Annotated in this window: 51 protein-coding genes, 1 tRNA gene and 11 pseudogenes (1 of these 63 cut by a window edge); 40 read left to right on the forward strand and 23 right to left on the reverse strand. The window is 61.3% G+C overall.

Features of this window, described 5'->3' with window-relative positions; genetic code table 11:
- The first annotated feature begins 36 nt into the window (after positions 1-36).
- A protein-coding gene (locus tag V5734_RS03175) for an IS3 family transposase (protein WP_347310070.1) occupies positions 37-1,184 on the forward strand; the annotation gives its coding sequence in 2 pieces (ribosomal slippage) (positions 37-280 and positions 280-1,184; 1,149 coding nt in all).
- 27 nt (positions 1,185-1,211) lie between these two features.
- Here the strand turns inward: V5734_RS03175 and V5734_RS03180 are convergent.
- Entirely contained in the window at positions 1,212-1,793 is a 582-nt protein-coding gene (locus V5734_RS03180) for a GntR family transcriptional regulator (protein WP_347312076.1), read from the reverse strand.
- 301 nt (positions 1,794-2,094) lie between these two features.
- Here V5734_RS03180 and V5734_RS03185 point away from each other — a divergent pair, with 301 nt between their 5' ends.
- From V5734_RS03185 to V5734_RS03205, 5 genes and pseudogenes are all read left to right on the forward strand, one after another.
- Positions 2,095-3,063 carry a tripartite tricarboxylate transporter substrate binding protein gene (locus V5734_RS03185; protein ID WP_347312077.1) on the forward strand — a complete coding sequence of 323 codons (969 nt, stop codon included), beginning with the start codon at positions 2,095-2,097 and terminating at the stop codon, positions 3,061-3,063.
- Between the two features lie 31 nt (positions 3,064-3,094).
- The gene (locus V5734_RS03190) at positions 3,095-3,529 is read left to right on the forward strand and encodes a tripartite tricarboxylate transporter TctB family protein (RefSeq protein WP_347312078.1); all 435 of its coding nucleotides are present in this window, start codon (positions 3,095-3,097) and stop codon (positions 3,527-3,529) included.
- Positions 3,530-3,550: 21 nt separating this feature from the next.
- Positions 3,551-5,053: a tripartite tricarboxylate transporter permease gene (locus V5734_RS03195; protein WP_347312079.1), complete on the forward strand. Its 1,503-nt coding sequence runs from the start codon at positions 3,551-3,553 to the stop codon at positions 5,051-5,053.
- A 48-nt stretch (positions 5,054-5,101) separates the two neighbouring features.
- Positions 5,102-6,373 carry a TolB family protein gene (locus tag V5734_RS03200; RefSeq protein ID WP_347312080.1) on the forward strand — a complete coding sequence of 424 codons (1,272 nt, stop codon included), beginning with the start codon at positions 5,102-5,104 and terminating at the stop codon, positions 6,371-6,373.
- 85 nt (positions 6,374-6,458) lie between these two features.
- Positions 6,459-6,764, forward strand: a pseudogene (locus V5734_RS03205) (IS6 family transposase); the annotation flags it as partial.
- A 216-nt stretch (positions 6,765-6,980) separates the two neighbouring features.
- Here the strand turns inward: V5734_RS03205 and V5734_RS03210 are convergent.
- Positions 6,981-7,721 (reverse strand): annotated as a pseudogene (locus V5734_RS03210) (IS110 family transposase); the annotation flags it as partial.
- Between the two features lie 280 nt (positions 7,722-8,001).
- Positions 8,002-8,106 (reverse strand): annotated as a pseudogene (locus V5734_RS03215) (IS5/IS1182 family transposase); the annotation flags it as partial.
- Positions 8,107-8,165: 59 nt separating this feature from the next.
- Between V5734_RS03215 and V5734_RS03220 the strand changes: the two are divergent.
- The 13 genes and pseudogenes from V5734_RS03220 to V5734_RS03280 all read left to right on the forward strand — a co-directional run.
- A pseudogene (locus tag V5734_RS03220) lies at positions 8,166-8,318 on the forward strand (IS5/IS1182 family transposase); the annotation flags it as partial.
- A 140-nt stretch (positions 8,319-8,458) separates the two neighbouring features.
- Positions 8,459-9,478: a TRAP transporter substrate-binding protein gene (locus V5734_RS03225; RefSeq protein WP_347312081.1), complete on the forward strand. Its 1,020-nt coding sequence runs from the start codon at positions 8,459-8,461 to the stop codon at positions 9,476-9,478.
- 157 nt (positions 9,479-9,635) lie between these two features.
- Positions 9,636-10,073 carry a TRAP transporter small permease gene (locus V5734_RS03230; RefSeq protein ID WP_347312082.1) on the forward strand — a complete coding sequence of 146 codons (438 nt, stop codon included), beginning with the start codon at positions 9,636-9,638 and terminating at the stop codon, positions 10,071-10,073.
- A 3-nt stretch (positions 10,074-10,076) separates the two neighbouring features.
- A complete protein-coding gene (locus V5734_RS03235) occupies positions 10,077-11,393 on the forward strand; it encodes a TRAP transporter large permease (protein ID WP_347312083.1) in 1,317 nt (438 codons plus the stop codon).
- Positions 11,394-11,463: 70 nt separating this feature from the next.
- On the forward strand, positions 11,464-12,336 hold the full coding sequence (locus V5734_RS03240; RefSeq protein WP_347312084.1) for an FAD binding domain-containing protein: 873 nt from the start codon (positions 11,464-11,466) through the stop codon (positions 12,334-12,336).
- The gene (locus V5734_RS03245; protein ID WP_347312085.1) at positions 12,333-12,812 is read left to right on the forward strand and encodes a (2Fe-2S)-binding protein; all 480 of its coding nucleotides are present in this window, start codon (positions 12,333-12,335) and stop codon (positions 12,810-12,812) included. The genes V5734_RS03240 and V5734_RS03245 overlap by 4 nt, the downstream gene beginning before the upstream one ends.
- Positions 12,809-15,154: a xanthine dehydrogenase family protein molybdopterin-binding subunit gene (locus V5734_RS03250; RefSeq protein WP_347312086.1), complete on the forward strand. Its 2,346-nt coding sequence runs from the start codon at positions 12,809-12,811 to the stop codon at positions 15,152-15,154. Before V5734_RS03245 ends, V5734_RS03250 begins: the two co-directional genes overlap by 4 nt.
- Before the next feature lie 37 nt (positions 15,155-15,191).
- On the forward strand, positions 15,192-15,977 hold the full coding sequence (locus V5734_RS03255; protein WP_347312087.1) for an SDR family oxidoreductase: 786 nt from the start codon (positions 15,192-15,194) through the stop codon (positions 15,975-15,977).
- 25 nt (positions 15,978-16,002) lie between these two features.
- Complete coding sequence (locus tag V5734_RS03260; RefSeq protein WP_347312088.1) at positions 16,003-17,634, forward strand: thiamine pyrophosphate-binding protein; 1,632 nt, start codon at positions 16,003-16,005, stop codon at positions 17,632-17,634.
- Between the two features lie 39 nt (positions 17,635-17,673).
- Positions 17,674-18,000, forward strand: a complete 327-nt coding sequence (locus tag V5734_RS03265) for a cupin domain-containing protein (protein WP_347312089.1) — start codon at positions 17,674-17,676, stop codon at positions 17,998-18,000.
- Positions 17,997-18,659 carry a CoxG family protein gene (locus V5734_RS03270; RefSeq protein WP_347312090.1) on the forward strand — a complete coding sequence of 221 codons (663 nt, stop codon included), beginning with the start codon at positions 17,997-17,999 and terminating at the stop codon, positions 18,657-18,659. Before V5734_RS03265 ends, V5734_RS03270 begins: the two co-directional genes overlap by 4 nt.
- 32 nt (positions 18,660-18,691) lie before the next feature.
- Entirely contained in the window at positions 18,692-19,447 is a 756-nt protein-coding gene (locus V5734_RS03275; protein WP_347312091.1) for an SDR family NAD(P)-dependent oxidoreductase, read from the forward strand.
- A gap of 33 nt (positions 19,448-19,480) precedes the next feature.
- Entirely contained in the window at positions 19,481-19,888 is a 408-nt protein-coding gene (locus V5734_RS03280; RefSeq protein ID WP_347312092.1) for a GlcG/HbpS family heme-binding protein, read from the forward strand.
- A 148-nt stretch (positions 19,889-20,036) separates the two neighbouring features.
- On the opposite strand, the pseudogene V5734_RS03285 reads toward V5734_RS03280, so the two are convergent.
- Positions 20,037-20,183, reverse strand: a pseudogene (locus V5734_RS03285) (transposase); the annotation flags it as partial.
- A gap of 58 nt (positions 20,184-20,241) precedes the next feature.
- Between V5734_RS03285 and V5734_RS03290 the strand changes: the two are divergent.
- From V5734_RS03290 to V5734_RS03300, 3 genes are read left to right on the forward strand one after another with little or no spacing between them, the layout of a single operon-like run.
- Positions 20,242-20,946: an IS6 family transposase gene (locus V5734_RS03290; RefSeq protein ID WP_347312093.1), complete on the forward strand. Its 705-nt coding sequence runs from the start codon at positions 20,242-20,244 to the stop codon at positions 20,944-20,946.
- An 18-nt stretch (positions 20,947-20,964) separates the two neighbouring features.
- Complete coding sequence (locus tag V5734_RS03295) at positions 20,965-21,453, forward strand: DUF5681 domain-containing protein (protein WP_347312094.1); 489 nt, start codon at positions 20,965-20,967, stop codon at positions 21,451-21,453.
- Complete coding sequence (locus tag V5734_RS03300; RefSeq protein ID WP_347312095.1) at positions 21,450-22,034, forward strand: DUF5681 domain-containing protein; 585 nt, start codon at positions 21,450-21,452, stop codon at positions 22,032-22,034. Before V5734_RS03295 ends, V5734_RS03300 begins: the two co-directional genes overlap by 4 nt.
- A gap of 393 nt (positions 22,035-22,427) precedes the next feature.
- On the opposite strand, the gene V5734_RS03305 is transcribed toward V5734_RS03300, so the two are convergent.
- Positions 22,428-23,837, reverse strand: a complete 1,410-nt coding sequence (locus tag V5734_RS03305) for a calcium-binding protein (RefSeq protein ID WP_347312096.1) — start codon at positions 23,835-23,837, stop codon at positions 22,428-22,430.
- 249 nt (positions 23,838-24,086) lie between these two features.
- Here V5734_RS03305 and V5734_RS21555 point away from each other — a divergent pair.
- Positions 24,087-24,161 (forward strand): annotated as a pseudogene (locus V5734_RS21555) (IS6 family transposase); the annotation flags it as partial.
- A gap of 176 nt (positions 24,162-24,337) precedes the next feature.
- Here the strand turns inward: V5734_RS21555 and V5734_RS03310 are convergent.
- A pseudogene (locus V5734_RS03310) lies at positions 24,338-24,583 on the reverse strand (IS110 family transposase); the annotation flags it as partial.
- 541 nt (positions 24,584-25,124) lie between these two features.
- Here V5734_RS03310 and V5734_RS03315 point away from each other — a divergent pair.
- Positions 25,125-27,185 carry an ATP-binding protein gene (locus V5734_RS03315; protein WP_347312098.1) on the forward strand — a complete coding sequence of 687 codons (2,061 nt, stop codon included), beginning with the start codon at positions 25,125-25,127 and terminating at the stop codon, positions 27,183-27,185.
- On the opposite strand, the gene V5734_RS03320 is transcribed toward V5734_RS03315, so the two are convergent.
- Positions 27,154-28,134 (reverse strand): response regulator, encoded by a 981-nt coding sequence (locus V5734_RS03320; RefSeq protein ID WP_347312099.1) that lies wholly within the window; start codon positions 28,132-28,134, stop codon positions 27,154-27,156. The two genes, V5734_RS03315 and V5734_RS03320, sit on opposite strands and share 32 nt — an antisense overlap.
- Positions 28,135-28,383: 249 nt before the next feature.
- Between V5734_RS03320 and V5734_RS03325 the strand changes: the two genes are divergently transcribed.
- Positions 28,384-28,551, forward strand: a complete 168-nt coding sequence (locus V5734_RS03325) for a hypothetical protein (RefSeq protein ID WP_347312100.1) — start codon at positions 28,384-28,386, stop codon at positions 28,549-28,551.
- Positions 28,552-28,987: 436 nt separating this feature from the next.
- On the opposite strand, the gene V5734_RS03330 is transcribed toward V5734_RS03325, so the two are convergent.
- A complete protein-coding gene (locus V5734_RS03330; RefSeq protein ID WP_347312101.1) occupies positions 28,988-29,164 on the reverse strand; it encodes a hypothetical protein in 177 nt (58 codons plus the stop codon).
- 897 nt (positions 29,165-30,061) lie between these two features.
- Here V5734_RS03330 and V5734_RS03335 point away from each other — a divergent pair.
- From V5734_RS03335 to V5734_RS03345, 3 genes and pseudogenes are all read left to right on the forward strand, one after another.
- Positions 30,062-30,505: pseudogene (locus V5734_RS03335) on the forward strand (IS481 family transposase); the annotation flags it as partial.
- A gap of 281 nt (positions 30,506-30,786) precedes the next feature.
- Positions 30,787-31,194 carry a hypothetical protein gene (locus tag V5734_RS03340; RefSeq protein WP_347312102.1) on the forward strand — a complete coding sequence of 136 codons (408 nt, stop codon included), beginning with the start codon at positions 30,787-30,789 and terminating at the stop codon, positions 31,192-31,194.
- Positions 31,195-31,372: 178 nt separating this feature from the next.
- Entirely contained in the window at positions 31,373-32,044 is a 672-nt protein-coding gene (locus V5734_RS03345) for an SGNH/GDSL hydrolase family protein (protein WP_347312103.1), read from the forward strand.
- A gap of 212 nt (positions 32,045-32,256) precedes the next feature.
- On the opposite strand, the pseudogene V5734_RS03350 reads toward V5734_RS03345, so the two are convergent.
- The 3 genes and pseudogenes from V5734_RS03350 to V5734_RS03360 all read right to left on the reverse strand — a co-directional run.
- A pseudogene (locus tag V5734_RS03350) lies at positions 32,257-32,562 on the reverse strand (transposase); the annotation flags it as partial.
- 509 nt (positions 32,563-33,071) lie between these two features.
- Positions 33,072-33,263, reverse strand: a pseudogene (locus V5734_RS03355) (transposase); the annotation flags it as partial.
- A gap of 125 nt (positions 33,264-33,388) precedes the next feature.
- Positions 33,389-34,414, reverse strand: a complete 1,026-nt coding sequence (locus tag V5734_RS03360; protein WP_347312104.1) for a tyrosine-type recombinase/integrase — start codon at positions 34,412-34,414, stop codon at positions 33,389-33,391.
- Positions 34,415-34,853: 439 nt separating this feature from the next.
- Here V5734_RS03360 and V5734_RS03365 point away from each other — a divergent pair.
- Positions 34,854-36,001 (forward strand): IS3 family transposase gene (locus tag V5734_RS03365; protein WP_347310070.1). Its coding sequence is split into 2 segments (ribosomal slippage): positions 34,854-35,097 and positions 35,097-36,001, totalling 1,149 coding nucleotides; the frame shifts between segments, so codons are not numbered across the junction.
- Between the two features lie 124 nt (positions 36,002-36,125).
- On the opposite strand, the gene V5734_RS03370 is transcribed toward V5734_RS03365, so the two are convergent.
- A complete protein-coding gene (locus V5734_RS03370; protein ID WP_347312105.1) occupies positions 36,126-37,112 on the reverse strand; it encodes a response regulator in 987 nt (328 codons plus the stop codon).
- Between the two features lie 183 nt (positions 37,113-37,295).
- Here V5734_RS03370 and V5734_RS21560 point away from each other — a divergent pair, with 183 nt between their 5' ends.
- Positions 37,296-37,418: a hypothetical protein gene (locus tag V5734_RS21560; RefSeq protein WP_432759657.1), complete on the forward strand. Its 123-nt coding sequence runs from the start codon at positions 37,296-37,298 to the stop codon at positions 37,416-37,418.
- Between the two features lie 245 nt (positions 37,419-37,663).
- On the opposite strand, the gene V5734_RS03375 is transcribed toward V5734_RS21560, so the two are convergent.
- The 4 genes from V5734_RS03375 to V5734_RS03390 form a co-directional block, all read right to left on the reverse strand.
- On the reverse strand, positions 37,664-38,944 hold the full coding sequence (locus V5734_RS03375; RefSeq protein WP_347312106.1) for a sensor histidine kinase: 1,281 nt from the start codon (positions 38,942-38,944) through the stop codon (positions 37,664-37,666).
- A 236-nt stretch (positions 38,945-39,180) separates the two neighbouring features.
- Positions 39,181-39,582 carry a response regulator gene (locus V5734_RS03380; RefSeq protein WP_347312107.1) on the reverse strand — a complete coding sequence of 134 codons (402 nt, stop codon included), beginning with the start codon at positions 39,580-39,582 and terminating at the stop codon, positions 39,181-39,183.
- 11 nt (positions 39,583-39,593) lie between these two features.
- Entirely contained in the window at positions 39,594-39,956 is a 363-nt protein-coding gene (locus V5734_RS03385; protein ID WP_347312108.1) for an Hpt domain-containing protein, read from the reverse strand.
- Positions 39,957-41,337: 1,381 nt separating this feature from the next.
- Positions 41,338-42,591, reverse strand: coding sequence for a response regulator (locus V5734_RS03390; RefSeq protein WP_347312109.1), 1,254 nt, complete (start codon positions 42,589-42,591; stop codon positions 41,338-41,340).
- Between the two features lie 167 nt (positions 42,592-42,758).
- Between V5734_RS03390 and V5734_RS03395 the strand changes: the two genes are divergently transcribed.
- From V5734_RS03395 to V5734_RS03420, 6 genes and pseudogenes are all read left to right on the forward strand, one after another.
- Positions 42,759-43,463, forward strand: a complete 705-nt coding sequence (locus tag V5734_RS03395; protein ID WP_347312110.1) for an IS6 family transposase — start codon at positions 42,759-42,761, stop codon at positions 43,461-43,463.
- Between the two features lie 166 nt (positions 43,464-43,629).
- A pseudogene (locus V5734_RS03400) lies at positions 43,630-44,088 on the forward strand (IS6 family transposase); the annotation flags it as partial.
- A 67-nt stretch (positions 44,089-44,155) separates the two neighbouring features.
- Positions 44,156-44,860 carry an IS6 family transposase gene (locus V5734_RS03405; protein WP_347312111.1) on the forward strand — a complete coding sequence of 235 codons (705 nt, stop codon included), beginning with the start codon at positions 44,156-44,158 and terminating at the stop codon, positions 44,858-44,860.
- 63 nt (positions 44,861-44,923) lie between these two features.
- Positions 44,924-45,403 carry a hypothetical protein gene (locus V5734_RS03410; RefSeq protein WP_347312112.1) on the forward strand — a complete coding sequence of 160 codons (480 nt, stop codon included), beginning with the start codon at positions 44,924-44,926 and terminating at the stop codon, positions 45,401-45,403.
- A gap of 647 nt (positions 45,404-46,050) precedes the next feature.
- Positions 46,051-46,248, forward strand: coding sequence for a hypothetical protein (locus V5734_RS03415; protein WP_347312113.1), 198 nt, complete (start codon positions 46,051-46,053; stop codon positions 46,246-46,248).
- A tRNA-Arg gene (locus V5734_RS03420) sits at positions 46,247-46,320 on the forward strand. The genes V5734_RS03415 and V5734_RS03420 overlap by 2 nt, the downstream gene beginning before the upstream one ends.
- A 158-nt stretch (positions 46,321-46,478) precedes the next feature.
- Here V5734_RS03420 and V5734_RS03425 read toward each other — a convergent pair.
- The 3 genes from V5734_RS03425 to V5734_RS03435 are packed head-to-tail and all read right to left on the reverse strand — an operon-like array spanning position 46,479 to position 48,575.
- The gene (locus V5734_RS03425; protein WP_347312114.1) at positions 46,479-47,411 is read right to left on the reverse strand and encodes a ribokinase; all 933 of its coding nucleotides are present in this window, start codon (positions 47,409-47,411) and stop codon (positions 46,479-46,481) included.
- 8 nt (positions 47,412-47,419) lie between these two features.
- Complete coding sequence (locus V5734_RS03430; protein ID WP_347312115.1) at positions 47,420-47,872, reverse strand: RbsD/FucU family protein; 453 nt, start codon at positions 47,870-47,872, stop codon at positions 47,420-47,422.
- A 58-nt stretch (positions 47,873-47,930) separates the two neighbouring features.
- The gene (locus tag V5734_RS03435) at positions 47,931-48,575 is read right to left on the reverse strand and encodes an SGNH/GDSL hydrolase family protein (protein WP_347312116.1); all 645 of its coding nucleotides are present in this window, start codon (positions 48,573-48,575) and stop codon (positions 47,931-47,933) included.
- A 125-nt stretch (positions 48,576-48,700) separates the two neighbouring features.
- Here V5734_RS03435 and V5734_RS03440 point away from each other — a divergent pair, with 125 nt between their 5' ends.
- Both V5734_RS03440 and V5734_RS03445 read left to right on the forward strand, forming a co-directional pair.
- A complete protein-coding gene (locus V5734_RS03440; protein ID WP_347312117.1) occupies positions 48,701-49,729 on the forward strand; it encodes an aldo/keto reductase in 1,029 nt (342 codons plus the stop codon).
- Between the two features lie 5 nt (positions 49,730-49,734).
- Positions 49,735-50,589, forward strand: a complete 855-nt coding sequence (locus V5734_RS03445) for an amidohydrolase family protein (RefSeq protein WP_347312118.1) — start codon at positions 49,735-49,737, stop codon at positions 50,587-50,589.
- A gap of 80 nt (positions 50,590-50,669) precedes the next feature.
- On the opposite strand, the gene V5734_RS03450 is transcribed toward V5734_RS03445, so the two are convergent.
- The gene (locus V5734_RS03450; RefSeq protein ID WP_347312119.1) at positions 50,670-51,275 is read right to left on the reverse strand and encodes a GntR family transcriptional regulator; all 606 of its coding nucleotides are present in this window, start codon (positions 51,273-51,275) and stop codon (positions 50,670-50,672) included.
- Positions 51,276-51,472: 197 nt separating this feature from the next.
- On the opposite strand from V5734_RS03450, the gene V5734_RS03455 reads away from it, so the two are divergent.
- Both V5734_RS03455 and V5734_RS03460 read left to right on the forward strand, forming a co-directional pair.
- Positions 51,473-52,999 (forward strand): UxaA family hydrolase, encoded by a 1,527-nt coding sequence (locus V5734_RS03455; RefSeq protein WP_347312120.1) that lies wholly within the window; start codon positions 51,473-51,475, stop codon positions 52,997-52,999.
- A gap of 37 nt (positions 53,000-53,036) precedes the next feature.
- On the forward strand, positions 53,037-53,168 hold the full coding sequence (locus tag V5734_RS03460; protein WP_347312121.1) for a hypothetical protein: 132 nt from the start codon (positions 53,037-53,039) through the stop codon (positions 53,166-53,168).
- 66 nt (positions 53,169-53,234) lie between these two features.
- Here the strand turns inward: V5734_RS03460 and V5734_RS03465 are convergent, their stop codons facing one another.
- From V5734_RS03465 to V5734_RS03475, 3 genes are all read right to left on the reverse strand, one after another.
- Complete coding sequence (locus V5734_RS03465; RefSeq protein ID WP_347312122.1) at positions 53,235-54,476, reverse strand: mandelate racemase/muconate lactonizing enzyme family protein; 1,242 nt, start codon at positions 54,474-54,476, stop codon at positions 53,235-53,237.
- Between the two features lie 84 nt (positions 54,477-54,560).
- Positions 54,561-55,640: a zinc-binding dehydrogenase gene (locus tag V5734_RS03470; RefSeq protein WP_347312123.1), complete on the reverse strand. Its 1,080-nt coding sequence runs from the start codon at positions 55,638-55,640 to the stop codon at positions 54,561-54,563.
- Positions 55,641-55,668: 28 nt separating this feature from the next.
- On the reverse strand, positions 55,669-56,349 hold the 3' portion of the coding sequence (locus V5734_RS03475; protein WP_347312124.1) for a TCR/Tet family MFS transporter. It continues 531 nt past the right edge of the window; only the last 681 of its 1,212 coding nucleotides appear in the window; its start codon lies off the right edge, out of view — the gene reads right to left on this strand; its stop codon occupies positions 55,669-55,671.

Here is a 56,349-nt window from a genome sequence, read left to right on the forward strand (position 1 = left end):
CGCATTGCCCCCTAACTTTGAGGCGAGGAGGCCGACATGGGGACAAGCAACTACAGCGACGAGTTCAAGCGGGATGCGGTGCACCAGATCACGGTGCGCGGGTATCCGGTGCGGGAGGTGTCGCAGCGTTTGGGCGTCAGCACGCATTCTCTTTACAAGTGGCTGAAGTTGTTCGCGGAGCCGGTTCCAAAGCCCGGCGTGGATCATGAAGCCGAGAACCGGCGGCTGAAGCGCGAGCTGGCCAGGGTGACCGAGGAGCGCGACATTCTAAAAAAGGCAACGGCGTACTTCGCGCGAGAGTCCCAATGAAGTACGCGTTCATCCGGGCGCATCGCGAGGAATTCGGCGTCCGGGCCATGTGCCGAGTGCTTCGGGTCCATTTCTCCGGCTTCTACGCATGGTTTAAGGAACCATTAAGCCACCGTGCGCAAGAGGATGCACGTCAGACCGAGCTGATCCGGCAGGCCTGGACTGAAAGCGGCAAGGTCTATGGCTACCGCAAGCTGACCGACGATCTGCGCGACCAGGGCGAACGCATCTCGGAGAACCGGGTTGCCCGGCTGGCGTCGCTGGCCGGGATCGCCGCACAGGTGGGCTACAAGCGCCGTCCCGGCCGATATGGCGGCAAGACCGCCGTGGTTGCCGAGAATAGATTGGAGCAGCGGTTCGAGGCATCCGCTCCCGATCAGGTCTGGGTGACCGACATCACCTACATCAAGACCCACGAAGGCTGGATGTTTCTGTGTGTCGTTATCGACTTGTTCTCGCGGCGTGTTGTTGGCTGGTCCGCCCAGTCCCGAATGACCACGGACTTGGCCCTGCAGGCCCTGCTGATGGCCGTCTGGCGACGCAAGCCGACGGACCGGGTCACGGTGCATTCAGACCAAGGCTCTCAGTTCACCAGCCGGGAGTGGCAGATGTTCCTACATCAGCACAATCTGGAACCGAGCATGAGCCGGCGCGGAAACTGTCATGACAATGCCGTCGCAGAAAGCTTCTTCCAGCTGTTGAAGCGCGAACGCATCCGCCGTCGGACCTATCCGACCCGCGATGCCGCCAGACAGGACGTGTTCGAATACATCGAGCTATTCTACAACCCGAAGCGCAAGCACACGAAAAACGGCATGCTGTCGCCCGTTGACTTCGAAATCAGACAGCTCAATCTGAACAAGGCAGGTGTCTAGGAAACTAGGGGCACCTCACCATAAGCGTCATGGGGCTCTGTGGAAGCCGATCTGCAGGTGGACACGAAGCGCGTTCTGGATGTGATCCTGCGCGGCCTTGTCGGCGGCGTCGGGGTCGCGCGCGCGGATGCCGTCGAGAATTAGCAGGTGTTCGGTCAGCAGTTCGGCGGGGCGTCCGAGCGGCACGTATTTCGCGCCCTTCAAGAGCGCCATAGAGTCAGAGATGGCTTCGATGGAGCGCAGCAGGAAGCGGTTGTGCGCCGCCGAGTAAAGCGCGTTGTGGAATTCCCAGTTGATCTGGTTCAGCAGCTTGGGGTCGTCCATCGCCGCAGTGCTCTTGTCGAGGATGAAGGCCAACTCCTCGATCTCGGCCAGCGAGGCATGCTGGGCCGCGAACCGCGCCGCGACGCCTTCTAGGTGCTGGCGCAGCTGGTAGAGTTCCACGACCTCGTGGCGGTCGAGTTCGGCCACGACCGCCCCGCGCTGCGGTTCGAGAATGACGCGCCGTTCTGACTGCAGCCGGCGCAGCGCCTCACGGACCGGCGTGCGGCTGACGCCCAGTTCCTTCGAGACCACCGCCTCGCGTATACGGTCGCCAGGATTGTACATGCCCTCCCGGATCCACCGGGACATCTCCTGGTAAACATGTTCCGCAAGCGATGGGGCCGTCTCCGCTCCATCCGATTCAGCATTCTTTTTCAGCACGTTATAGATCCTTCCTGCGCACCGTGAAGGCACCGTTGATCGGCCGATGTTACTGCATTCCTAAGGCGGATGGCGCCGTAAATCGAGAGGGGTTGACGGGAGTGTTTAGAAAAGTATTAGATTGCATGCAATCAAATACAATGCGAGTCGATCCGGCTCAAAACCATGGCGGATGGCGCCAGCAGATCCAGGGAAAGGAAGACGAATGATCGCCAATCTGAAGTCCACTCTTGCAGTCTTGTGCAGCGTCACCGCGATCGCCACGGCCGCGCCAGCGGCTGCGGAGTATCCGGAAAAGCCAATCACCATGATCGTTGCCTACTCGCCCGGCGGAGGGACGGATACCGCCGCGCGGACCATTGCGAAATACGTGGAAAAGCACCTCGGCCAGCGGCTTGTCGTCGAGAACAAGGCCGGGGCAGGCGGGCAGATCGGTTTCTCCGCGCTCGCGACCGCAAAGCCTGACGGATACGAGATCGGCTTCGTCAACGTGCCGTCGATCCACCTCGTGAAGAAGCTGCGCGAGGGCGTACCCTACGAGATTTCCGATTTCGACCCGATCGCCAACATCCAGCTCGACCCGGTGGTGGTCGCGGTTGCGGCGGAAAGCCCCTACCAGACGCTCGCCGATCTGCTGGCCGATGCGAAGGCGCATCCGGGCGAGTTGAACATCGGCGCGGATGGACCGCAGTCGAACAACCAGCTTCAGTTGGTGGTGGCCGAGAAGGCGCTGGACGTCGATTTCAACTTTGTCGCCTTTGACGGCACCGGGCCGGCGGTGAAGGCGACGCTGGGCGGCGAACTGGCGGCTTCGCTGCCGTCGGCGAGCGGCGCGACGTCTCAGGTCGAGAGCGGCCGACTGCGGCTGCTGGGCGTGTTCGCTGACCAGCGCAGCCCGTTGTTCCCCGACGTGCCGACAGTGAGCGAGCTGGCGGGCATGGCGGTGAATTCGGTCGGCGCCTCGATGCGCGGGATCGCAGCACCCAAGGGGCTTGCGCCGGAACAGAAGGTGTTCCTCGAGAAGGCCTTCGCTGCGGTGATGGAAGATCCCGAGTTCCTGGAACACGCCAAGTCGGCCGGGCTACCGCTCCAATACATGAACGCCGAAGAGTTCGGCGCCTACCTGGCCAAGGCCGACGCCGAACTTGATAGTTACGTCGATTTGCTGAAGTAAGCGCACAAGCGGAAGCATGGAGAAAGCCGACATGACCACAACAACCCGTGATGCGATTTTTGCGGCGCTGGCCCTAGGCATTGCCCTGGCAATCGGTTTGACGGCGTTCGGCTATCCCGTCGGCTCCTCCTACTTCCCGCGCAGCCTGGCGGTCTTCATGGGCGTTATGTCGGTGATCTACGGTTTTCGCGTCTGGCGCGGTGCGGCGGGCGCCGAGCCGGTAACTGGCGTGGGCGCGGGCGCCGCCTTTGTCGCATTCGCGGCGATCGCGGTCTGCGCCCTCGGCATGAAGGTGATAGGTTACGAGGTGACGACCTTCCTCTTCCTCTTCGGCCTGATCCTGACGCTGGGCGGCCGGCAGCGGCTGGTCGCCTCGCTGGCGGTTGCAGCCGGCGCCACGGCCGCGCTCCACGTCATCTTTTTCGTGCTGCTTGGCGTTGCCCGGCCGGAAAGCCTTTTCTTCTGACAATCGCGGGATAGCGCAGCAATGTTCGAAAATCTGTTGATGGGGGCCGCATCCCTGCTGGATCCGGCGATGTTGCTCGCGGTTGTCGCGGGCGTGGTAGGTGGTGTCATCATCGGTGCCTTGCCGGGGTTGACCAGCACCATGGGCGTGGCGCTGCTCATACCGGTGACCTTCTCGCTGCCGCCGCAGGTCGGGCTGGCGATGCTGGGCGGCATCTATTGCGCCTCGACCTACTCCGGCGCGATCAGCGCAATCCTGCTGAACATCCCCGGCACCTCCGCCTCGGTCGCCACGATGCTGGACGGCCACCCGATGGCAAGGGCCGGCGAGCCCGGGCGCGCGATTTCGCTGGCGACCTTCGCCTCGGCCATCGGCGGCGTCGTCAGCGTGCTGGCGCTGTTGCTGCTGGCCCCGGAACTGGCGGAGTTCTCGTTGCGCTTCGGGTCGCCCGAATACTTCCTGCTGGCCATTTTCGGCATCACCGTGATCGCTTCAATGTCGGCGGGTGCGATGGAGAAGGGCCTGATCGCCGGTGCCCTCGGCCTGATCTTGAGCACCGTCGGGGTGCACCCGCTGACCGGAACCATGCGCTTCACGATGGACCTGCCCACGCTCTACGACGGCATTCCGCTCGTGGTGTCGCTGATCGGTCTCTACTCGATCCCCGAGGTCATCGACCTGATCCGGCGCGCCCGCATTTCGGGCGAGGACAGCCGGGGCGTCGACCGTTCGAGCGCGCTGCGGGTGCTGCCCGAGCTGATGTCGCAGAAACTGAACCTGCTGAGGTCGAGCGTGATCGGGATCATTGTCGGGATCGTGCCGGGTGTCGGTTGCAGCGTCGGCGGCTTTCTGGCCTATGACGCGGCCAAGCGTGCCTCGAAGGCGCCGCAGTCCTTTGGCAAGGGCGCATCCGAGGGCATCGTCGCCAGTGAGACCGGCAACAACGCCGTCACCGGCGGCACGCTGATCCCGCTACTGACGCTGGGCATCCCGGGCAACCCGGTCACCGCGGTTCTGCTGGGCGGGATCATGATCCACGGCCTTCGGCCGGGGCCGGAGCTGTTCACGACAAACGCCGATGTGACCTATGCCTTCATCTTCAGCCTGTTCCTGTCCAACCTGCTGTTCATTCCGGTCGGCCTCCTCCTGGCGCGATACGGGCTGCGTGTGGTGCAGGTGCCCCCGGCGATCCTCGCGCCGATCATCCTGGCGCTGGCGATCATCGGCGCCTACGCGATGCGCGGGTCGGTCGACGACATCTGGGTGATGCTGGCGATCGGCGCACTTGGCTGGGGCATGGCAGCGCTTGCCGTGCCGCGCGCGCCGCTGGTGCTGGGCCTGGTGTTGGGCACCCTGGCCGAAGGCGAACTAGCCCGGTCGCTGGCGCTGGTGCGTGGCGATGTCGGCGCCTTTGCCCTTCAGCTGGTCACCCGGCCGATCTGTCTGGTTCTCATCGGGTTGTGTGCCTTTGCCATCCTGCATGGCATCGTCCAGCACCGCCGCAACTCGAAATTCCTCGAGTAGGGCCTACCCTCACTCACTTCCAGAAACACGACCGAGAGGAGCTTCCCGGTGAGCGTTGTCATGACGATTCCCTGCCCTGTACACAAGATCGGCCAGAGTGCCGGCCATCATTTCTTCGGCTACTACAACAAGAGCATCTGGGACCGTGAAGGGCAGCGGATGCTGGCGCTTCGGGTGCCGCGCATGGCCTGGGATCTGGCGGCAGACGACATCGCCGAGGTGGGGTATTTCGACCTTGCCTATGACAAGACATTTCGCACGGTGGACACGACGACGGCGTGGAACTGGCAGATGGGCACCCAGCTGCAATGGCTGGAGGGCCTGCCGGGCCGCAAGCTGATCTTCAACCGCCGCAGCGATGACGCCGCCGGCGCCTATCCGGGCCTGCAGGCGCGCATTCTCGATATCGACGATGGCAGCATCATCGATTTGCCCGACCCGGTCTATGTGGTCGCGCCCGACAGCAGCTATGCCATCTGCGTCGATTACATGCGGTTCACCGCGACCCATCCCACCATCGGCTATATGCCTGCCGGGCCCGCGCCGGAGCTTGAGCTTGCGCCAGCCGATGACGGCATTCGCCGAATGGAACTGCCCGGAGGGGAGTCGCGGCTGCTGCTCAGCCTCGCGGATCTGAAAGAATTCCAGCCGGTGGCCTCGATGGAGGGTGCGATCCATTGGGTCACGCATCTGGAGATCAACCCGGCCGGGGACCGGGTGCTGTTCCTGCACCGCTGGACGCGGCGGATCGAGGACGAGACCTGCTGGCTGCACCGGCTGCTGGTGGTCAATGCCGACGGTACCGGGCTGAAGCTGCTGGAATGCAGCGACCACCCAATTCCGCACCTGGACAACGCGCACGATCCATATGCGCTCGACACTTTCGACTACGAAAAGTCGGAGTATCAGATTTCGCACCCGACCTGGCGGGACGACCGGCACATCATGGTCTGGGGGCCGCACGCGGGCGAGATCCACTACCAGCTCTACGACATCGAGACCGGCGAGGCCGAGGTGGTGGGCGCGGAGGTGCTGACCGAGAACGGTCACATGACCTATTCGCCCGACAAGGCCTGGATGATCTCGGACACCTACCCGGACAAGCACACGAACATTCGCAAGCTGTTCCTCTACCACCTTGCGACGGGGCAGCGTGTCGATGTGGCCGACCTGCTAACCGATCCGACGCTTGGCAAGGAGAACCGCTGCGACCTGCATCCGCGCTGGCATCCCGACGGCGGATCGGTCTGCATCGATTCCGTCCACGAGGGCGAGCGGCAACTCTATGTCGTCGACCTGGACGCCGCCTTGGCACGCTGACGGTCTTGTCAAAGCAAACAGGCTTGAGGGCTCTGTCAAAAGAAACCGGCTTGAGGCTGGTAGTTCGTCTGCGTAGCCTTCGGCCATGCCCCAACGCTCGCCGTTACGCTATTTCAAGACGTCGCCCGAGGTCATTCGCCTGGCCGTGATGATGTACATCCGGTTCCCGCTGTCCCTGCGCAACGTCGAGGACCTACTGCACGAGCGCGGCATCGACATCTGCCACGAGACGGTCCGGTTCTGGTGGCACAGGTTCGGACCGATGTTCGCCGCCGAGATCCGCAAGCGCCGCATCGTGCGCATGCGATCGAGCCGCTGGCGCTGGCACTTGGACGAGGTCTTCGTGAAGATCAACGGCGTGCGGCACTACCTCTATGGACGGCCCTCCCATTGCAAGGGTTCAGGGGTCTTGGCTGCGTAGATCCGTTGCAAACATCTATCCGGCGTCAGCCGACCTCTCAGCCGGAGCGCCCAAATGGGGTATCCGCATGTGCGCGCCTCTACATCTGGTAGGCCTCGCAGGCCGAGATAGTGCTCAGGCTCATCGCGCATCGGTTCGATCCGTGCGGTCCATTTCTCCGTCATCCTGCAATCGGCAGTGCTACCCTCAGGTGGCGGCGTGGTACGGCTTGCCCGTTCGAAGCACGGCCCAGATGATCCGTGCGTTCTTGTTGGCGAGTGCCACCGTGGCGCGGTTAACACCGCGCCGCTCCCGAAGCTCGTTGATTCATATGCTCAGGGGATCGGTCTTGTTCGGCGCCGTCCGAACGACCGACCTCGCTCCATGGACCAGCAGGGTCCGCAACTGCTGGCTGCCGCGCTTGGAGATCCCCATCAGGACGCGCTTGTCGCCGCTCGAATGCTGGCGCGGCACGAGCCCGAGCCAGGCGGCGAGATGACGGCCGTTGCGGAATTCGGCGCCATCTCCGACCGCGGCGAAAATCGCGGTGGCGGTCTTCGGCCCGACGCCTTTGATCCGTGCGATGCGCTTGCAGTTCTCGCTCTCCCGGAACACGGTCTGGATCTTCTGCTCGAACGAGGCGATGCGGCGATCGAGGTCGCAGAAGAGATCCCAAAGCTCGGCGATCGCTTCCCGCGCCATATTCGTCAACGCGTTGCCGAGGTCATCCAGAATCTCCGGGATTCGCGGCCTGGCGCGCGTGATCGACTGGGCGATGGCGAAGCCGCGATCAAGCAGCAGGCCCCGGATCTGGCAGACGGTGGCGGTGCGGTGATTGACGAGCCTTTGCCGGGCGCGGTGCAGCGCCTGAATGTCCTGCTGCTCAACCGTCTTCCTGGGAACCAGCGGTATGTGGGGCTGCCGCACGGCGGTGCAGATCGCCTCGGCGGGTCTTGTCAGATTAAATCGCTGCTGTATGTTTCGAGACGGGAAATTCAGTGCCGATCTTCGTCGCATGCTTGACCACGGTCCAGCAAACAGAGGGATTGTTCCCCAGCGTCAGAGCAGGGCGGCGGGGAAGAACGGGCCCCAACTTTTGCTCTGACAGTACCCTCTGCAAGGTCTTTTCCCTTACGGATTGATTTCTTGCACCTCCGTTCGAAGGGAGTGAGCAGGAAGGGACGGCAAGGCCCGATTCCTCTGACAGTACCCCGATGTCCACACATGCCAGCACCGGATCGAACCAGACGGTCAGCGAGCCACGCTGCTTCAAAGCCTGATTGTAGCTATGCCAGGTGGTGGTCTTGTAGGTCGTCTTCGGAGGCCTGCTCATGCTTCCCGGCTAGCATGCTGGATTCACGAGATGAATCCCCTGCATTTGCGCAACAGCGCCGGGTGGCGACGAAAATGAACTGCGTGAAGCTGCTCGGGCAGCGGTTGATGTCCCGCGACTTCGACCGCTAGGTTGCCGAAGTTCAGAAACGTGCGGCGGTCATGAATCGCTTCACTGCCCTCGGCATCCCGGTCACCGTGGCCCTGGGATAAGTGTGTCTGGGGAAAGCGAAACTGCGGCCATCAGCTGATTTGCGCAACAGCGCCTTGACAGGTCGGCGACAAAAGTATGTATATAATTACATACTAAGAAACTGTGTGCCGTTTTGTTTCCCGCAACAAGGAGGACTATCATGAAGTACTTCATCCTACCGAAAGCACTCACCTGGACCGTTGCTGGCGCAATGCTGGGAGCCGTAAGCCTTGTGGCAGTTTCAAACCGGGCCATGGCCGAAGAGATTACACTGAACATGATCGGATCATGGGCGCCCGGCACATCGGCGGATGCGGATATCGCGATGCGCTTCATAGAGGAGGTGAGTCGGATTTCGGGTGGCGAAATTACCGTAAACTATCGCGGTGCCGCCGAAGTGGTGCCGATTTTCGATCAGCCCGACGCGATCGTGCGGGGACTGTTCGATGTCTGGTACGGCGCGCCCAACTACTGGGCCGGGACGGTGCCCGCCAGCTATGTCACCGAACTGTCGGAGTTCGATGTGCCTGATCAGGGACCGGGGAGCGAACTGTTCGCCTTGATGGACAAGATCTTCGGGCGCAGCGGGATCAAGTACCTAGGGCATTACTCGGGCGATGCCGAGGATGGCAATCACTATCTGATCTCGCAGGAAAAGATTACGAAGATCTCCGACCTCAAGGGCAAGCAGATCCGGGTGCCGCCGCTGACGCGTGACTTCGTCGTCGCCGCCGGGGGTGAGCCGGTGACCCTGCCGCCCGGTGATGTTTATGTCGCGCTCGAGCGCGGAACGGTTAGCGGGTTCACCTGGCCCTATTTCGACAGCTTCACCAGCTTTGGCTGGCATGAGGTCTCAAAGTACCTGATCAACCAGCCGATCTACCGCAACGGCATTAATATCGTCATGAACCAGGATCGTTGGGACAGCCTGCCCGAGAAAGCCCACGACGACATCATGAAGGCGGTCGAGACGACGCAGCTCTGGGCGCTTGGTTGGGTCGCGGCTCATCAGGCGACGCAGCTCCCGGCGATGCAGGCAGCCGGGATGGAGGTGATCGAACTGTCCGATGAGGATGCCAAGGAATGGCGCGAGAAGTCACGCGCCGCCCTGTGGAAGCGGTTCGAGGACACGATTGACGCCGAGGACTACAAGGAAGCCAAGCGCCTAATCGGTGACTGATCCCTTACTGATCCGGCGCCTGGACCGGCGCCCCGTGCGCTGGTCCAGGCATCACTCCACATATGAGCGAGGCAGGACGGCCATGACGGGTTCATCTAGGGCGGGGCGAATACTGGACGGCATACTGGCGTGCTTTGCGGGACTGGCCGGGGCACTGATGATTTTCATCATGCTGATCATCTGCACGAAGGTGGCCATGCGATATTTTTTCGGCACCGGCATCGTAGGGATCGATCAGATCAGTGGCACGGCCATGCTCTACATTGCCTTCCTGTCTGCGGCCTGGGTCCTGAAGAAGGAAAGCCATGTTACGATTGACATCGTCCTGGCAATCATCGACGCGACCGCGCGGCGCCGAATGAACGTGGTGGCCTCGTTGCTCTGCGCCGCGGTCTGCTTGATCATCACGATCTTCGGTGCGTTGGAGGTCTGGCAGTCCTGGGTGCGCGAAGTCCGCATCGCCTCGGAAATAGAGATTCTGCGCGCCTATAACCTGGCGGTAATACCGCTGGGCTGTTTTCTGCTGTTCCTTCAGTTTCTCCGGCGCGCACGTGGCGGTGTGATCGAAGGTTCCTTCGGGAAAGAGGCGGGTTGAGACATGTGGGACTGGCCGATCTATGCACTGATGTTTTTCGGCGGGCTGGTCGTCCTGCTGCTGGGCGGTCTGCCCGTCGCCTTCGCGTTTCTGCTGCTGAACGTTGTGGCGATCTATTTCTTCTGGGGCGGCACGGCAGGGATCCACCAACTCGTGCTGAGCATCGACAGCTCAATCGCCACTTTTATCCTGGTGCCGGTGCCAATGTTCATACTGATGGGTACGATGATGTTCCATTCCGGCGTCGCCGGGCGGCTAATTGACGTTCTGGACGCCTGGCTTGGCCGGTTGCGCGGTCGCCTGTCGATTCTGGCCGTGGGCGCGGGGGCGATGCTGGCCACCGTGACCGGCGTGGCGATGGGCAGCGTGGCGATGCTGGGCTCGACCCTGGTGCCCGAGATGGAAAAGCGCGGCTATTCGAAATCCATGTCGCTGGGGCCTGTGCTGGCCAGCGGCAGCCTCGCGATTATGATTCCGCCAAGCGCGCTGGCGGTGATCCTGGCCAGCCTGGGCAGGATCTCGGTCGGCGGCATGCTGGTGGGCATCCTGCTACCGGGGCTTCTGCTGGCGCTGTCCTACGGGATCTACATCTTCGTGCGGTGCCTGATGCAGCCCTCTCTGGCGCCCGCCTACGCGCCGGAGCCGGTGCCGATGGGCCGCCGGATCACGGATACGCTGCTGTACGTCGTGCCGATGATGTCGGTGATCGTGGTGGTGATCGGCTCGATCTTCGCGGGCATGGCGACACCGACTGAGGCAGCCGCCATAGGCGCACTGATGACCTTCGTCCTGGCGGCCGTCTATGGCAAGCTGACCTGGTCGGTCACGAAAAAGGCCGTCGGCTCGGCCACGCTGATTTCCGCGATGGTGCTGATCATCCTCAGCGGCTCCGCGGCGTTCAGCCAGTTGCTGGCCTTCTCGGGGGTTACGTCCGGGATCACGCGGCTGGCGCTTGGCCTCGACGTTCATCCGGTGATCCTGCTGATCCTCATGCAGGCCGTGGTCTTCGTGCTGGGCATGTTCCTGGAACAGACCTCGATCGTGATGGTGACGGTTCCAATCTTTATGCCCATCGTCGCCGCCATGGGCTGGGAGCCGGTGTGGTTCGGGGCGATCATGCTGCTGAATCTGGAACTGGCGACGCTGTCACCGCCCTTCGGCCTCAGCCTGTTCGTGATGAAGGGAATCGTATCGCGCGACACTACGATGATGGACATCTACCTGGCTGTGCTGCCCTTCGTGGCGATCAATCTGGTCGTGATGGGCATCATCATCGCCTTTCCGGCGATCGTGCTGTGGCTGCCCAGCATAATGCTGTGACGCGTCGGGCCGGCCGGCTGGCAGGGCATGCCAGCGCCCTTTCCACGCGCAACAAAAGGATGACACCGTAATGCGACCGGCGAGTTTCGAGTATCACCGTGCCGAGGATCTCTGCCATGCGCTGGATCTTCTGCACGAGTTCGGCGACGATGCCTCGCCGCTTGCCGGCGGACAGAGCCTGGTACCGATGATGAACCTGCGGCTGGCGCGGCCGGAGATTCTGGTGGATATCAACAATGTCGGCTGCGCGGGTATCGAGGTGGCCGAGCGCGCGATCACGCTAGGCGGGCTTTGCCGGCATCACCTGGTCATGTCCAGCGACGATATCCACCGCCGTGCACCCATTCTGCGCGAGGCCTACGGCTATCTGGCGCACCCGGTCATCCGGCGGCGCGGCACGGCCGGCGGCAGCATCGCCTACGCCGACCCAACGGCCGAGTTGCCGACTTTGCTGATGCTGCTGGACGGAGAGATCACACTGTCATCGAAGGACAGCGAGCGACAGCTTCACGCCGCCGAGTTCTTTCGTGGTGCCTTCTCCACGGCGGCAGAGCCCACCGAACTGGTCACCGCGCTACGCCTGAACCTGCCGGCCGGCGGCTGGGGCGGGGCGTTCGACGAAGTCTCCCAGCGGCATGGCGACTACGCGGTGGCCAGCGTCGCGGTCGCGGTCCGGCTGAAGGATGACCGGCTGACCGGGTGCCGCATCGCCGTTTCTGGCGCCGATACCTTCTCTGTGCGGGCCACCGCGCTGGAGGACATGCTGAACGGCGAGACCCCCTCGGACGCGCTCGCCCGGGCCGCGGGGCAGCAGGTGCAGGGCGCCTTTGCCTGCTATTCCGACATCCGCGCCAGCGCCGAGAACCGCCGGCGGATTCTAGCACGGCTGGTCGAGACCACGCTAGTCACGGCATTCGCTAGGGCCGGGGAGGGAAGATCGTGAAACTGAATCTGACCGTGAACGGTCGCAGCAAGGAAGTCGACGCCGAACCGCGTCGCCTGCTGGCCGATGTGCTGCGGACCGAATTCGGCGCCTATGGTGTTCATATCGGCTGTGCACAGGGCGCCTGTGGCTGCTGCACCGTCAGCGTGGACGGCGAAAGCCGGCTGTCCTGCCTGACCTTCGCCGCGCAATGCGACGGCGCCGAGATCCAGACTATCGAGGGTCTGGGCGACAAAACGCGCGCGCACTACCTGCAACGCGCCTTCATGGCCGAACACGCGCTGCAATGCGGGTTCTGCACACCGGGATTCATCATGGCGCTGGCGCCTTTCGTGGATAAGGCCGGCGACCCCAGCGATGCGGAAATCCGCGATGCCATGTCGGGCAACATGTGCCGCTGCACCGGATACCAGAGCATCGTGGCCGCCGTGCGCCTCGCCATCGAGTTGCGCGATGCCGAAAGGGGGGCAGCATGACGAAAAGCGAAAGCCCTAAATTCTTGGGCGTACGCGTCACGCGGCTGGAGGATCCGCGCTATGTCTCGGGGCGGGGGCGTTATCTGGAGGATCTGGAACTGCCCGGCATGCGGCATGTGCGCTTTGTCCGCTCGCAGATGGCGCATGCCCGGATCGAGAGCATATCGGCAGATTTCGCCCTGTCGGAATTTCCCGGCGTGCAGGTCTTCACGGCCGCGAATCTGCCCGATCTGGCCCTGCGCCCCCGGCAGGATGTCTGCGGCGCGCAACATGCCGATCAGCCGGTGCTGGCGCGCGACGTCGTGCGCTTCGTCGGCGAACCGGTGGCCGTGGTGGTGGCCGATGATCCCTATATCGCCGAGGATGCTGCCGAGTTGGTCGATATCGTCTACGATCCGCTGCCGGTCATCACCTCGCGCGAGGCGGCCCTGGCCCCCGACGCCCGGCCGATGTTCGGGGACTGGGCCAACAATTGCTATGTCGAACGCGAGATGGCCGGCGGCGACATAGACGCGGCCCGGAAGGCGGCGCGCCATGTCTTTACCCGGACCTACCGCACGCAGCGTCAGGTCGGCGTGCCGATGGAGTGCCGCGGGGTGCTGGCCGCGCTTGACGCCAGCGGCGCCGATCTGACGGTCTGGTCGTCGACGCAGATGCCGCATCTGCTGCGCAGCTACCTGGCGACCGAACTGGACTGGCCCGAGAACCGCCTGCGCGTCGTGGCCCCCGATGTGGGCGGCGGCTTCGGCGTCAAGGCACAGATCTTTGTCGAGGAGATCGTCGTGGCCTGGCTGGCGACCGAACTGGACTGCCCCGTGAAATGGGTCGAGGACCGCCGCGAGCATCTGCTGGCCAGCATCCATGCGCGCGATCACGAACATACCCTGACCGCCTATCTGGATGACTATTTCCGCTTTGTCGGGCTGGAGGCGGACATCACCGTCGATTCCGGCGCCTATCCGGTCTGGCCCTGGACCGGCGGCGGCGAGCCGGGCATGGCCGCCAAGGTGCTGCCCGGCCCTTACGACATCACCGCCTATCGTGCGAAGTACCGCTCGGTCGCGACCAACAAATGCCCGCTGGGCACCTATCGCGGTGTCGCGCGCCCCTCGGCGGTGTTCACGCTGGAGCGGCTAGTGGATGACATGGCGCATGAATTCGGCCTTGATCCGATCGAATTCCGTCTGCGCAACGTCGTGCGAGAGTTTCCCTATCGCAACGTGCTGGGCTTCACCTACGACTCGGGCTCCTACGCCGAGTCCCTGGAGCGCATGCGCGAGTTGCTGGAAGCCGATCGCGCCGAGGCCGCGCGGACGCGCGACGCAACGACACGGATCGGCGTGGGGATCTCCTGCTATGTCGAGCAGACGGCCCACGGCACCCCGGATTTCACCCGTCGCAGCGTGCCGATCGAGACAGGCTACGAAAGCGTCCGCGTCGAGATGGAGCCGGACGGCAAGGTGGTGATCCAGACCGGCATGCAGAATCACGGCCAGGGGCACGAGACGACGTTCGCGCAGGTCGCCGCCGATCAGCTCGGCATCTCGCCCGGCGATGTGGTCCTGCGCCACGGCGACACCGCAGGCAGTCCCTATTCGGTCGGCACTTGGGGCAGCCGCGGCGCGGTGCTAGGTGGCGGCGGCGTTCATCGCGCCGCGGGCCGGCTGCGCGGAAAGCTGTGCCGGATTGCGGCGCATGCGTTCCAGACCAGGGCGGAGGATATCGTGCTGATCAATGGCGTGGCGCGCGCGGGCAACGACCCCGAGCGCACGATCCCCATCGCCACGCTGGCCCGCTGGGCCACGCGGCAGGTCGACAAGCTGCCCGTCGGTATGGAGCCGGGGTTGAGCGAATCCGTCACGCTGGACGGGCCGGCCGATGGCACCTACTCCAACGCGGTGCATGCCGCGGTAGTCGAGATCGACACGCTGACAGGCATCCTGAAGCTCCGTCGGTTCTATTCGGTCGAGGATTGCGGCACCGTCATCAACCCGATGATCGTCGAGGGCCAGGCGCGCGGCGGCATCACCCAGGCCATCGGCTCGGCGCTGCTGGAGGAATTCGTCTATGACGAGGACGGCCAGCCGTTGACTACCAATTTCGCCGATTACCTGATGCCGATGGCGCCGGAAATCCCCGACATCCATATCGAGCACCTGGAATCGCCCTCGCCCCTGACCGAACTGGGCATGAAGGGCATGGGCGAGGGCGGTGCAATCGGCGCGGCCGCAGCCATCGCCAACGCGGCGACGGATGCCTTGGGCAAACCCGTGATGCAGACCCCGATCACGCCGAACCTCATTCTGCAGATGATGGCCTCGGGCGAGACGGACCCGGCGTGATGCGAGGGACGGAAGATGAAAAAGGACGGAACGCAAAATGGATCTTGGACTGAAGGGAAAGCGCGCGCTGGTGACGGCGGCGTCGCGCGGGCTAGGCCGGGCGGCGGCTGTCTCGCTGGCGCGCGAGGGGGCCGTGGTGGCCGTGGCCGGGCGCGCGTCAGAGGTACGCGATAGTGTGGTCGCACAGATCGCCCAAGCAGGCGGACAGGCCGTGGCCGTGGATCTGGATTTCTCCAACCCCGGGACCATCGCGGGCGGTGTCGAAGAGGCCGCGCGAATGCTGGGCGGGCTGGACATCGTGGTCGCCAACACCCCCGGGCCCGCATCGGGACCGTTCATGGGTATTACGGCGGCCGCGTGGCGCGACGCCTTCGAGATGACGGTGCACGCGCTTGCCGATCTGTCGCGCGTGGTCATTCCGCATCTTCAGGCGGCAGGGGGCGGTCGACTGATCTTCGTCACCACCGTGGGCGTGAAGATGGTTCAGCCAGACATGGTGCTGTCGGATGCGACGCGGCTGGCGGTGACCGGCCTGGCGAAATCGCTGTCAGTCGAACATGCCGGCGACAACATTCTGGTCAACAGCTTGTGCCCCGGCCCCATCGCGACGGACCGCTACCTGCAACTGATCGATGCAACGCAGAAGCGGCAGGGCTTGGACCGCGACGGAGCCGAGGCGATCTGGCTGGACGAGGTGCCGCTGCGGCGTGCTGGCAGCCCCGAGCAATTCGGCGACCTGGTGGCCGTGCTGGCCTCGGACGCCGCCTCTTACGTAACGGGCGCCGCGTTGGCGGTCGATGGCGGGAAATCACGCGCCTACTGACGGCGAAGTTCGAAGGATGAAAGACATGACACAGGACTACGAAGGCGGCGATCTGGTCGTCGAATCCCTGCGGGCGCTCGGCGTGAAACAGATATTCTCGGTGTCGGGCGGGCCGCTCAATTCGGTCTACCGGGCGGCGGCGCGCTATCAGTTGCCCCTGATCCACTCGCGCCACGAATCCGCCGCCGGCTTCATGGCCGATGCCACCGCGCGCATATCGCGAATCCCGGGGGTCGCGCTAGTGACGCTGGGGCCGGGTGTGACCAACATGACGACGCCGGCACTGGTGGCCAAGATGGCCGGAACGCCGTTGCTGATAATCGGGGCGCAGGCGCCGTTGTCGGTCGTGGATCGCGGCGTGGCCATGGCGGCCGATCATCTGTCGATCATGCAGCCGGTGGTGAAATGGGCGGCCCGCGTTCCGACCACCCAGCAGATCCCCGAATATCTGGAAATGGCCTGGCGCCACATGTGGTCGGGCACCCCGGGCCCGGTCTTTCTGGAGATCCCGACGGATTTGCTGTCGGCACCCGCACAGCCCGCCGAGCCGGCCCGGTTCACACGCAGCCGCGCCGGCATGACCGTCGAGGCCCGCGACGGCCTCTCCGAATTGGTCCGCAAGGCGAGACGTCCGCTGTTTATTCTGGGCGACGAGTTGCACTGGGACGCCCCCAACGCTTTGACCTCCACAGTCGAACGGATCGGCGCGCCCTTCGTCACCATGCGGCTGGCCAGAGGCATCGTCGACGAACGCCACGCCTTGTGCGCCGGACCGGGCTATCTGCCGCTGAACGAAAGCCTCCAGACCACTCTGGACGAGGCGGATCTGATCATGATGATTGGTCATCATTTTGAATTCGACATCGGCTTCGGCTGCACGGTCGGACCGCAGGCAAAGGTGGTGCAGTTTTCCAGCGACGCGGCGATGCTGCACCGAAACCGCAATGCCGATCTGGCGGCCGTGGCCGGCGCTTCCGCGGTTATCGAGGCGCTGGCTGGGGCCGAGTGTCCGGGACTGGACCGCGACTGGGTCGCTCTCCGGACCGATGCCTGGCGGGATGAACGCAAAGCCCAGGCTGACGACAATGATTCGTCAGGCTCGCTACATCCCGTCGCCGCGATCGACGCCGTGGTCGAGGGTGCGCCCCTGGATGCGGTCTTCGTCACCTCGCATGGCAACATAGATTTCTGGGCCGACGGGCGGATCCGGGTGATGGCCAGCGACCTATACCTGCGCGCCGGTCAGGGTGGCGCACTCGGGGCCGAGGTCTGCTTCGGCATCGGCGCGCGCTTTGCCAACCCCGGACGCCCGGCCATCGTTTTCGTCGGCGACGGCGGTGTCGGATATCATGTCACCGAGATCGATACGGCGGCACGCTATGATCGCCCGGTCATCATCGTCGTGCTCGACGATCAAAAATGGAGTGCGATCGCTCTGCCACAGAAGATGCGCTATGGCGACGAGTTCGAGATGGAGCTGCCCAGACGGGACTGGCCCGCCGTCGCCAAGGTTCTTGGCGGCACGGGATATTTTGCCGCAACCGTCGAGGAAATCCGTACAGCCATTTCCGATGCCATCGCCTCGGGCAAGCCTGCGATCGTGCATATCCCGGTGAAATCCGCTCTGAGCCCGTACATGGCTGCGGTTTCTAAATAGGAAACGCTCATGAAAATCTGGAAAAACGAATCCCCCCCCATGACGGAACCTGCCGGCCATTTCGGCGGGCTGAAGTCGACCGATATCGTGCCGTTTGCCGGTCGCAACTATGCCGTTCAAATGGCGATCGTACCGCCCGGCGGCGGAGGCCACTCCCATCATCATGAAACTCTGGACCAGATTTTCTATATCGTGGGCGGTCAGCTGACCTTCACAGTCGGCGACGAGACGTTCGAATTGAAGACCGGTCAGAGCGTGCTTCTGGAGCCGATGGATCCGCATGGCACGTTGAACGAGGGTGCGTCCGACACGACGGTTTTGGTCGTGACCATCGAACAGGACGAGCGGAAGGGCGGCGGAAAATGAAGATCGAGAAAAAATTTCAGGTTAGGGCGTCACCTGATCAGGTCTGGCCGCTATTGTCGGATGTCTCGGCTGTGGCCGAGTGCATCCCGGGATTCGAACTCAAGGAGGAGGTCTCGCCCGGGGTCTATGACGGCCAGTTCAAGCTGCGTGTCGGCCCGATGTCGGCGACGCTGGCCGGACAGGGCATGCTGAACCTGGACGAGCAGAAGCGCATTGGCCTGGTCGAGGGCAAGGGCGTGGACCGCCGCGGCGGCTCGCGGGCGACGGGCAAGCTGCAATATGCAATCGCGCCCGTCTCGGGGGGAACCCAGGTTTCGATCGATGCCGATGTGCAGTTGAGCGGCCCGCTGGCGCAGGTGGGCCGGACCGGCATCGTTCAGGATATCGCCGATCAGCTGACGGCGCAGTTCGCCGCGAACCTGGAAGAGCGTCTCAACAGCGGCGCGGGCTCCACGGGCGATGCATCCCCAGTCGGCGATGCGGCCACGGACAGCGATGCAGCACCGGTAGCCACGGACGGGCCGACGGCGAAATCGCAAGGGGCCCGCGCCCCGGCGACAGACGGGCGGCGTGCTCCAGCGGATGAATTCAACGCCGGATCCGCCTTCTGGTCTGCCCTCTTGCGCAGGATCGCGGCGTTCTTCGGGCGCAGGAAATAGACTCCCTTCCACAAAGAGACAGGAGATCGATCATGACCAGACGTTTGCAGGGAAAGCGCGTCATCTTCACCGGTGGCGTCACCAATATCGGGCGCGAAGTGGTCGAGCTGTTCCAAGCCGAGGGGGCACGCATGGTCGTGGCGGATATTGACCGGGACGCCGGCAGGGCACTGGCGGAGGCTCTGGGCGACGGCGTCAATTTCGTGCATGTCGACGTGACCGACGAGGACAGCGTCCGCCGGATGATCGAGGCGGGCGTCGAAACCCTGGGCGGGCTCGACGTCCTGTGTCAGAATGCCGGGGCGCAGCGTTCGGGCAAGGTCACGGAATTCGCGGCCGAGGACTGGGACATGCTGTTCCGGGTCAACGCGCGGGCGCATTTCTTCGGCGCGAAATACGCGGTACCGCATTTGCGCAAGGCGGGCAAGGGCGCCATCGTCAACACCTCGTCCCTGGCGGGACAGCGCGGCGGTGGCGGGATGACCGCCTATTCGGCCACCAAGGGGGCGGTTATCGCATTTTCCACCGCCCTGGCGATAGAATTGGCCCCGGACAATATCCGGGTCAACACGATTTGTCCCGGATGGGTGGACACGCCCTTCAACAAACCCGCGATCGACTTCATGGGTGGACGCGGCAATCAGGACGACATCGTCGCACGCACGGTGCCGCTGGGACGGCAGGCACATCCATCGGAAATGGCGCCGCTCTTCGTTTACCTGGCGTCGGACGAATCCTCTTACATGACGGCACAGGCGATCACCATCGACGGCGGCGTCTACAACTGAGCCGCCGTAACGTAGCATGAAAGGACTTACAGCATGCCGGAACTTCAGCTTCAGCCCACACTTGACGCTATTGCTGTCGGCCTGAAGGTCGCCCGTGCCATGGACGTGCGGTGCAGTATCGCCGTCCTCGATTCTGGTCGCAACCTGCTGGCCTTCGCGCGTGGTAACGAGGCCAGCCTGGGCACGATCGAACTGGCGAGGAACAAGGCGTATACAGCGGCGTCTTTCCGTATGAAGACCAGTGTATTGGCGGGCGTCAGCCAGCCGGGCCAGCCGCTTTATGGTCTCGACGTGTCGGGCGACGGGGCGCTTGTAATTTTCGGTGGGGGCGTTCCCATCATGTTGCAGGATCGGTCGATCGGCGCCGTCGGCGTATCGGGCGGCACAGTCGAGCAGGACGAGCAAATCGCCGATGCGGTGGCGGCAGAATTTTCGCGATGAGGAGCGTGGGTCGGATTTCGGCGATCTGGGCCGGATTGGAAGAACGCCGCCCGACCGATCCGAACCCGATACCCTTGCGGCGGTCCTGTCAGAAAGAAAAACCTTGAGCGGGGCAGGGGCGCTCCGTAGGGTCCAGACTCATTAGATTTCACAGCCAGAACAAGACGGTTGCAGCGAGCATGATCGCAGAGAAGAACGTTTCCGGGCACCGGTCGTATCGTGTGGCGACGCGCCGCCAGTCGTTGAGGCGCCCTAACATGATCTCGATGCGGTTGCGCCGTTTGTAGCGCCGCTTGGGTGCTGTCAGAGCAACTCAGCTTGAGGCGGGGGAGGGAGCTGGGTACCGTTCGTGGATGAAGAAATGTGACCCGTTCAAGTACTTCAAGACGAGCGAGGAGATCATCCGCCTGGCGGTGATGCTGTACGTTCGTTTCCCGCTTTCGCTTCGGAACGTCGAGGATCTGCTACACGAGCGCGGCATCGACGTCAGCCATGAGGCGGTCCGGTTCTGGTGGCATCGGTTCGGTCCGATGTTTGCATCCGAGATCCGGAAACGGCGGATCGAGGGCATGCGGTCCAGCCATTGGCGTTGGCATCTGGATGAGATGTTCGTGAAGATCAATGGTGAGCAACACTACCTGTGGCGTGCCGTCGATCACGAAGGCGAGGTTCTTGAAAGCTTCGTCACAAAGACGCGGGACAAGAAGGCCGCCCTGAAATTCCTCAGGAAAACAATGAAGAGGCATGGACGGGCCGATATCTTCGTGACGGACAAGCTTCGGTCCTATGGCGCCGCACTGAGGGATCTCGGTGCGGTCGATCGCCAGGAAACGGGCCGGTGGGAGAACAACCGGGCGGAGAACTCCCACCTGGCATTCCGACGACGCGAACGGGCGATGCTCCGCTTCCGCCAGATGCGAAGTCTGCAGAAGTTCGCCACCGTCCACGCCTCAGTCTATAACCTCTTCAACACGGAACGCAGCCTCGCCAGTCGACACCTCTTCAAGCGGAACCGCGCCGCCGCTCTCGCTGAGTGGCGCGGCCTTTGCGTGGCATAAGGGACAGGTCTGCTGTCCTTGTGGGAACGGGTTCGCATTCGTCTGGCAGCACCCGACGTGGTGATCGACAAGACCCTGACGGTGACGCGCAACGGGGTGCCGCGCGAGATCACGATGGAGGAGGCGTTGCAGCACCGCACCTACCAGGATGCGATTGCCGGAAAACGCCTTGCGATCCGCGAGGTCCTGAAATGGATCGAGAAGCGGGAGGCCTGGCTTGCGAAGCAGACGACGAAGACCGCACCCGGCGTGGTGATGCGCGGGATCTCGCATGATCCGGACAATGCCAACGGCGCGCTGCAGATCCTCGGCATCGCGCGCCGGGACATGACCCATGCCGAGAGCGACCCCGACCGGGTCCGGCTCAAGCTCGAGCCCTGGGCGGTGCAGGCAGCCCTCAGCCGGCGCCGCGGTGCGTCGCCACTCTCCGAGAACGACGTCGCCGAGATCCGGCGCTGCACCCGGGATCCTGACCAGCTGCGCTGGCCACGGAGGGCACGCGGATGAGTACTCCTTCAGACATGGCGGGGGACGGCCCCGAAGACGATGCCGGCCCTGGCTACCGGCATCCGCCGCGATCGACACGGTTCAAGAAGGGCCAGAGCGGCAATCCCCGGGGCCGCCCGCGGGGGCGGCATCGCGAGGCGCCGTATGATGCGGTACTCGGGCAGGAGGTGACGATCCGTGACGGTGGCGTCGCGCGCCGGGTGACGGCGGCGGAGGCGTTCCTCCTGCACCTTGCCAAGCGCGGACTTGAAGGTGACGGCGCGGCGGCCCGGGCCGCCATGGCCGCGATCGCGCAGGCCAGTGCCGCCCAGGCGGTGTCCGCGGCCTGGCCGCGCGAAATCATCCTGTGTTGTGTGGCGCCTGGAAGCGTGACCTCGGCGCTCGAACCGCTCAGGATGGGCAGGAAACGCGATCCCTATCGCCCGACTGCACGAATGCTGCTTGAGCCCTGGATCGTGGCGGCCGCCCTGGCCCGGCTCGGGGACCGGCACCTGAGCCGCGCAGAACAGGAAACCGTCTTCCGTGCCACGCGAACCCCGCACAAGGTCCGCTGGCCCGACTGGTGGGAGGTCAGAGAGTAGGCGGATGATGGACACATGAAAGCGTGAAAAACGGCGGGATCCGGATTCTCGCTGCGGGCGCCCAAGATTGGTGTCCGTTCTCAAGTGGCAAGCTTTAAATGTGAGGAACTTGCTGTCGCGCCTGAGCCGGGCCGGGTGATCAAGGAGAATTGCCGGCTTTCCGATGATGTTCCGCCGTCCAACGTTATTGCGACGTACTTCAACGAGGCATGTGGCCTCACCTCCCGCGTCCTTTTCGAACGGAATCAAACCACGACTTCTTGCAGCGGGGCGCGGTCGTCGCGCATCACAGGCGGGAGCGTTGCAGCACCGCAAATGACTGGTTCACATCCGTCTTCCCGCACCCATCCTGATGATGCGCATCAAGCTTCCGAAGTCCGGTGGCCAGTGCCTCTATACGACCATGATATCGTCGCTGAACACGCCCAAGTTCGTCACCCCTGCGACGGTCAGGCTGTGGCCGCCGAAGTCGAATACGACATCGGAACCGACGACACTGGCATGGTCGGCGATGACCTGCGCCACGGTCTTGCCGCCGCCCCAGAGCGCGTCGTCGAGAACCAGCGTGTCGACATTGTCGGCAAAGTCGGTCACCCGGTCCTGGCCGTAGCCCGCGAGGAACACGAAGCTGTCCGCGCCGAGCCCGCCGGTCAGCACGTCATCGTCGGTGCCGCCGTTCAGCCAGTCATCGCCGCCGCCGCCGTTGATCGTGTCATCGCCCGCCATGCCGAAGACCTCGTCATGGGCGTTGAAGCCGAACTGCACCGCGTCCGTGTAGCGGTCGTTGCCGTCCCCGAGCCAGGCCTTGTCCCGGCCCATGCCGCCGTTGACGACGTCGTTGCCGCCGCCGGCATAGATCGTGTCGTGCTGGTTGCCGCCGTTGATCGTGTCGTTGCCGATCCCGCCCGCGATCCAGTCGTTGCCATCGTCGCCGTTGAAGACATCGTTGCCGCCGCCGCCCTTGATCGTGTCATTGCCCGCGCCGCCGAACACCGTGTCGCGCCCGTTGATGTCGTTCTGGGCGTTGTCGGTGTAGAGGTCGTTGCCGTTCCCCAAGAGCGCCCGGTCGCGGCCGTCGCCACCATAGACCCGGTCATTGCCGTCACCGCCCACCAGCGTGTCGTAGCCGGAACCACCATAGATCGTGTCAAACCCGAGACCGCCGATCAGCGAGTCGTTACCGCCCTCGCCATTCAGCAGGCCCGCCCCGCCGCCGCCGTTGATCGTGTCGTTGCCGCTGCCGCCCAAAATAGTGTCGTTACCCAAGTCTCCAAAAATCAGATCGTTTCCTTGATCTCCGTAGAGTTTATCATTCCCATTGCCGCCATAAAGAGTATCTCCTCCGGAGTTGCCATGAATTATGTCGTTTCCGTCAAATCCGCTCATACGGTCGGCATAGGAAGAAAGATTAAATACGTCATTCCCCGAAAGTGCAGTAGTTACAATCTGAATATCATCGGCGTTACTAGAGGTTAGCGCGGCTTGGTATAGTGCGGCCGCAGAAATTGAGAGACCGTGGGCGTACCAGATAGTGCCCCCGCTGTAGAATTCTTCACCGATGGCAGTAACCGTTCCTCCCATGACCGCGCCGGATGAATTTACAACAAATCCACTGCCGAAAAACCCTAGAACAAGGTCATCGACGCCGTCCCAACCGTTTACCGCATACACATCTTGGTAGGTAATTCCATTGAAATTATAGTAAGTATCATTTCCAAAATAGTAGTCCCAAAAGTTACGAGAAAACCAGTTTAAGTCGATGCTGTAGATATCAAACCCATAATATGATGTAATAGTCGCCACTGATTCTCACCTCTCAATTTGTCAAAATTCTGTTCAGCCTAACGACAGAAAATTCACACGATTCGATTAGCTATCCTGCCTGCAACATGCGTATTTGGCCAGTCGTAAATAGGCCCTGTCAAAGGAATCCAGCTTGAGCCTGCCTGGGGTGGATCGTACCTTCCCGGAATGAGCACGCCGAACCCCTTCCGCTGGCGCTGTCAGAAGGAATCTGGTTGAGACGGGCATGGTGGTCTCGTAGCGTGTTGGGTGACGAAACAAGACCCATTCAAGTATTTCCACAGCAGCCCCGAGATCATCCGTCTGGCGGTGATGATGATGGTGTTGTCTAATCGCTCTTGTCGCGTCAACTCTGAACGTCCGAGTGCGTGCCTGCCGGATGCATGGTTGTCTCCGCAGTCGACAGTAGGCCGCCGCATGATGGGGCTTCGCGGGAGGAGCCTTCAATGTGGACGACGCACTCTGTTTGATTGACGGTGGGTGCTGTCATGTGTGGACGTATAGGGGGTGACGAACTGCGGCGAGATCAGTCGCACCTCGTGTCCGAGATCGGACAGCACCCTGGCCCAGTAGGGCGCGCCGCCGCAGGCTTCCATTCCCACGAGGGACGAGGGCAACTCCGAGAAGAACTGCGCCACCGTATCCCGCCGCAGCGTCTTTTGCAGGACCACCCTATCATCAATATCGACACCACAAACCTCGAATACGTTCTTCGCCAGATCCAATGCTATCCGCACGATCTCCATGGCATGCCTCCTTCAGTCCGATCGATGCTCGATGACTCGCCCCTCAAGGGCGGCGGGGTCCATACCATTGGCTCCGTTTGCGCAAGGGTTGATTTGAGCGGACAATGATCTTTTGCGGGGTGCGGTCAAGCGCCTCGACAGCAAGGGTGTGGCGATGCGAGGAAGCTACGTCACGATCGCAGACCTTCGCCCGTGTTCGGCGGAAGATCCGGCACTCTCCTGGGCTGCAGCGTGATACGGGATCGGGTAGTGCCTTTGTAGCGTTTGAACCCCGGGGACCGACAGAGATGGCTCGATTCGTTTGAACAATTTCGAGCCGTTTCCTAAGTGGATTTCCCGCACGTTTACGCCGCGACCGGGATTGGCCGTGGCTGGGTGAGGATATACCTGATCGGGCGTCTGCCCATCCAGCGATGAATGCGGTCTCCTCCGACGACTGCGTAATTCAGCGGCGAGAAAATTGGGCATTGCAACCAACCAATGCTCATCATACCCGGTATTGATGCCCATCGAAGATGCAAGCCAGCTCTTGGAGGTCAAGTTGCTGTACAGAAAGTTGGAGCTCGGCCTCTACGGCATTGTCGTTGCGGTAAGCGTAGCAGTCGGGGTGATGAGCGAGCGTTTCGATTATCGTCTGCAAACACAGACGCTTGCAGCGGAAATCGCCGACAAGAACCAATACTTCGCCCTTCGGCTTGAAGCCGCAATCTCCCAGTTGGTAGCTTGGGCAAACGGCATAGCAGCGGCTGTGGCTCTGAAACCGGACATTAACCAAAGCGAGTTCGGTGCGGCTGCCGCACGTCTTGGCGAAGATACGGCAACCCTGCTGAACATAGCCCTTACAACCGATAATGTCGTCCGACGGGTCTTTCCCCTGGAACGGAATTCCGCGCTGCTTGGGACAAATCTCCGCGATTTGCCAGACCACGCTGATGGTATCGAGACCGCTAATTTTACGGGTAAACCGACCCTCGTCGGGCCGTTTGACTTGATGCAGGGAGGTCGCGGATTCATCATGCGCTTGGCCTTTTCTGCCGGCTCATCGGACGAGCAACTTTCGAAACGTAGGGAAATGATCTCAATAGTGGTTGATTCGGACAGGTTCTTTGACGTGATCGACCGCGAAGCGGCGGCCGCCGGGTTCAACACAGTGGTGTCTCGTGGCGAGGATGGAGCAGCAATTTACGGCGATCCGTCGGTCCTGAATGAGCAGCCAATCATCAACAACCTGAAGACGCCTTCGAGCAGTTGGCAGGTTGCGTCGGCGCCCATCTCGGGATGGCCGTCATTTTCTTCCAGAGCACCTATGATCGCAGGTATGATCCTACTACGCATGTTTGTGGTGCTTGGGGTCTTGTGGTTCATCTTTCGGCTTCTGCGTAAGCAAAGACAGGCAGAGGATCAATTGGCCGCCGCAATCGAGGCACTGGATGACGGCTTCGCTCTATTCGATGCAGAGGACAAACTCACGCTGTGGAACCGCCGCTATCATGAACTCTACAAAACGTCTGAAGACCTGCTGGTGCGCGGTGCAACATTTGAAGAGATCATCCGTGGTGGCTTGGCGCGCGGCCAATATCCCGATGCGACAGGGCAAGAGGATGCGTGGATAAGGAAGAGACTGGCTTCCCATCTCTTGGGCGAAAGCGTGATTGAACAGCAACTTGACAACGGGAGGTGGATAAGGGTCGCGGAACGGCGAACTAGGGATGGTGGCATTGTCGGCTTTCGCGTCGATATCACGGAGCTAAAGCTGGCCACAGAGGCTGCGCAGGCTGCCGAACGAGCAAAATCGAACTTCATCAGTGTCCTTAGTCACGAATTGCGGACGCCGCTAACCATCGTGATCGGATACACCGACTTGATGACCTCCATCGGATATCTTCCCGCTGTTGGTGATTTGCGAAAGTCATTGGCTTTAGGCACCGACCCCTATGCCGATAGGCAGCTGGATAGGCTGATCTCCACAATCGAAGATATGGCCTCGAAAGCCCAACAATCCGCGAAACATCTGCTGTCTTTGATAAATGACCTGCTTGATTTCTCGAAGCTGGAGGCAGGTAAGATGCGATTCGATATAACGGATCTGGAAGTGGCAAAGCCACTCCACGAGGTGGAAAACCTGTTCCGGGATTCGATCGAGGCAAAGGGCCTGAAATTTGAGGTGGCAGGAACTGCGGCGCGCGTTTGGGCCGACCCGATACGCCTCAGGCAAATCCTGACAAACCTGCTGTCGAATGCTGTGAAGTTTACCGAAACGGGAACTATCCGCGTGGAGGCGTCGTGCGAAGGTGACAAGGTGCTGTTTCAGGTCCACGATACCGGCTGCGGAATATCCGATGACATCGCTGGTAAGATTTTTGGGCTATTCGAGCAGGCGGACAGCTCTTCGACTCGACGTGCCGGAGGGACGGGCCTTGGGCTTGCAATCAGTAAGAACCTAGTCGAGCTGATGGGTGGTGGGATCGGCTTTGAAAGCACGCCGCAATCCGGAAGCACTTTCTGGTTCACTGTTCCAATGAGCAGCCTGACTGCTACCGTTCGCGTCGCGGATACTCAGGCGCAACCCGTCAGGGGAGACCGCCGGGTCGCCGAATATTGAGGCGAAGACAGGGCTTCTGCTTTACTTGTGCGCGACTCTCGGCACGCGCAATTGCACGATCGAGGACTTCGTCTGGGTCACTTGATGTATGCGAACCGGGCCGGATCGGAATCCCGACGGAGACGTCAATATCCATCGGGGTTCCGTCATCGTAGGCGGATTGCTTCTCATCCAGAAGCGACTGTATCTCGGATTCAAGATTAGAAGGATCAACCATGTGCGGGGCGCTCGAGACACAGATGAAAAGTCCGCCCCCAGCATTGGCGATGAGCAGCCCCTGACCACGTAGGGTGTCGGCGATAGCCTCTGCGATGTCAGTGAGGGCATAGGTGAGTTCTTCGGCACTCGCCCGACCATGAATCTTCTCGATGTTCTCCACTTTGATGGCGACGATCTGCGATCCCAGCAGCCCTGAGCGCGAGAGCTGCTTCAAATAGTTCCTGAGAGATGGATAATCGACCAGGCCCGAAACGCCTTCGATCTGCACCTCTGATAAGTCAGGTTTATTGGCGGCGGACATCAGTTTCGCGGCCAACGGCGCAGATGTCGTGGTTTCGCTCGCGGCGCGCCGTGCCGTGATCAGTTCTTCTGCGTTTCTGACGCGAATGCCGAGTTCCATGGTTTCAAAGGGTTTCGTCACGTAGTCCGTCGCTCCCGCCGCAAATGCAGCGTCGACGAAACGTCGTTCGGTCATAGCGGTCAGCATGATGATCGGCGTTCTTCTATACGCCGAGAGCTGTCGCACGCGCGTACAGAGTTCGATCCCGTCCATCTCCGGCATATGGATGTCGAGAAGCAAACAGTCAAAAGCCGGCTCCGCGACACCTATCAATTCCAACGCGGCAACACCTGAAGCCGCGACTGTGATGTCCTGGAAGCCTTTGCTTGCGAGAACCATCGGCAGCAACTCGCGGATGAACGCGTCGTCATCGACGGCAAGGATTTTCATGGATATTGCCCTTCAATTTCTTCCCGAGGAAACCCCATCCTACCAGTCGATTCCGCAGATATGTCGGCGAGTAGTATGTAAACTGTTCCATTCTGGGGTGAAAGGCCAGAGCAAACGGGCATCGTAGAGCAAACCCAATGACTAATCCTTAATGCGGTGCTGACAGCCATCATAAATCCCTACGAAAAGCGGTAATCCCAGGGTACACATCTGCGCAACGAACGTTAGGCAGTTTTGTGCACGCGGCCCATGTCCACGCCACCGCCCCGGTTCATCGCCTACGAACGGGTCTCGACCGCCAGGCAGGGGCAGTCGGGGCTGGGGCTGGAAGCACAGCGCGTCACCATCGACGACTTCGCCCGATCGCGAGGGGCCGAGGAAAGCCTCTTCCGGAAGGCGGTGGAGCCGTCCGCCTGACCCCGTGCAACTGAAATACACGCTTTGCGATGTCGACGCCGATGATGGTAACCTCTGGCATGGATGTCCTCACTTTCTGTGATGTAATTGCAGAACATCACATTGGCACACTACGATGCCGTCGGGAGGGCATCCACGCCATCAAAACGTCGCCAGAGATCATCCGCCTGGCTGTCATGATGTATATTCGGTTTTGTTTGCCAACCCGTCATCGCCTTGACCTGGATTTTCGTGGTCAATGCGCAGATAGGAAAAGCCCGCGCCGGTCTCCCAGAGCGGGTACAAAGGTGACTCGAAATGCGAGCTGGTGTTGTCCTTGCGCTCCAACGGAGAGAGGGTTGCGAACCGGAGCGATGACCAGCGATTCACGACGGTGAGATCGGCGCGGTGTGTAGCTGCATGCGAGCGCAGATCAGGTCGCAAACGACGGGTGATGTTACCTTGCGAAGAGGTTGCGCCGATGACGAGCTTCGGCCCGGAACAGTGCAACCGGGACCACGGTCCGAGCGCCGACCGTGATGCCTGCCAGGTTCCCGACGCGATTTGAGAAGGGGTCGCGAACGACCGTGTCGGTGAATCCGGTTTTCCGGATGATGCCGCTGGCAATCGTCATGGTCTGGCCTTTCTAACCGAAACTCAATCAGCAGTTGTGTTTTTGCTCTAGTATTCGACAAAAATGTGTCGAGCCGGCGGCAGTATGGCGATCCTACGGCCAGATGCAGAGACGCAGTGTTTCTGAAAGAAATACAATCTATAGCTGCAATGACGATGCTAGCCACCGTGTCGGCTTGGCGGAAGTGTGGCCTCCATCAGCGCGGGGTCGATCTGGCTTTGACTTTGTGGCACGTTGGCGGTTGAGGAAGGCAGCGTGCTCCCTCAAGGCCGCGATTTCCTGGTCGCGCGCGGCGTTTCGCTTCCGAAAGATATGCCTGGCCCGAGACGGGATCCAATGGCAGCCGTCACAGATGCCGCAGAATGCAAGTAGCGGAATAGACAACAGAACTAGGAACGCTACAGAACGTTCATTGCCGGTTCCCATATCCTTGTGAAGTGTGATACGAGTCTGAAAGACGTTGGGCTCTTTCATAGCACATCTCCGTCAATACGTGCGGACTGCCAGCTTCGCCGGGCGCCCACAACCCAAAGGTGATTAATTGTGCAATTTTTGCTAGAAATTGAACGAATGCATCGGCGGTTGGCCCGCGATCTAATGGCCCGAAAGTCGCGCCACGCGAGAGTTTCGGGCGACCGGTAGGTCATTCCCTTGTCGGCCATAGGTGTCGCGGCACCGCGTAGCTCTCAGAGGTGTCTCCGATGGCGGCGAGACAACACTTTCATCCGGTGAGCGCGGAATGTCGATGTTACGACGGTGCGCCGAGAGGCTCCGAAAGAGTGCGCTCTAACTGGAAGGCAATTGGGGGCGCTCGGATCACCCGCGACATCAGCGGCCTAGTTGCTTGATCCCACGGTTTGATGGTGCGATCCATTTGTCGGAATGGAAGGAAGCACTATGGGACAAGTTCGTCACGGCAGCGCCACGACCACGCACGCTGTCCGAGCAGCGATACAGCGATCTCAAGCTTCGACCGCGGCGTTGAGCCGGGAACTCGGCATCAACCCGAAGGCGGTTGCGAAGTGGCGCAAGCGCAAAACTGTCGAGGATCGCAAGACCGGACCGAAGGAACCGCGCTCCAGCGTTCTCAGCGAGGAGGAGGACGCGATGATCGTCGCGTTCCGCCGGCACACGCTGCTGCCGCTCGACGACTGTCTCTATGCCCTGCAGCCGACGATCCCGCATCTGACCCGCTCTGCGCTGCACCGGTGCTTGCAGCGGCATGGCATCTCGCGCCTGCCCGAAGTCGAAGGGGACAAGCCGAAGCGTCAGCGGTTCAAGTGCTACCCCATCGGCTTCTTTCATATGGATATCGCCGAAGTGCAGACAGCCGAGGGCAAGACCGACCGGCATGAGGCCTGCGGCCTTGCTCAGATCATGCGCGCCGGCCGCTTCAAGATTGTGCAGATCAAGAGCCATTATGCCAATGTAAACAGTGAGACTCTGACGGCACACGAGGCCCTCGTCCTCATTTCCGCGCTACGACGCAGGCTTTTCCAGCCTGATATGTCGCTCAGCCAAAAATTGTTATTCTTATCCTTAATCGACCTTGGCGTGTAGCGCGATCCTGCTTACGATTAACCTGTGACGGATTCTTGGGCAACGGACTGGGAAGTAAATCGATGGACTACGGCATCTTCCGAACGCATGTGTCAGGGGTTGCGGCGGCTGCCTTTTTGTTATCGTCGCCTTTGGCGGCGCGTGCCGAACGTGACGGTAACGGCATGCCATGGCGGCTGCCTGAACCGCCGAGCGTTTCGAATTCGCAGTCAATGCAGACAGCGTTCATTTCCCTTCAGGCTGCCTGCCGCATGGCTGTGCAACGTGAACTCGTCTCGAGAAAACTGGCGCGGCTACCCGCAGACGGGGAATGGCGCAATGAGGTGGCAGAGGGAATGGCTCGCTACGTCGCGGCCTTTCCTCCAATGGGCTACGGTTGGCACAGCACCGATGGAGCCATGGGGTTGTACTGGCATGTCGCCTTCCAGGATTCATCATGCCCAGCGCCTCCAATGCCCAGCCAACGCTGATGGCGACACGAAACCCGCCATGCGCGGCGCTTTGGCCCGGCGGCGACCGGACTTGCCTGTTCGCGGTCGACCGGGCCGATCACGGACGAAGCATAACGCCGAGGGGTGTCGCTCAAATTGCCAATCCTAACGTTTTCAGTCTTAAGAAGGCGTTCGGATCATGAGGAAGTTCGCGTCTATGATGGCTATTTCCGCGATCAGCCTCGCGGGGTGCGGTGAAGCCGTTACGCACAACAGCGATGCCCGAATCCTTGCACTGGGCGACTCGATGTTCGCGTGGAACAAGCTGTCAAATAACGCGGTCCCCGACGTACTTGAATCCAACTTGGGCGAAGAGGTTGTTGATCGTTCGGTCATTGGAGCAAGATATCTCTACGGTCTGTCCATTTCGGGCGCTGCGGGGCTCAACATCTCCAAGCAATACCGTTCGGGTGACTGGGACTGGGTCGTGATCAATGGAGGGGGCAACGACCTTTGGTTCGGATGCGGCTGCATGGCCTGCGAGCAGACAATCGAACGCCTGATCTCGTCAGACGGGCAGACTGGAAAGATTCCCGCGCTGGTATCGAAGATCCGGCATGAAGATGCGAAAGTGGTCTATGTAGGGTATCTACACAGCCCTGGCGCATATTCCATCATCGACCACTGCAAGTCTTACGACATCGAATTCGAACGAAGGGTGGCAAATCTCGCCGCCAGGACCGACGATTTCTATTACCTTGGTGCCTCGGACGTAGTTCCCGAGGGTGACTTGTCGTTCCATTCCATCGATCGAATCCACCCTTCCATCAAGGGAAGCAAGGCATTGGCCGCTATGATTGCCGACCTGATCAGGGCAATAAGCATATGACTTATATCGCGGGCACGGCGTGCCCGCGTAACTCGGCACATTGGGTTCCTCCCGATGCGGTAATCTGGCGCCTGATTACTTATCAACGGCTTCCTCAAGCAACTCTTTGCATCTGTCCCGAATTTGAGTTTCGGGCCGGCCTGCCTTTTTGAGCCGATCGAGCGCTTCGTTCAATGGTAAGCATTCGGTCTGACCGCCCTTCCGATGGGTCTTCGCCAGATGCGCGACGGCTTCTCGCGTGACAGCGGGCGTCACCACTTTCACGACAGAAGGTCTTTCAGCGCCGCCTGATCCAGCATCGCCTCGGCCAGGAGCCGCTTCAGCTTCGCGTTCTCGTCCTCCAGCGCTTTCAGCCGCTTAGAGTCGGTGACATCAAACCCGCCGAACTTGGCCTTCCAGGCGTAGAAGGTGGCCTCCGACATGCCGTGCTTGCGGCACAGCTCCGCCGTCTTCGCCCCGGCCTCATGCTCGCGCAAAATGCCGATAACCTGCTCGTCCGTGTATCTCGATCGCTTCACTGTCCGGTCCTTTCGTTGGGCCGGACTCTAGCATCAGATGGAGGAGCTTTCGGGGGTCACAGCAGCAGAGAGCAACTGCGAGTCAAACTCCATGAAGAGATGAAATTCCCCGCAGCACGGGGTGAGATGGCTGTTTAGGGCGGGGCCCAACTGAGCCTCGATCAACGTGCGCACCAGCACGTCGCGCGAAAGGACCTCGAGTCGGGACGAAACCTCCCGAGCCAGATTAACGATCCGCAAGGATCGTATCTGGCCGGGGACAAGTGAGTTCCTGAGTTCGTTGGAGCTTTCAACCAGGACTTTTCTTTCGCAGTCCGGAAAGGAGAGAATGACTTCAAGAGGGAAGTGGGCATCTGCATCAGCGTTCATGAAGTCAGTCTTGCGACAATAAGTTAACAAATCGTTAAGTGGATTTAACCGGCCGGTTGATACCGTCGCCTGACAATGCGAGGACCAGTTCCACGTGAGCAGTTCGTCGAGTATTTTGATCTTGTACTCGTGGGTGCGGTCGAGGATATGCCCTGGTGCGCTTCGCTGATGGCCAGCTTCACGCCGCTCAGGCCGCGGCGCACGAGGTCGCGGAAGAACTCTGTCCAGAACGGCTCGGCCTCCGAGGCGCTGATGGCCATGCCCAGCACCTCGCGACGCACGTCGGTATTGACGCTGACCGCGATGGTGACGGCGACCGACGCGATGCGCCCAGGCGTATTCGAGTTTGATGAGCATGGCCCGGCGTTCTTAGGGCTGCTTCAACATATCGGAATCTGTCGAAAAAAAAGTCTTCAGGCATTTGCGGCGTTTGCCCGACCAGCCGAACCCAACGAAGTCAGGGCTCACGGTGCAAAGGGTCTGCTTCCGAGCACTTATTGGATTTGTCTGTGTGGGCAAACGCTGCGGAAACCTTTGCTGCCGCGGATTGGCTCGCCAGAATACGCCGCCCATAACGTGCGGGCATCTCGGGCGAGGTCCAGCGTCCAGCGATCATGATTGACGATAGGTCGCAGCCAATCCTGAAGGCGTCATGAACGCCACCGATACGTGTGCTGTGCGCAGACACATCTTCGCGGCCGGTACAGCGCTTGATGATCCTTGAGATGGTTGCAGGATCCAACGGGCCGACATGTGCGTTGCGCTGATGCTTGGTAAGAATCGGATCTGCTTCCTTCAGACCAGCAATCTCAATCCATCTCAGAACTGCTTCCGTTCCGGCTTCGGACAGGTAGGCGTAGGCGCCCTCACCAAAAGGATCGGTCTTTGACCGGGCCAAGAATAGCAGGCTCGATCCATCATCCTGACGAAGGAGATCATGGACACGCAAGGCGACGATCTCCGACGCTCTGCACCAACTGTCCGTTGCAATCCACAGCGTTGCCTTGTCGCGTAGTTCCAGACGGCTTGATCCGAGTGAGCGGATGACCTCGAGGATGTCCTTCTTGCCCAGTGGGTTCGCTTGGCGAATGCTCGCGCCGAACTTCCGCTTCACGCCCTTCACCGCAAGTTCGACGAGCCGATGGCGACACGGATTTGGCATGAACGCCGCCCTGTGCAGCTCGGATATCGCCCAGAGGCGTGTTTCGATGGTCGTGCTTCGAAGGCGACCTCCGAGGTGATCGACATATGCCGCAATGGTCGCCGGATCGACCGGAGGTTCGGCGCTGTAGCCTTCGCCGGCACACCAGTCCGCGAACAGTCTGATGATCAAGCGGTAGTTGCGAAGAGTTTCGGGCGCAAAGGCGGCTTCCGAGCGCATACGATACTCATCAATGAGCTTCAATCTTACTTCCCGCGTAGCCTCTGACAGACGCACTACGGTTGCCAACCGTTCGGACTCGCGATCAAACCACTTGGCCATCGTCACACCTCCGTGCCGAATACCATACCCCGTGATTATGCCGGCAAGCACTCCGCGCTTGTTCAGAAATCCATCTGCCGGCTGTTTACCGTCTCACAGAAGAACCTAAAAAGCACGCATTGAGTAGGGTTCGCCTCGCCAGCATTAAAGATCTACCGCCGAGGGTCTTACCCTATTGAAAACAGGCCTAAAACGCCGAACCACTGTAATCGGATCGTCGGACGTGTTTGCCGCTCGGCGCCGCCTGCCAAATCATCGCGAGATCGAACCAAATCGTTGGCCGGCGTGGGCGCTTGAGTGTTTCACTAAAGGTCGGCAAGTTCCTGGGATTGTAGGCGGGGCTGTGGGGCTGCTCAAACCATCTAGCTATTACGCTGGACTGAGGTGCCCCTAGATTTGTAGACGCATTGCCCCCTAACTTTGAGGCGAGGAGGCCGACATGGGGACAAGCAACTACAGCGACGAGTTCAAGCGGGATGCGGTGCACCAGATCACGGTGCGCGGGTATCCGGTGCGGGAGGTGTCGCAGCGTTTGGGCGTCAGCACGCATTCTCTTTACAAGTGGCTGAAGTTGTTCGCGGAGCCGGTTCCAAAGCCCGGCGTGGATCATGAAGCCGAGAACCGGCGGCTGAAGCGCGAGCTGGCCAGGGTGACCGAGGAGCGCGACATTCTAAAAAAGGCAACGGCGTACTTCGCGCGAGAGTCCCAATGAAGTACGCGTTCATCCGGGCGCATCGCGAGGAATTCGGCGTCCGGGCCATGTGCCGAGTGCTTCGGGTCCATTTCTCCGGCTTCTACGCATGGTTTAAGGAACCATTAAGCCACCGTGCGCAAGAGGATGCACGTCAGACCGAGCTGATCCGGCAGGCCTGGACTGAAAGCGGCAAGGTCTATGGCTACCGCAAGCTGACCGACGATCTGCGCGACCAGGGCGAACGCATCTCGGAGAACCGGGTTGCCCGGCTGGCGTCGCTGGCCGGGATCGCCGCACAGGTGGGCTACAAGCGCCGTCCCGGCCGATATGGCGGCAAGACCGCCGTGGTTGCCGAGAATAGATTGGAGCAGCGGTTCGAGGCATCCGCTCCCGATCAGGTCTGGGTGACCGACATCACCTACATCAAGACCCACGAAGGCTGGATGTTTCTGTGTGTCGTTATCGACTTGTTCTCGCGGCGTGTTGTTGGCTGGTCCGCCCAGTCCCGAATGACCACGGACTTGGCCCTGCAGGCCCTGCTGATGGCCGTCTGGCGACGCAAGCCGACGGACCGGGTCACGGTGCATTCAGACCAAGGCTCTCAGTTCACCAGCCGGGAGTGGCAGATGTTCCTACATCAGCACAATCTGGAACCGAGCATGAGCCGGCGCGGAAACTGTCATGACAATGCCGTCGCAGAAAGCTTCTTCCAGCTGTTGAAGCGCGAACGCATCCGCCGTCGGACCTATCCGACCCGCGATGCCGCCAGACAGGACGTGTTCGAATACATCGAGCTATTCTACAACCCGAAGCGCAAGCACACGAAAAACGGCATGCTGTCGCCCGTTGACTTCGAAATCAGACAGCTCAATCTGAACAAGGCAGGTGTCTAGGAAACTAGGGGCACCTCAGACACAGGAGAGAAATCCCCTCAGGTTACCTGTACGACAGGGCTGTTTGAATTTCCGAATGACCGTCCAATCCCTGACCTCCCGGATCGGATGCCGGCGACCCGGATTACCACGATCGCTTCTGGCCACTGCCAAGGCGTATATTGAGTCGTACACGTGATTTTTTCTTTTCCTGAGAACGGCTTTCGGCGCGTGCAATAGCGCGATCCAGAACTACATCTGGATCAGCCGCACTATACGACGCAGGTCGGATCGGCTTTCCGACCGACACCTCGATGTCCATCGGTGTGCCATCATCGTAGGTTGTTTCCTTATCATCCAAGAGGCATTGAATTTCAGCTTCAAGGTCAATGGGGTCTAGTAGATTCGGAGCATTTGAGGCGCACACAAACAGACCATTGCCGGTGTTTGCCATCAGCAATCCTTTAGTGCCGAGCACATTAGCAATTGAGTCCGCGACCTCAGTATGGGCGTAGGTTAGTTCGTCGGGCGTTGCACGAAAATGAATACTATGAATGTTTTCAAGTTTGACCGCAATGATCTGCGAGCCCAGTAGCCCCGCGCGCGATAGTTGCTTCAGGTAGTTCTTCAGAGCCGGATGATCGGTGAGCTCCTTGATGCCATCGATCTGTATCTCCGAAAAGGTGGGTTTGTCGCCGGGTGTCAACATCGAGGCCGGCGTCGTAGATGTGATGGCGTCGGCAGTTTTGAGCCGTGTCATGACCAGCTCTTCTGCATTTCTGACGCGAACGCCGAGTTCCATTGTCTCAAAAGGTTTCGTAACGTAGTCCGTCGCGCCTGCTGCAAAGGCGGTATCGACGGAATGACGCTCGGTCATCGCGGTCAGCATGATGATGGGTGTTCTTCTGTACGCCGGAATCTGCCGCACTCGCGTACACAGCTCGACCCCGTTCATCTCCGGCATATTGATGTCGATTAGCAGACAATCATAAGGCGGGATCGCTGCAGCAATCAAATCCAACGCTGCACGACCCGACGCCGCGACCGAAACGTCCTGATACCCCGCTACTGCAAGATACATCGGCACCAGTTCGAGGATGAAGTCGTCGTCATCGACAGCTAGAATCTTCATAGGCATTGCCTTTCAGGCATCATTGCGACCAGCGATTCAGCAAACCGATGGGTGTCGTCTCCAGAAGGAGAGTTATCTGTTTATTATTCTACTATTAGATGAAACTCCAGAGCAATATCTGGGCAAGTGTCAAAGTAACTGTGCTTGAGGTGGACATCTACGCGGCATGCAGGGGGAACCGGGTTGGGGCTTGCGATCAGTAAGAGTGTCTTCGATATCATGGGAGGAGAATTCGGGTTTGAACGAAATTCGAAATCCGGGAGTACATGCTGGTTTACACTGCCGTTAGCGCATAAGGCTTGCTGACGTGCCATTAGGATCACGTGCTATTGCTCTCACACCCGCTGTGTGACGTGCCTTCGCAATGAGACTGGCCGAGGGACGCCCCGAAGGAGCGTGCCCCGGCAAAGACACTCCAGATGAGTTGGCGGTGACCCGCAACTTACCTCAAGGCGCACCAAACGGCGATCAGACTGAGGCCGAAGAAGGAGGGGCCGACGACCAAAGAGGCGGACTGATCGGCCTAGCTGCGCCGCCAACCGAAATCGATCTTAGGAAGACTTGGGACAGTTCACTCCATCAGTTCCCGTCGCAACGCAGTTTGCGGCCCATTCGTCAGATTGGCACAGTTCCGACAGCTCCGGCAGCACTTCGACTTCCAGCTTGCCCTTGACCTTGAGCCACGTGCGGTGCTGAAAAAAAACTGGCAACGTGATGATGAAGTTCGTTCCGACCCCGAGCTCGCTTTCGTAGCTGATCGTTCCCTTGTGAAGCTGAAGAATGCGTCGCGAGATGCTCATGCCAAGGCCGCTACCTCCAACCGAACGAACATCTGAGGAGTCTAATTGCGAGAACTCCCCGAAAACCGTTTGCTCATTACCTGGCGGGATCCCCCGGCCATTGTCCCTTACGGATACTGTGGCAAGGTCTTCATGGACCTTAAGGTCAACTTGCACGATGCCACCGTCCTTCGAAAATTTTATTGCGTTCGAGAAAACGTTCGCCATCACCTGCATCAATCTTTTTTCGTCGCCATTGACGATCACCGATGGGTGAGATCCCACAAGAACCAGAGAAACATTTTTGTCGCGTAGATAGCCGGCCGTCGCCTCGATTGCGTCTTTAATAAGTATGGAGAGATCCATAGGTTTGGGGTTCATCGCCATCTTGCCTGTATCGAGCGCCTGTAGATCCAGAAGATCGTCAATCAGCATCGCAAGCCGGTCGCTGTTCTTGTTTGCCACAGCAAGCATTTGCTGAACATTCTTGGGTACCTGGCCAAGTACTCCACTGCAGATGAGGTTGAGAGGTCCTTTGATCGATGTGATTGGAGTTCTTAGCTCATGGCTAACCACGGAAAGAAACTCAGACTTCGCCCTGTATGCCGCCAGCGCCCTTTCATGCTCTTTTCTGAGATCCTCAATTTGACTCAAATTGCGGCGATAGAGTCGCAGAAATGCGATTGAACAATCAACTATGAAGTAAAGAACAAATACAACCGTGAAGAACTGAAGCCAGTGCACGGAAGAGAGTTGCGGCCGCTCCCTGACGATATTAAACAACGCAACAAAAAGAAAAAGACCAGAATAGATGGATAGGCGGAGCGCCAGGGCGCTAAGAACTTGATGGGTATTCATCGCCGCAAACAGCGCTGCGGCAAACAAGAATAAAAGCGGTGTAAAATGTGCCGAAGTACCCTCCATAACAGTTGCAAGCACGATGAATGACCCTATGGCAAGGGCGTTCAGAATAGTTCCGAGTAGGATCATTCGATAGAACAAGTCGGATGCTCGGTCGCTGAAGCCATCCCAGGTCGAAATACGCTTTGCCACGACATGGTCAAAGAACTCCGTGAGAAGTACGCTCAAGTAACATAGGACTGCAATGTAGATGTCATAATATGCGGAGGCGAGTGTAAATGCACCCAAGTACATCGCTTGGCGCTGCCAAAAGAGTCTCAGGCCCCCATCCACATAATCCTTTAGATATGTGACCATCTCAGGGTTCGGCCGCGACCTCGACGGGCGTGTTGACCGCCACTTTTGTATCAACCAAGACAAGACAGGATTCATGTTTCTTGTCGCAAGTTTGGCCGGGCCCGATTCCAGATCGATCGCAGAGTGTTAGGCAATTCAAGCGGATTGAAGGGCTTTGCCACGACGCCGGCGGCGCCGATGGCGAAAAGCTGTGTCATGGATTGCTCGTGGACCTTCGCCGTGGCGAATACGATCGGTAAATCCGCCAAGGTGGGTATCGTCCTAAGTTCCTGGAAGGTTTGCTCCCCATCTATTCCCGGCATCATTACGTCGAGAAGGATCAGATCCGGTGCGAATGCTTCAGCCCGCGCGAGTGCCTCTTGACCGGAGTTACACTGCAGAACGGTAAAACCGCCTACAACCTCCAGCGCAATTCGTGTCACCGTGCGAATGTCCTCGTCATCGTCCACATGGAGAATTCTATTGAGCACCATGCCTCTAATCCTTAAACGCTCGCCGGGACCGATGCTGTGCCCATTTCCCACAATAGGAATTCAAGTAGAGCTGGAATATCAGTATCCACAGGCGCCCCAACATGTGAGATTTGAAGATTGACGGCAAGCTCGAGCCGCTGTGATGCATCACCCAAGGTGGGGTACCCTAGTGTTCTTGCAAGACCGCAAATCTGGTGAGCCAAAAATTCGATCACCTTCAAATCGTCAACATCGACATTTGACGTCATACGCTCCTGAATGGCTCTGAGTTGGATTATCTGGGCGCTAAGACGTTGGATGAAGTCATCGCGGATACGCGCGAGTGCGCTGTCCAAGTCGCCAGTGGAGTGCTCATGATGCGTAAGTTTAACCATTTCAGATTCCGATCCACCTCTGCAACCAGCTAGCCGTAGCATGTGCTGGCTTCCCCGCGAGCGCGTTTGCAGCGCTCCACTCCTGTTGTTTTGACGCATTATCTGCACTTTCGATTGCTCTTAGCAACAGACCGGTGCGGCGATCGGCAGAAAAGAGTTCGTTCGATTGAAGGTGACCGAAATCCAGTGAAATTGTCTTCATCGGGTCTGAAGGTAGGAAAAACGCAAAGCTCCGAATGCCAGATCGAACATCTGACAAAATCTCTTCTGGTGAAATACCTCCCGTCTGCGCGGCGCAGACAAAGAGTCCCGATCATGGCCCCACGAAGGGTGCGCGTTCCGATATCAACTCGGGAGAGGGTGATGTCCACTTGGTCTGAGCGGCCTGCCTTGCCAGAGACGGGGAAGGTCACTGCGCTAGGTGCTATCTGGATCACATCTCCTAGTATGAGGTCGTCGGGAACTTTCGGCGTCTCCCCTTGGGCGGCCCCACAAGTGACCACCAGGGACGTCAACGGAACGAGCAGATTGGTGTTCGTGTCGTGGTCGAGTACATCTACAAGCTCCGTTTGGCCTGAGACGGTCGCCAAAGCTGATGTCGACGCGCCGTAGGGGGAGAAATCGCGTATATGTTGCATGGCAGCCTGTAGCGGTTGAAGGGCCTAATTTCATCTTTTAGTTGCATTATTTGGCGGTAATGGGGCGGATTGTAGATCAAACACGGCAAATCCGCGGAAATTTGAATCTCGGTGAGGGATTGGCGCACGATGCCAGTTTGGCCTTCGCCCTGACTCGGGGTCAGACTGATCTGGAATTTCCCGGGCGAGTTGCGGCGTCGAGCGGCACCACTGAGGCTACAGGAGTCTCGTACACAAGCGCACGGCGGTCGCCAGGAAATCCATCCCTGAGGGGTATCCGATCCCGGAGTCGGGTGTACGGTGTTGCGGTGAACCAGCAAGCGAGCGATCTCGTCGCGTTCGACTTCAGTGACCTGTGCCAGTGCGGGTTGAGCCGCTCGTCCCGGAGTCTGCTGCTGGCGGACTCAATGAAGGCTTCATGACGGTCCTTCTTGGCTTGAAGGAGGAAAGCGGCGCGCCGGTTCGCTCCGGCCAGTCAAACATGCCCTGGCTGGTGCCTTAGAGGCCGCTGTCCGTCACAACGGCTTCGCGTAAAGGTTTCGCAGTGTCGAGTTTCTGCCTCATCCATATTGCTTGATGCTCACAGCAGGTCAAAAATCCTCCAACTCGACTGGCCCCGTGGGTTCTGACGGAGGACGCTGGGTTCCGCTTGATGAGCGTCAGCGAGAACAGCGGTTCGCCACGTCGTGCTGAATTATGCGGGGTCAGGTTGACCTGTCGTCGGACGGATTAGCACTCCAACTTTAGCCGACCAAGCGGAGGGATGAGTTCCGCTCCAAACCGAGCTTCTCAAAGGCTCTGTTCTTAGCGGAGCCTATCGCCCGACCGAAGGTGATGCCCGCACGGCGCACCTTGGTCCCCTCCGGCGTTATCGGCCTGCCCACCGAAACGCTGATCGCCAGACTTTCGCCATAGACGCTGGCAGCCCGATTTGTTTCTAGAGATTGGTTGATCTCGGCCTCCAGTTGAATGGATGTCGGCAGCATCTTGCCGCTGGTGACGACCAGCACAGTTCCCTCGCCGGCGTCCGCCATCATGCACTGATCGGAGCGGAGGACATCTTCTATTGCGGCAGCGACATCTTCCAGGACCGATACAAACGGAAGATAGGAGGTACGCGTATGGGCAAGATCCTTCCAGTCGACTTTCACGGCGAATACTTGAGTGTCGGAAAGCTCCTTGCCAGACACTTGCGTCACATAGTTTTCCAACGCCTTGGACGACACTAGTTTCGTCGCACCACCAGGAAGGACCTCGCGAGACTCCGGTCCGTTAATGTACTGTTCCTCGCGCAAAGTATCGACCACATCCGCATTGTCCGATCTGATCTCGTCGCTCTGGTCGCCGTGGGTTTGATAAGTCGCGACAAGCCGCGCTCCAAGCTTATCGACGTCAAAAGGTTTTGTCGCATATTCGGTCGCACCCGCCAGGAATGCTTGCTCCATGCTCTTCATGTCCCTCTTCCCGGTGAGCATTATAATCGGTGTGCGTCGATAGGCGGCAATTCTGCGAACGTGCCGGCACAGTTCAATTCCGTCCATCTCCGGCATGTTGATATCGAACAACAGGCAGTCGAACTGAGCCTCGGTGTTCGCCAGTGTTGCTAACGCCAGCTTTGCGGAGGCGGCGCAGGTAACTTCGGAATACCTTGCCTTGGCAGCAATTCCCGGGATCAGCCCGAGAATGAAGGGGTCATCGTCGACTGCGAGGATCCTCATTGGCCGATGATGTGCTTCAGCAAGGGGGCGCGGATGGTCGAAAATCAGGTCACTAGCAAGTTGACTGCTCGATTTGCCTGAAATGGATGAGCTCTTGAGTCGGCTACTACGGGCGGCGACCGCATTGATGGCGACATGCAAAATAGGCACGAGGATCACGGCGGCGGAACCGACCATGCTGTAGAGGGCGATTGCGAGCACGAACGATCCACCGAGGACCAGCGTGGCCACACACGCGGCAAAACCAGCGAACGATCCAATGATGATGTATCCGAGCATCTTATCAACCCTTGATTGCATTCTCGTTAACGCCATGTACACAAAGACGAGCGACAATGTTGCGAAACTGTGTTTATTTCTTGGCAGGTTCGTTGGTGAATCGTCTGGCTGGTCTTGTCAGAAGGATTCCTGTTGAGGCGGGCAGGGCGGCCTCGTAGCGTCGGAACATGACCAAACCTGACCCGTTCAAGGGCTTTCACAGCAGCCCGGAAATCATCCGCCTGGCGGTGATGCTGTACGTCCGCTTCCCACTCTCGCTCCGGAATGTCGAAGATCTACTTCACGAACGAGGTGTGGAGATCAGCCACGAGACCGTGCGGTACTGGTGGCATCGTTTTGGTCCAATGTTTGCCGCGGAGATCCGGAAGCACCGGATCGAAGGGATGAAATCGAGCCGCTGGCAGTGGCACCTCGACGAGATCTTCGTGAAGATCAACGGTGAGCGGCATTACCTCTGGCGGGCCGTCGATCATGAAGGCGAGGTGCTCGAAAGCTTCGTCACAAAGACCCGTAATAAGAAGGCCGCATTGAAATTCCTCAAGAAAGCAATGCGCACGCACGGTCAGCCTGAGGTCATCGTGACGGACAAGCTGCGGTCCTATCGTGCTGCACTGAAGGAGCTTGGTGCTGATGCCCGACAGGAAACAGGCCGTTGGTTGAACAACGGGGTCGAGAATTCACACCTTGCATTCCGACGACGGGAGCGGGCGATGCTTCGGTTCCGGCGTATGCGAAGTCTTCAGAAGTTCGCCGCCGTCCATGCCTCCGTCTCGAACCACTTCAATCAGGAACGCAGCCTTTCAAGCCGACGCCTCTTCAAGGCCAACCGGGCCGCCGCTCTCGCCGAGTGGCGTGGTCTCTGCGCGGGATAAGGGACAGCGTCACTGTCCTTGGTGAGACCGGTTCGAATCCGTCTGGCAGCACCGAGCGAGGGGCTCTGTCAAAAGAAACCGGCTTGAGGCTGGTAGTTCGTCTGCGTAGGCACTGTCAGAGGGACTTGACTTGAGCCGGGGCGTGGGGCGGGGGTAGGCTCCGGCCATGACCCAGCCTTCGCCTTTCCGCTATTTCAAGACGTCGCCCGAGATCATCCGCCTTGCGGTGATGATGTATGTGCGCTTCCCCCTGTCCCTGCGGAACGTTGAGGACCTTCTGCACGAGCGGGGCGTCGATATCTGCCATGAGACGGTGCGGTTCTGGTGGCACCGGTTCGGACCGACGTTTGCGGCGGAGATCAGGAAACGCCGCGTCGAATGCATGCGGTCCAGCCGCTGGCGCTGGCATTTGGACGAGGTGTTCGTGAAGATCAACGGCGAACGCCATTACCTGTGGCGGGCGGTCGATCACGAAGGGGAGGTGCTCGAGAGCTTCGTGACGAAGAAACGCGACAAGAAAGCCGCCCTTAAATTCTTGAGGAAATCACTGAAGCGGCACGGCGCGGCCGATGGATTCGTCACTGACTGTCTGCGATCCTATGGCGCCGCCTTGGGAGAGCTCGGCATTCGCGGGGGCACTGTCAGAGGAACTTGACTTGAGCCGGGGCGTGGGGCGGGGGTAGGCTCCGGCCATGACCCAGCCTTCGCCTTTCCGCTATTTCAAGGCGTCGCCCGAGATCATCCGCCTTGCGGTGATGATGTATGTGCGCTTCCCCCTGTCCCTGCGGAACGTTGAGGACCTTCTGCACGAGCGGGGCGTCGATATCTGCCATGAGACGGTGCGGTTCTGGTGGCACCGGTTCGGACCGACGTTTGCGGCGGAGATCAGGAAACGCCGCGTCGAATGCATGCGGTCCAGCCGCTGGCGCTGGCATTTGGACGAGGTGTTCGTGAAGATCAACGGCGAACGCCATTACCTGTGGCGGGCGGTCGATCACGAAGGGGAGGTGCTCGAGAGCTTCGTGACGAAGAAACGCGACAAGAAAGCCGCCCTTAAATTCTTGAGGAAATCACTGAAGCGGCACGGCGCGGCCGATGGATTCGTCACTGACTGTCTGCGATCCTATGGCGCCGCCTTGGGAGAGCTCGGCATCCGCGGGCGCCAGCAGACTGGCCGGTGGATGAATAACCGGGCGGAGAATTCACACCTGCCATTCCGAAGACGGGAGCGGGCGATGCTCCGCTTCCGGCGAATGCGAACGCTGCAGAAGTTCGCCTCCGTTCACGCCTCCGTCTCGAACCACTTCAACCAGGACCGCAGCCTCAATTCACGACAAAGTTTCAAGGCCAACCGAGCCGCCGCTCTTGCCGAGTGGCGCGGTCTCTGCGCGGCATAAGGGACAGCCTCACTGTCCAAGCTGAGACGGGTTCGAATTAGTCTGCCAGCACCCGCCTCCGGGGTGGCGACCGCTCCTGCCGGGGCGGTCAGAGGCCGCGTCGAGCTTATCGTCAACAGCCACTCCGCCGGCGCGATCTACTGGGACGACATCTACCGCTACCGGGCGAACGGCGGCGAGCTGATCGTCGACGGGACGATCTATGGCAACTACATCGCCGCGAACGCGATCACCGGCGGCCTGATCGCGTCCTCGGGCATCATCACCCAGATCGCGCAAATCGGCGATGGCCTGACTACCGATGCGAAGATCGCCAATCTCGCCGTCGACACGCTCAACGTCGCTGGGAATGCGATCTCGACGGTCAGCAGCGCCACGACCGCTGGTAGTATCAGCCTGCCGAGGGGGCGACTGTCATTCAGACGCTTGTGGTCAATAAGGGCAGGTCGGATCCCATGCCCATTTACGGCTACGCAAGTGTCGTTCCGGATACGACGGGCAGCGGTGCGATCTCGCTACACATCACGAAGGCGGGCGGCATGATCACAGAGGCTCAGAGCATCGGTGCGACCGATGGCGTTCCGGCGTCCGCCACGCTCGGCGTAATGGCGATTGATACGTCGCCAGCGACTGGACCGCAAACCTATCAGTTCGTTGCAACCGTGACAGGTGCGATACCCGGGAGCGCTGCGAACTCACGAACATTGTCTGCCGTCAATCTCCTGAAATGAGCCAATCATGGACCCGCTGACATACTTCGCTGTCACCTTGCCGCCACCGGTGAGATCGCCCTCCCCGGAACTTGCAGGTAGAGCGAGGTCACTGCGCAGACGCGCAGTAGGTGGTTTGGCGACCGCAGACACGCCGATAGGGGCTAACCGCTAGACACACGATGCTTGCCTCGCCGGCTTCGTCTCTCGCGGCGCCCGACGGACCGGCCCGAGGGCTGCCTTGGGCAGGTGAAATGCTTAACTGATCCGGCCTTCCTTATTCGCACGGTGGGCGAGGTCATGCTCGGTGACGCACTGAGCGCAACTGCCGTCGTCCGACCTGCGCTCGATAGAGCCATGCTTCTTGCAAGGCTTGCCCGTGTAGCGCGACTTGCCCGATTGGAAGGCTTCTGTCCGTGCAGGATCGTTCGACGGGTAGCTCGGGACGGACCCGCGTTGTATCGAGTTGAATGCTGTCAGATGACTTACACCGAGCTCATGGGCGATGGCGCGAGCCGCGCGGTAGGCGTTCTGACCCTCGGCAGCCAACTGCTCGAAGCACTTCAGTGCGTCAGGCTACCAGGGCATCTGTTCGATGGTCGGTTGCCGTACCATAACCGAGTTATGCCTGATTGTGCCAAGGTCGCCAATCGTTTAAACGTCATGTCGCGCGTCTGACCCGCTAGCTCAACGGGATAGAGCAAGTGCCTTCTAAGCACTAGGTTCGGGGTTCGAGTCCTCGGCGGGTCGCGCCGTGAGTCAATTGCATCGCAATTGCATAGTGACGAAAAATGCGATCAAAGCAGCTTACGTTACAAGCGATTAGGGATGTAGAACAGCGACCTTTTAATCAGGATGTTGGGGGTCGAGTCCGCCCGGGATCGCCAGACCTTTGCCCCTGCCGCGTTTCATGAGCCTGCCATGCCGGCCAACAACGCTTCGACCTCGGCCAATGTCGGCATGGAGGGGGCGGTGCCGGGGCGGGTGACGGAGATGCCGGCGGTCGCACAGCCGAAGCGGACCGCGGCGATCGGATCGGCGCCGCGCGCAAGGGCGGCCGCGAAGCCGCCGTTGAAGGCGTCGCCGGCGCCCGTCGTCTCCACCACCGGGCCGGCGCTGACGGCGGGAACATGGACGGTCTGATGACGGTCATGATAGAGCGCGCCGTTTTCGCCAAGGGTGATGATCGCCGCGCCGGCGCCTTGCGACAGAAGCTTCTCGGCAGCGGTCTTCGCCTCGGCGGCGGATGTGACGGGCAGGCCGGTGATCCCCTCGGTCTCGGATTCGTTCGGGGTAACATAGTCGCAGAGCGCCAGCATCTCGGGCGCAATGGTGGCGGCCGGCGCGGGGTTGAGGATGGTCTTCGCCCCGCCCGCCCGTGCGATCTCAAGCGCGCGGTGAGCGGCCGGCATCGGTTGTTCCAGCTGGGTCACGAACACGGCGGCGCCAGAGATGAGGTTGGCCCGCGCCTCCACGTCCGCGACAGAAATCCGACCTGCCGCGCCGGGCGAGATGATGATGGCGTTGTTGCCGGTCGCGTCCTCGATGAAGATGTAGGCTGCACCCGTGTAGCTTTCCGGATCCTCCGTCACCTCGGGCACCACGCCTGCCTTCGACCAGGTCGCGTGGGCTATGTCGGCGAAGGGATCGCGGCCGAGGCGGGTGATGAAATGAACCTCGCCGCCCACCATCGCGGCGGCGACCGACTGGTTCGAACCCTTGCCGCCGGGGCCGAGGACGAAGCTCCGGCCCAGGATCGTCTCGCCCATCTTCGGCTGACGATCGGCGCGGTAGGCGGTATCGGCGACGAACACGCCGAGGATAACGATCTTGTTCGACATGGTTTTCCTCAGGCCTCTGGCGCGATCACACCCTTGCGAAACAGGAAGCAGCCGTAGAACCGCCGCTCGCCGGTCTGGATCACGGCATAGCTTTCGCGGGCGCGATCATAGAAGTCGAAGCGCTCGATACTGATCATCGGACGCGGCTTTCCTTCGGCGCGGTCGATCTCTGCCTGAACCTCGGCTTGCACCGGCGGCACCTCGTCGGGGCTGCCGACGATCTCCATCCGACCGGCGAAGTCGTCGACGAACGTGTCGAGGGGCATGACCGAGAGGATTGCATTCACTGCCTCCGCCGAGGTCAGGTTCTCCATCCTCAGCAACGCGCCATAGACGGTGTCGCGGGCAACGGAATCGGACGGGAAATTGGTGTCGGCGATCACCAGCGCGTCGCCGTGGCCCATGGAACGCAGGACGTAGAGCACATCGGCGTTTAGCCGGTTGTCGATCCCTTTCAGCATCCTCGTCCTCCCTTGGTGAGAGCTTACCGGTGCGCCGATTGTCGGGCAATCGGTGCGTTCATCCCATCATCTCCGCGACGGCTGCGCCGATGGCGCGGCCGAGCACCGCGTGGGCCTCGGCGTCGAAATGGACCCCGTCGACAGGGGAAACGGCGATGTGGGCGCCTGCGTCGAGGAAACCCGCGCCCTGCGCCTCCGCCACACGCGCAGCAAGCGGTGTGAGGGCGGCGGACTTGGCGGCGCCTCCCCGGAACATTCCTTCAAGGCATCCGGTTTCGGCAACTGGCGGCGGACATACGAGGAGAACCTTTGGTTCCCCAAGATCCGGCCCGGCCTCGGCGGCACGGATCGTCCGGATCAGCCGGTCGAGCGAGGCGGCCACATCCTCGGCGGTTACGGAAAACCGCGCCTTCATGTCGTTTGTGCCGAGCATGAGGATGACGGCATCGAGCGGACGGTGGGATTCCAGGATGGCCGGCAGAATCGCCAGCCCATTGCGATGGGCGCCCTCGATCGGGTCGTCGTGGACGGTGGTTCGGCCGGGATGGCCTTCCTCGATCAGGATCGTATCGGCGGGCAGCAGGCCGCGGGCGTGGCCGGTCCAGCGGATTTCGGGGTCGAAGCGGACCTTCTCGGTGGCGGTCGCCATAGGCGCCGTGCCGTGGGTGTTGCTGTCTCCGTAAGCGAGAACCGTGAGTGTCATCCTGGTTGATCCTGATGCCGAGTGCGCAGTCGACAAGGTGAAGGTGGTGAGGCTCGGCCGCAAGGTGGAAGGATTGGCCCACAAACGATTCATGCTAGCATGTGAGCGGACATACGGAGGCATTCATGGAGCTTGCGATACGCCACTGGGACAGGCTCGGAAACGGTGGGCTCGATTTCACCGAGCTCGGTTTCGGGTCGGCGCCGCTTGGCAATCTATACCGGTCGATCTCGGACGCGGAGGCGGAGGCGCTGCTGGAGGCAGCCTGGGCGTCTGGAGTGCGGTATTTCGATACGGCGCCCCTCTATGGCTTCGGACTGTCCGAGACGCGGCTCAACCGGTTCCTGCGCGGCAAGACGCGGGATGACTACGTCATTTCGACCAAGGTCGGCCGGCTCTTGCGCGCGGTGCCGCAGGAGCAACGCGACGGAACCGGCAAGTGGTTCGATGTGCCGTCGCGGGCGGAGGTCTATGATTATGGCTATGACGCTGTCTTCCGCTCAATGGAATTCTCGCTGGAGCGGCTTGGGCTGGATAGGGTGGACATCCTCTATGCCCATGATCTCGATGTCTTCAATCACGGCTCGCAAGCCACGCTCGACGCGCGGCTCGCCGAGTTCATGGCGGGGGGATACCGGGCCTTGGTCGAATTGCGCGATCAGGGAGTGATCCGGGCGTTCGGCGCGGGGATCAACGAATGGCAACCCTGCCAGTGGATGGCCGAGCGTGGGGATTTCGACCTCTTCCTCCTCGCGGGGCGCTACACGCTGCTGGAGCAGGAGGCATTGGACACCTTCCTTCCACTCTGCGAGGCGCGCGGGATCGGGATCGTTATCGGCGGCCCCTACAATTCCGGTATCCTCGCCACCGGGCCGAAGCCCGGCGCCTTTTACAATTACGATCCCGCCCCGCAGGCGATCCTCGACCGCGTGGCACGGATCGAGGCGGTCTGCGCGCGCCACGGCGTGCGGATGGTCGACGCGGCGTTCCAGTTCCCGCTCTGCCATCCCGCGGTGGTCTCGGTCATTCCGGGCGGTCAGGGTGTGGCGGAGATGGAGGAAAATCTCCGGGCCGCGACGGCCGGGATCCCAGCGGTCCTGTGGTCGGACCTCAAAGCGGAAGGCCTGATGCGGCCAGACGCGCCCGTGGGGTGAGGCCGATGGAACAGATCGACGCGCATCAGCACTACTGGAACCCTGCACGCGGGGATTACGACTGGATGCCGAACGACAATCCGGTTCTCGCCCGGACCTACGGTCCCGCGGACCTTGCGCCCGAACTGGCCGCGTACGGAATCGGACGGACAATCCTCGTTCAGGCGGCTGCGACAGTGGCTGAGACGGAGTATATGCTGGGGATCGCCGACGCGACGCCGACGGTGGCGGGGGTCGTGGGGTGGGTGGATTTCGAGCGGCCCGAAGATCTCGCCGTGCTTCGACGGTTGGCGGGCCACCCGAAGTTCCTCGGTGTGCGGCCAATGATCCAGGACATTCCGGATGTGGACTGGATGTTGCGGGAGGATGTGCAATGGGGGTTTCGGGCGCTTTCCGATCTGGGGCTTACATTTGATGCGCTGGGGTTGTCGATTCATCTTTCTAATTTTCTGAAAATATCGAAACTATATCCCGACCTCCGAATTGTGCTCGACCATTGCATGAAACCGGAGATTCGTGGGCATTCGCCAGGCGTATTCGGTCCCTGGGCGGATGGCATGAGCAGGCTGGCCACTGAGACCCACGCCTGCCTCAAGCTCTCGGGCCTCGTGACCGAGGCGCGGGAGGACTGGACGGTGGAGGATTTGCGCCCCTATGCGGATCATGTCATTGCCGCTTTCGGGCCGACCCGGATCATGTGGGGGTCGGACTGGCCCGTGTGCCGGCTGCGCGGCGAATACGCGGACTGGAGGCGGGCGGCGGAATCGCTCCTTTCGGGTCTGGCCGAGGTGGACCGGGCCCGGATTTTCGGCGGTACCGCGACGGAGTTCTACCAGATCACCCCGCATCGCGCCGTTTAGATCGGGTATCGGGCCGCCCCGCAGTTCATCGTTCGAGAACAGGGCGTTGTCTGCATCGCGTTTCCTTCCGCCGGATGGCGTCAATCGGGATCGAACAGGTCCGGTCGTTCGCGTTCGAGCGGCACGAGGACTGTCATGAGTTGTCGGAGGTGCCCGCGCAGTTCTTCGCGCGCGCGGTCGGGATCGCGCGCCTCGAGCGCTTCGAGGATCGCCTGATGCTCCTTCAGCGTCGCGGCGACGCGGCCGGGCAGCGGCAGGACCAGCTGACGGGCGCGGTTGACGTGGACCCAGGCGGATTCCGCGACCTGGCCCAGCTTGCGGTAGCCGGTGAACGAAAGCAGCATCGCATGCATTTCGGCGTCGAGCGCGCAGAAACCTGCGAAATCGCCGTCCTCGACGAGCGCCTGCTGCACGCGGATATTGCGGCGAACCTGCACCAGTTGATCCTCGGTGATTGCGGGCGCGATCATCTCGATCGCGGCCAGCTCGATCGCCTCGCGAAGGAAAGCGCCTTCGCGGATCTCGGCCATCGAGAATCGTGCGACGAAGGTTCCGGACTGCGGGACCACGTCGACGAGACCCTCGGCGGCGAGCCGCGCGATGGCCTCCGAGACAGGAGAGCGGGAGACGCCAAGCTCGTCGCAGGCGTCGCCCTTGCGCAGCAGTTCACCGGGTCGGTAGGCCAAGTGCAGTATGGCCTCGCGGAGCGATTGGTAGGTGCGCGCGGCGAGAGAGCCTGAGAAATTGTCAAGCTTGCCGAGACGGTGGAGGGAGGGAGTTCTCTCTTGCGGTTCCACATCGGGCCTATGTAACATGTTAGCATGTTAGTGGACGTCCGGGGACTGTCAAGCGCCTCGGTCCCGTTGCCTGGCGGAGATGCAAGATGCCCGATCCTGCCGCAAGAACCATCCGCCTGCATCCGGGCGACAATGTCGACATTGCCCTTACCGACCTTGCGGCAGGCGTCGTTGTGCCGGGCATTACGGTGCCGCTGCGCCGTCCGGTCCCGCGCGGTCACAAGGTCGCGATCCGTCCGATTGCGCAAGGGGAGCCCGTCCTGCGTTACGGTCAGATCATCGGCGCCGCGACCGAGGATATTGCGGCGGGAGCGCATGTCCACAGTCACAACCTTGGCATGAGCGGGCACAGCGAGGACTATGCCCATGCGTCGGCCAACACGCCGCTGCCGCCGGTTGACGGGGAGAGGACCTTCCTCGGCTACCGGCGCGCGGATGGCCGGGTCGGAACCCGCAACTACGTTGGGATTCTGACGTCCGTGAACTGCTCGGGCAGTGTGGCCCGGTTCATCGCGGAGGCGGCGGAGAGGACGCCGTGGCTTGCCGACCTCGCGCATGTCGATGGCGTCGTGCCCATCGTCCACGGCACCGGCTGCGGCATGTCAGGCGTGAACGAGGGGTACCGGACTCTCTTCCGCACGCTCCAGGGCTATGCCCGCAATCCGAATTTCGGCGGCATCCTTCTGGTCGGGCTCGGCTGCGAGGTGATGCAGGTCGCCGACCTCGTCGGGCAGGGTCGGCTGCGTGAGGGCGGAAACTTCCGCTACCTGACGATCCAGCAGACCGGCGGAACCCGCGCGACCATCGACGCCGGGCTTGCGATGCTGCGCGAGATGGGAACTGAAGCGAATGCGGCGCGGCGTGAACCGGCGCCCCTTTCTGAACTGACGATCGGCCTGCAATGCGGCGGCTCGGACGGCTATTCGGGGATCACCGCGAACCCCGCGCTCGGCGCCGCGTCCGATCTTCTCGTCCGCCATGGCGGCACGACGGTCCTGTCGGAGACGCCGGAGATCTACGGGGCGGAGCATCTTCTGACCCGGCGCGCCGTCAGCCGTGCCGTCGGCGAAAAGCTCATCGAACGCATCCGCTGGTGGGAGGATTACACCGCCCGCAATGACGGCGAGATGGATAACAACCCCTCGCCCGGCAACAAGCGCGGCGGATTGACCACCATTCTGGAGAAATCGCTGGGCGCGGTTGCCAAGGGCGGCACCGCGCCGCTCGCAGGTGTCTACAAGTTCGCCGAACCGATTGACACGAAGGGCTTCGTCTACATGGACAGCCCCGGCTACGATCCTTGCTCCGTCACCGGGCAGATCGCGTCGGGCGCCAATCTCATCGCCTTCACCACCGGGCGCGGCTCGGTCTCGGGCTACAAGCCGGTGCCGTGCTACAAGCTTGCCACGAATTCCGAGATGCACGCGCGGATGGCCGAGGATATGGACATCAATTGCGGCGACATCGTCAGCGAGGGCGTGAGCGTCGAGGAAAAGGGCCGCGAGATCTTCGAGGATCTGATCCGCATCGCCTCGGGCGACCGGACGAAGAGCGAGGCGCTCGGCTTCGGCGGCGCGGAATTCGTGCCCTGGCAGATCGGCGCGGTGATGTAAGGGGGTGGCGAAGCGGCTGAAGCGAAGGAAAGCCTTCGTGACGGCGACGGCGCAGGCCTCCGCGGCCGAGGGTGCCGAGGTGATCGCCGTTCCGAACCGCTTCCTCCATGCCGTGACCAAGGCCGCGGTGATCGGGATGACCAAGCCGGTGCGCCGATTTCATCGGTGAGCGCAGGAGCGCCAAATCGATGTGACCCACGATGGTGGAGAGCCAGTCGCCCGAAGCGCGTGCCGGTCAGGTCTTCGCCGTCGACGGCGCACCGCCTTCGAACCAGTTCGGTTTGGCGTAGTCGCAGGGCGCCTCCTGCATCTCCAGATGGAGCCGCGCGCCATCATAGGGATGGGCGCGGGCGACGTCCTCGTCGAACTCGATGCCGAGGCCGGGGGCGTCGGGGACGATGACATAGCCATCCTCCCACCGGATCGAGTTCTTGATGAGCCTCAGGTGGAAGGCGCCGCCGGTCTCGATCGTCTCGACCATCAGGAGATTGGGGATCGAGGCACCAAGATGGATGTTCGCCGCCCATTCGACCGGGCCGGCATAGAGATGCGGTGCCATCTGGGCGGTGAAGACTTCCGCGATGGCGGCGATCTTCTTCGCTTCCCAGATCCCGCCTGCGCGGCCAAGTGCGGGTTGCAGGATCCGGGCGCCCCCGGTTCTGAGGACGGTGGCGAATTCGGCCTTGGTGGTGAAGCGTTCGCCGGTGGCGATGGGGATGCGGGTGGCGCGGGCGACCTCGGCGAAGTCGAGGAGGTTGTCGGGCGGGATCGGCTCTTCGTACCAGAGCGGTCCGTAAGGCTCGATGGCTTGGGCGAGGCGCTGGGCGCCGGCGACGTTGAACTGCCCGTGGGTGCCGAAAAGCAGGTCGGCCCGGTCACCGACCGCCTCGCGGATCGCGCGGCAAAAGGCGGCGGAGCGGGTGATGTCGGAGCCGGAGGGATCGTGCCCGCCCCGGATCGTGTAAGGGCCGGCCGGATCGAACTTCACGGCGGTGAACCCCATGCCGACGAAGCGCCGGGCGGCCTCGGCGGCCATGTCGGGGCTGACCCAGAATTCCGCGCTTTCCTTGCCGGGCTCGGGGTAAAGATAGGTGTAGCTTCTCAAGCGTTCGTTCATCTTGCCGCCGAGAAGCGCCCAGACCGGGCGGTTGCGCGCCTTGCCGAGAATGTCCCAGCAAGCGATCTCCAGCCCCGAGAACGCGCCCATCACGGTGAGGTCGGGCCGCTGCGTGAAGCCCGAGGAATAGGCGCGGCGGAACATCAGCTCGATGCTCTCGGGGCTCTCCCCGGCCATGTGGCGGTTGAAGACATCGGCGATCACCGCCTCCATCGCCTTCGGCCCGACAGAGGAGGCATAGCATTCCCCGTAACCGGTGACGCCGTCATCTGTCGTGAGCTTGACGAAAAGCCAGTAACGCCCGCCCCAGCCGGGGGCCGGAGGCGCGACCGTGAAGATCTCGAGGTCCTTGAGGCGCATGGTCCCTCCCGATGCCACCGGGGGGCTGTCTGCCCCCCGGACCCCCCCGAAGGTATTTCGGCCAAGATGAAAGGGGAAGACCCGTCAGAAGACGATGACGTTGCGACGGGCGGCGCCGGTCCTTGTGTCGGCGATCGCCTCGTTGATCTGGTCGAGGGTCCAGCGGCCCGAGATTAGCTCGTCAAGTTTAAGCCGGCCCTGAAGGTAGAGATCGGTGATCCACGGAATATCTCGGGGTAGCACCGTGTCGCCCATGTTGGAGCCGATCATCGCGTTTCCGGTATAGGTGAAGATCACCGGTTCCCACTGAGATTTGGCGCCGGAATGCGGCATGCCGACCGCGACCATGCGGCCGCCATTCGCGAGATACCGGGTTGCAGTGTCGTAGGCGGGGATGGCGCCGACGGCGACCAGCACCACGTCGGCGCCACGACCCGCGATGCGCTTCGCCTCCGCCCAGGGTTTCGGCGTGGTGGCGAGGATGCCGTCGGTCGCGCCGAATTCCTTCGCGATTTCGAGCTTTTCGGACAGCATGTCGACGGCGATGATCCGCGCGGCCCCGGCAAGCCGCGCGCCCTGGATCGCGTTGAGCCCGACACCCCCGGCCCCGATCACCACCACGACATCTCCAGGCCGGACCCGGGCGGTGTTGACCGCCGCGCCGAGCCCGGTGATCACCCCGCAGGAGATGAGGGCGGCCGCCTCCATCGGGATGCCGGGCGGCAGGGGGGCAATCTGGCTTGTCTGCACCACAACGCGTTCGGCGAAGGCGCCGCAGTCGAGGCCCTGTTCGAGAGCGCCACCGCCCGTGGTTGTCAACGGGCTCCCGGGGCCTGGCGGCGTGGCGCACAGAACGGGCCGGCCTGCGGCGCAGGTCGGGCACTGCCCGCAGGAGCGGATGAGCGTGACGAGAACCGGGTCGCCGATGGCGTAACCGGTCACGCCGGAACCGGTCGCGGAGACGTGCCCCGATGCCTCGTGCCCGTAGACCGCCGGAAGCGTCCCGCCCCAACCGCCGTCGATATAGGAGATATCCGAAAAGCAGATCGCGCAGGCGTCGAGCGTCACCTCGACCTCGCCCGGTCCGGGGGCGCGGAGATGGACTGTCTCGATACAGAGCGGTTGGCCGAATTCGTGACAGACGGCGGCGCGGATCTCGGTCATGGCGTCTCCTCCCGGGGGAAGGCTGAGGTCAGGCGGCGGCCCTTTCGCGTGCGGGCACGACCAGGACTATGACGGAAGCGACCATCAAAAGGCCAGAGAGGAGGAACGGCGCACCGGGGAGATAGTGCGTCGCGCCCTCATGGGTGAAGGCCCAGAAGACCGACGTCATCACCATCGGCGCGAGCCCCATGGCGATGGCCGAGACCGAGGCGATGACGCCCTGCAACTCTCCCTGCTGGTCGTCGGGAGTCGCATTGGCCATGATGCCGGAGAGCGCCGGCCCGGCGATGCCGGCCACCGAGGCGATCGGGGTGAAGACGAGCGCCCAGAAGCCCGACGTGACAAATCCGTAAAAGCCGAAGGTCACGACTTCCAGCGACATGCCGTAGGCGGCGGTGCTGCGGTCGCCCCAGATCCGGATCGCCGGGGCGACGAGGAAGCCCTGCACCACCACCATGCAGCCGCCGAAAAGCGCAAGTGACAGGCCGTTCCACCAGGCATCCCATCCGAAGCGCTCGGTGCCGAAGAAGGCCCAGATCGAGGGGTAGGACTGGAAGGCCACCGTGTAGAGGAACATGATCGCAAGAAGCCGTTTCAGGCCCGGCAGGTGGCCGATGGCGCGGAACGAACCGAAGGGATTGGCGCGGGCCAGGCTGAAGGGCCGGCGTTTCTCGGTCCGCAGGCTCTCGGGAAGGGCGACAAGTCCGAA

It is taken from the genome of Defluviimonas sp. SAOS-178_SWC (genome assembly GCF_039830135.1).
GTDB lineage: Bacteria > Pseudomonadota > Alphaproteobacteria > Rhodobacterales > Rhodobacteraceae > Albidovulum.

Excerpts from the sequence above, each read along its gene's own strand:
- V5734_RS03180 (WP_347312076.1), bottom strand. The coding sequence starts at position 1,793 with ATGTACAATCCTGGCGACCGTATACGCGAGGCGGTGGTCTCGAAGGAA.
- V5734_RS03185 (WP_347312077.1), top strand. The coding sequence starts at position 2,095 with ATGATCGCCAATCTGAAGTCCACTCTTGCAGTCTTGTGCAGCGTCACC.
- V5734_RS03190 (WP_347312078.1), top strand. The coding sequence starts at position 3,095 with ATGACCACAACAACCCGTGATGCGATTTTTGCGGCGCTGGCCCTAGGC.
- V5734_RS03195 (WP_347312079.1), top strand. The coding sequence starts at position 3,551 with ATGTTCGAAAATCTGTTGATGGGGGCCGCATCCCTGCTGGATCCGGCG.
- V5734_RS03225 (WP_347312081.1), top strand. The coding sequence starts at position 8,459 with ATGAAGTACTTCATCCTACCGAAAGCACTCACCTGGACCGTTGCTGGC.
- V5734_RS03230 (WP_347312082.1), top strand. The coding sequence starts at position 9,636 with ATGATTTTCATCATGCTGATCATCTGCACGAAGGTGGCCATGCGATAT.
- V5734_RS03235 (WP_347312083.1), top strand. The coding sequence starts at position 10,077 with ATGTGGGACTGGCCGATCTATGCACTGATGTTTTTCGGCGGGCTGGTC.
- V5734_RS03240 (WP_347312084.1), top strand. The coding sequence starts at position 11,464 with ATGCGACCGGCGAGTTTCGAGTATCACCGTGCCGAGGATCTCTGCCAT.
- V5734_RS03250 (WP_347312086.1), top strand. The coding sequence starts at position 12,809 with ATGACGAAAAGCGAAAGCCCTAAATTCTTGGGCGTACGCGTCACGCGG.
- V5734_RS03255 (WP_347312087.1), top strand. The coding sequence starts at position 15,192 with ATGGATCTTGGACTGAAGGGAAAGCGCGCGCTGGTGACGGCGGCGTCG.
- V5734_RS03260 (WP_347312088.1), top strand. The coding sequence starts at position 16,003 with ATGACACAGGACTACGAAGGCGGCGATCTGGTCGTCGAATCCCTGCGG.
- V5734_RS03265 (WP_347312089.1), top strand. The coding sequence starts at position 17,674 with ATGACGGAACCTGCCGGCCATTTCGGCGGGCTGAAGTCGACCGATATC.
- V5734_RS03270 (WP_347312090.1), top strand. The coding sequence starts at position 17,997 with ATGAAGATCGAGAAAAAATTTCAGGTTAGGGCGTCACCTGATCAGGTC.
- V5734_RS03275 (WP_347312091.1), top strand. The coding sequence starts at position 18,692 with ATGACCAGACGTTTGCAGGGAAAGCGCGTCATCTTCACCGGTGGCGTC.
- V5734_RS03280 (WP_347312092.1), top strand. The coding sequence starts at position 19,481 with ATGCCGGAACTTCAGCTTCAGCCCACACTTGACGCTATTGCTGTCGGC.
- V5734_RS03290 (WP_347312093.1), top strand. The coding sequence starts at position 20,242 with ATGAAGAAATGTGACCCGTTCAAGTACTTCAAGACGAGCGAGGAGATC.
- V5734_RS03300 (WP_347312095.1), top strand. The coding sequence starts at position 21,450 with ATGAGTACTCCTTCAGACATGGCGGGGGACGGCCCCGAAGACGATGCC.
- V5734_RS03320 (WP_347312099.1), bottom strand. The coding sequence starts at position 28,134 with ATGAAAATCCTTGCCGTCGATGACGACGCGTTCATCCGCGAGTTGCTG.
- V5734_RS03325 (WP_347312100.1), top strand. The coding sequence starts at position 28,384 with ATGTCCACGCCACCGCCCCGGTTCATCGCCTACGAACGGGTCTCGACC.
- V5734_RS03330 (WP_347312101.1), bottom strand. The coding sequence starts at position 29,164 with ATGACGATTGCCAGCGGCATCATCCGGAAAACCGGATTCACCGACACG.
- V5734_RS03340 (WP_347312102.1), top strand. The coding sequence starts at position 30,787 with ATGGACTACGGCATCTTCCGAACGCATGTGTCAGGGGTTGCGGCGGCT.
- V5734_RS03345 (WP_347312103.1), top strand. The coding sequence starts at position 31,373 with ATGATGGCTATTTCCGCGATCAGCCTCGCGGGGTGCGGTGAAGCCGTT.
- V5734_RS03360 (WP_347312104.1), bottom strand. The coding sequence starts at position 34,414 with ATGGCCAAGTGGTTTGATCGCGAGTCCGAACGGTTGGCAACCGTAGTG.
- V5734_RS03370 (WP_347312105.1), bottom strand. The coding sequence starts at position 37,112 with ATGAAGATTCTAGCTGTCGATGACGACGACTTCATCCTCGAACTGGTG.
- V5734_RS03380 (WP_347312107.1), bottom strand. The coding sequence starts at position 39,582 with ATGGTGCTCAATAGAATTCTCCATGTGGACGATGACGAGGACATTCGC.
- V5734_RS03385 (WP_347312108.1), bottom strand. The coding sequence starts at position 39,956 with ATGGTTAAACTTACGCATCATGAGCACTCCACTGGCGACTTGGACAGC.
- V5734_RS03390 (WP_347312109.1), bottom strand. The coding sequence starts at position 42,591 with ATGCTCGGATACATCATCATTGGATCGTTCGCTGGTTTTGCCGCGTGT.
- V5734_RS03395 (WP_347312110.1), top strand. The coding sequence starts at position 42,759 with ATGACCAAACCTGACCCGTTCAAGGGCTTTCACAGCAGCCCGGAAATC.
- V5734_RS03405 (WP_347312111.1), top strand. The coding sequence starts at position 44,156 with ATGACCCAGCCTTCGCCTTTCCGCTATTTCAAGGCGTCGCCCGAGATC.
- V5734_RS03415 (WP_347312113.1), top strand. The coding sequence starts at position 46,051 with ATGACTTACACCGAGCTCATGGGCGATGGCGCGAGCCGCGCGGTAGGC.
- V5734_RS03425 (WP_347312114.1), bottom strand. The coding sequence starts at position 47,411 with ATGTCGAACAAGATCGTTATCCTCGGCGTGTTCGTCGCCGATACCGCC.
- V5734_RS03430 (WP_347312115.1), bottom strand. The coding sequence starts at position 47,872 with ATGCTGAAAGGGATCGACAACCGGCTAAACGCCGATGTGCTCTACGTC.
- V5734_RS03435 (WP_347312116.1), bottom strand. The coding sequence starts at position 48,575 with ATGACACTCACGGTTCTCGCTTACGGAGACAGCAACACCCACGGCACG.
- V5734_RS03440 (WP_347312117.1), top strand. The coding sequence starts at position 48,701 with ATGGAGCTTGCGATACGCCACTGGGACAGGCTCGGAAACGGTGGGCTC.
- V5734_RS03445 (WP_347312118.1), top strand. The coding sequence starts at position 49,735 with ATGGAACAGATCGACGCGCATCAGCACTACTGGAACCCTGCACGCGGG.
- V5734_RS03455 (WP_347312120.1), top strand. The coding sequence starts at position 51,473 with ATGCCCGATCCTGCCGCAAGAACCATCCGCCTGCATCCGGGCGACAAT.
- V5734_RS03465 (WP_347312122.1), bottom strand. The coding sequence starts at position 54,476 with ATGCGCCTCAAGGACCTCGAGATCTTCACGGTCGCGCCTCCGGCCCCC.
- V5734_RS03470 (WP_347312123.1), bottom strand. The coding sequence starts at position 55,640 with ATGACCGAGATCCGCGCCGCCGTCTGTCACGAATTCGGCCAACCGCTC.